Origin of the sequence: Mesorhizobium zhangyense (assembly GCF_011045115.1) — a bacterium.
GTDB classification, from domain to species: domain Bacteria; phylum Pseudomonadota; class Alphaproteobacteria; order Rhizobiales; family Rhizobiaceae; genus Mesorhizobium_M; species Mesorhizobium_M zhangyense.
The window spans coordinates 1-57,671 of record NZ_JAAKZG010000007.1; the positions used below are offsets into that span (position 1 = coordinate 1).

Below are 57,671 nucleotides of genomic sequence, written 5' to 3' on the forward strand. Positions count from 1 at the left end.
ACAAGGGGGAGGGGAACTTTTGCTGCATATCTGTCCAGTCCCAATCTTCAACGTCGTTGGCGGCCAAGGCGATGAAATCGTCTCCCTCCCCCTTGTGGGGAGGGGTTAGGGGTGGGGGTATGGCCTCGATCAGGTCCATCTTGGCGTTTTCGCTGCGAACGGCTAGACGAAGCCGATGACCGATGCACTTGCCGCAAGCACAACGCCTCCTGCAGAAATTCTGGCGCTTCTGTCGCTGCTCTGTCCGGAAGTCGTGCGCGACATCGAGCAGAACTGGGATGCGCCGGTTTCCGAATACGCCCGCCATCTGTGGCGGCCGGTTGCCGGCCCTGCCTCAAGCCCGGCAATCGCCGCACGTTCGATCCTGCGCGAGGTGCTGCACGATCGGCTCGGCGCGCTCATGCAGCCTGAGGAGGTTCGCAAGGCCCTGGACGAGTTTGAGCACAGGCCGGTCATCCAGTCCGGCTTGCACTGCCTGCTTCTGATGGACCGGATCACCTTCGATGCCCTTCTGCTTGCCTGGCTAGGTGCGGTCGAAAACGGGTTGTCGGCTTTCGTTGGTTTCGTCGGAGCGACGATGACGATGGAGACAATCGGCCGGGAAGGGCCTGGCTGGCTCGATGTCGGCGGCGACAAGGTCAATCTGTTCGGCATGGGACGTCACAAGCTGTGCCGCAAAAGCGTTTGCGCGGCCGGTCCTGTATCCCTCAACAGGCCGGCCCTAGAGGCGGCAGGTGACGAGGCCGACGCCAGCCGCTGGCTGGGCACGCTGCTTGCCAGCGCTGACAAAGAATTCCCGACCGCGGCCGATGCGCTGACGAGCCTCAACGAGGATCTGGTGACCGATTGGGATCGTTCGGCCTCGGCCCGGCCGGTTTTCATCGACGACCGGCTCGCAGCCGTTGCCATGGCCCGGCATCTCGAAGACGACGACAGCATTCTCACAAAGCTGCTTACCGATCCGCAACGGCGCCAGCGCTTCGATCATGCGTTGGAGGCTGCTGCATCCGGCCCATTCGGCAGGTTCCTGCCCAACGCCACCGATTATTTCTGGGGCATCCGCGAGGAGCGGGTGCGCAAGCTCGTCATCGAGAACGGACGCCTGATCGAACCGGAGCGGCCGAATGGCGTGTCGATCCCGCTTGAGCGGGAGCCTCTTCGGCGGGCGCTGCTGGACGGCATGCTGCTGCCGAACCTGTTCCTGATGTTCCTCGTCCTTGCCATATTGCCGCGCGTGCGGGTTTTGGGCGGCCTGCGGCAGGTCGGTTATGTCGCGCTGTTCCACTCGATTTTGCTCGCCGCGCTCGACGAAAATGTGCCGGAAGAGCGCGATCTGGCCGCGGAATTGCAGGTCCGGGAAAATGCCTGGGGCATGCGGGTCATCGACGAGCAAATCTCCGTACGGGAGCAGCTTGCAAGCCTTCCGGCGGGCGAACTTTTCCCCCAACTACTTCGGCAATATCGTTCCCGGACGCTAGCCGAGGTCACGGACGACCTGAAACTGGTCCGCGAAAACGCCAGATGGCGCAAACTCGCCCGGAGCAAGGCAGCCGGAGAGTTCTAGGCTGCCAGCCCGGAGTCAGGCGGCTGCCGGACTAGACGTAATAGGCTTCGAAACCGCGTGGATGCCGTTTTCGCGGAAGGCGCGATGCACGGCAACCATCACGGCGCGGCGGATCATGGTCTGCTTGCCGGCCTTGGCCTTGAATTTGGCGGTGATGACGAGCGTGCCGTCTTCGACCTCGGCAATGCCCTGGCTCTTGAAGGGCTCCAGCAGGTCCTCGGCGACTTCCGGATCGGCCGCGACGTCCTGGCCGATCTTCTTGAACAGCTTGCGGACAAGTTCGACATCGGTGTCGAAGGCGACGCGGAACATCAGCTTCTCGATCACCCAGTCGCGGCTGTAGTTCTGGATCTTGCCGATCTGGCCATAGGGTATCGTCGCGAGCGCGCCGCGCTGATGACGCAGCGAGACGGACCTGATCGAAATCTTCTCGACGGTGCCTTTCGCCCCCGAGGTCTCGATATATTCGCCGAAGCGGAAAGCGTCGTCGATCAGGAAGAACAGCCCGGAAACGACATCCTTCACCAGCGTTTGCGAGCCGAAGCCGACCGCGAGGCCAAAGACACTCAGGCCGGTGATCAATGGCCAGACATTCACCCCGATCGTCACCAGAACGGAAAGCATGGCCAGCGCCAGAATGGTGGATTTGCCGACGCCGCTCAGCAGGGGCACCAGCGTGCCGAGCCGCGAGCGCGGCGCGCTCAGCGCTTCCGGATTGGCGCCGAGTGTCGGAACCTCGGCCAGCAGCGCGCGTCCGGTTATCGTGCCGATGACGTTCCACAGGAACGCCGTTCCCAAGGCGATCAGCGCCATGTCGAACACATTGGTTGCGACCGACTGCAGGCCGAAGCCCAGCCCGACAGCCAAAGGCGTTGCCCATAGGGTTTCCAGAAGCGCCAGCATGACGACCAGAATGGCGAAGCGCGCCGTTTGCATGCCCGCCGCAGCCGCAATTGAGGTGCTTGGCGATTCGAGCCCGCGCTGTGCCCAATGGCTGATCATCGTGTCCAGATGCGGCGTGGCGATGAAGATCAGCGCGGTCAGAAGGATGGCGGACCCCGGAATAGGCATCCCCAATGTCTGGGCGGCTTCGGTGGTGCAGAAGGTTACGAGCAGGAACCCGATCACGATCGCCGGCCATGCCTTGGCGAGACGCCCGCGCCAATGGCTTCTCGGCCGCGAACCGGCGACCGCAACCACCATTGTGCGTTTGTTGCGCCAGACTGCGATCACGAACAGTAGAAAAGCAGGGATTCCGACCAGTCCGGTCCCGGCAAGGTCCATGAGACCCGGCCCGGCGCCCCAAAGATGCAGCGTTGCGATCAGCCCAATGCCGACAAGGGCCCAGCCGATGGCAATCGACAGACCACGCACCAGCCCTGCCATGTGGACGGAGGGTTTGGGAAAAGCAGGCGGCATCGAAGCCATCAGAACGTGTCTGAGCGTGAAGAGCGTGATTCCGCCGGCAACAGGAAAAATAGTCCAGACCCGTAGGGTTCGCATTTCCAGGTCGGTGCGGCTGAGCAGGCGTGCAGCGATGAATCCGGCCAGAAGCGCCAGGATTGCTGCCGCAACACCGGCGAAAAATCTGCGCCAGAAACTTCTGTCGGCGGTCGCACGCCGGAAACGGCGGCTGATCCAGATGAAGACGCCGCCAACCAAAGCGACAACGAGAATGATCTGGAAAATCAAGAGGAAAGGGGAGACACCCGCCGCCGAAAATGCATCTCTCAACGATTGGAATTCCGCAGAAATGCCGTTCAGGGCGGTCAGTCTGCTGTGGAGACCGGCAACCAGACGGTCGTCGATCTGCCCGACGCCCGTGATCATCGAGGTGACGTCCTTGGCAATCGCAGGCTCGTTGTCCACGGCCCTCTCCCATCTTCAGCCTTCGACTGGAGAGACCTTATTCCACTTTCCCTAATAGCGGGTTGCAAGATCGCACTTGGCGCAGCCTGCCGCTCGCATCCGAGATTCGGGTTGATCGAAGGCCCGTTGCTCGCCTATGCTCCTTGCACAGTGATCAGGGCATCCGGGGGCGACGAGTGTTTTTCCCAAGAGGCAGCTTCTGGTCTGTCGGCAATATACCGAGCGGGCCATTTTCCGTGGTGACAGAGATGCCGGACAGATTACGCGAAACCCAGCGATTTTCTCGTGTCGATGCGGCGCCCAGCTCCCATGACCGTACGGCAGTGGATTTGGATGACGAACCGGGCTATATCGCCGCCCTTCGCGGCGACTTGCCCGGCGGCGGTGGCTCCCATCGCCTGTGACCATATTGCATCGGTAAGAGCGGTCCCCTTCGGCCGGCTCTTGCTATCGTCAATTGACAAATACAGGTTTAGGAGCCTGCGGGGCCATCCACGGTCCTCAAAGGTGAGAATTTTAAAAGAGGTTCGATAATGACCCAGCGCGTACAAGACGCACGAATTCTCATGTACAGCCACGATACGTTCGGGCTCGGCCATCTGCGGCGTTGCCGCACGATAGCGCATTCGCTCGTCGAGGATTTTCGCGGGCTTCAGGTGCTGATCATTTCGGGCGCGACCATCGCCGGCGCGTTCGACTACCGCGCCCGCGTCGACTTCGTGAAGATCCCCAGCGTCATCAAGCTGCGCAACGGCGAATACACCTCGCTGGAGAAGCATATCGACCTGCACGAGACGCTGAAGATGCGCCAGTCGATCATCCGCCACACTGCAGAGACCTTCCGGCCGGATATCTTCATCGTCGACAAGGAGCCGCTCGGGCTGCGCGGCGAGATCGAGGATACCCTGTCCTACCTGAAGACGCGCGGCACGACGCTCATTCTCGGCCTGCGCGAAGTGATGGATGCGCCGCATCTGCTCGAAGCCGAATGGGCGCGCAAGGACGTTATGCGCAAGATCGGCCTGTTCTACGACAAGATCTGGGCCTATGGCCCGCCGGATTTCTACGATCCGCTGACGGGGCTTGAAGTGCCGCCGACCGTGAGGGCGAAGATGAAGTTCGTCGGCTTCCTGCAACGGGGCTTGCAGCAGGACGAGATGCCGGGGCACCGGCCCGAGGGCGATTATATTCTCGTCACCACCGGGGGCGGCGGCGACGGCGCCGAACTGATCCACGATGTCATCGATGCCTATCAGCAGGACCCGCAATTGCAGCACAAGGCGTTGATCGTGCTTGGGCCCTATATGCCGGCGCGCAAGCGCAGCAAGCTTCTCAAGAAGGGAGCCCAAATTCCCTACATCAAGATCATCGAGTTCGATAACCGCATGGAGGAGCTGATCGCTGGGGCCAAGGCGGTGGTGGCGATGGGCGGTTACAACACCTATTGCGAAATCCTGTCCTTCGACAAACCGGCGCTGATCGTGCCGCGCGTCAAGCCGCGCGAGGAGCAGCTTATCCGGGCACGCCGTGCGGCCGAGCTTGGGCTGATCGACATGCTTTTGCCGGAAGAAGCAGCGGATTCCCAGCGCTTCGCCGATGCGTTGAAGGCGCTGCCCGGCCGGCCGCGCCCATCTCAAAGCAATCCGCATCTCACTCTGGAAGGGTTGCCTCATATCTCCGAAATCGTGGCTGAGCTGCTGGATCGGCGAGCGGGCCACCATCTTTCGGTCGTTGAAGGTGTGAACTGAGTTGCAGCACCGTAAGATCGTCGTGGTTCTGAAGGGGTATCCTCGCCTGTCGGAGACCTTTATCGCCCAGGAACTGCTCGGTCTTGAACGCGCCGGGCTCGAATTGGCGATCGTGGCACTCAGGCGGCCCACTGACGGCAAGCGGCATCCCGTGCATGACGAGATCAGGGCTCCCGTCCACTACCTGCCGGAATATCTGCATCAGGAGCCGTTGCGGGTGGCGCGCTCGCTGCTGGCCTGCCTTCCGAGGGCCGGCTTCTGGCGCGCGCTCAGGTCGCTGGCAGCGGACCTTCCTCGCGATTTCACCCGCAACCGCGTGCGGCGCTTCGGACAGGCGCTCGTTCTGGCCGCCGAATGGCCGGCAGATGCCGGCTGGCTGCATGCCCATTTCGTGCATACGCCGGCCTCGGTCACGCGCTATGCCAGCCTGCTTCGTGGCTTGCCATGGACCTGTTCGGCGCATGCGAAAGACATCTGGACATCGGCAGACTGGGATCTGGCAGACAAGCTTTCCTCCGCCCGCTGGACGGTTACCTGCACGAAAACCGGCTTCGAGCATTTGAAGATGCTCGCCAATGGCAGCTCGCCGGTGCATCTGAGCTATCATGGCCTCGACCTCGATCGCTTCGGCAGTTTCAGTGAGGCGCGCCGCGAGCGCGACGGCTCGCTGGCCGAGGAGCCGGTGATCGTGCTCAGCGTCGGGCGCGCCGTCGAAAAGAAGGGCTATGATATTCTGCTGAATGCCCTTGCTCTGTTGCCCGCTGGTCTGGCGTGGCGTTTCGAGCACATCGGGGGTGGCGAAGAACTCGACCGGCTCAAGGCGCTGGCGAAAAAGCTTGGAATTGCCGACCGCGTTTCATGGAAAGGCGCGCTTGCCCAGGAAGAGGTGCTGGAGCACTACCGCCGCAGCGATATCTTCGCCCTGGCGTGCCGGATTACCGCCAATGGCGACCGCGATGGCCTACCGAACGTCTTGGTGGAGGCAGCGAGCCAGCGGCTTGCCTGTGTCTCGACCGACGTTTCTGGCGTTCCCGAACTGTTGTCGCCCGAAGAGACCGGGCTGCTCGTTCCGCCGGAAGATCCGGTCGCGCTCGCCAAGGCGCTGGAGCGGTTGATACGCGACCCCGCCCTGCGCGGCAGGCTCGGTGAAGCCGCCGAGCACACAGTGCGCCATCACTTCGATCATGTTTCGAGTATCGATCAGCTCAAGGAGTTGTTCGAACGGGAGTGGCAGGCGGCCGAATGAAACCTTTGCGGGTCTTCTTCTATGTCCAGCACCTGCTGGGCATTGGCCATCTTGCACGCGCCAGCCGTATTGCGGTGGCCCTTGCCGATGACGGTTTTGACGTAACCGTCGTGACCGGTGGAGCGCCAGTTGCCGGATTTCCGGGGCCAGGCGTCAAATCCGTGACCCTTCCGCCCGTAACCTCCGGCGACGAGGGGTTTTCCGGGCTGGTCGATCTGCAGGGAAAGCCGGTCGACGATGCCTTCAAGCAACGGCGCTGTGAAATGCTGTTGGAAGCGTTCCGGGAATGCCGGCCGGACATAGTCATCATCGAGGCGTTCCCCTTCGGCCGCCGGCAGATGCGTTTCGAACTTCTGCCGCTGATCGAGGCCATCGATGCGACATCGCCCAGGCCGATGCTCGCGACGTCCGTCCGCGACATCCTTCAGGAGCGCGTCAAGCCGGGCCGAAATGAGGAAACGGTCGATCTCATCGACCGGCATTTCGACCTCGTATTGGTTCATGGCGATCCCACTTTCGCGACGATCGACAAGACATTCCCGCTCGCCGGCACGATTGAGGCCAAGGTTGCCTATACCGGCCTCGTCGCAGCGCCTCCTCCGCCAAAAACCTCCGAGAACTTCGACGTTCTGGTGTCGGTTGGCGGCGGGGCTGCGGGCAAGGGCCTTGTCAGGTCCACGGTCGCGGCGGCGCGGAACGCCGACAACGCCTGGAAATGGTGCCTGATCACCGGCCCGAACCTGCCAAAGGACGAGTTCGAGGCGATCACGTGTGAGGCGACGCCGGGCCTGTCCATCTTCCGGTTCCGCGAGGATTTCGCCAGCCTGCTGACCGGCGCGCGCCTTTCGGTCTCACAGGCGGGCTACAACACCGTTTGCGATGTCCTGCGCGCTGGCTGCCGCTCTCTGCTCGTTCCATTTGCAGCCGGCGGGGAGACCGAGCAGACGGTTCGCGCTCTGATGCTTGAGGAACTCGGGCTTGCAACCGTGTTGACCGAGCAGGATCTGACGCCCGAAGGTCTGGCGCAAGCGATCCAGGCAGCGTTTGCCGGGCCGGCGCCAGCCGCGCATCGCCTCAATCTGGAGGGCGCGCAGCGCACAGCACAAATCCTGCACGAAAGACTTGGGACTAAACCGACCCTATCAGCATGAAACGCGTATAATTCTTCGTCGGCAGTTCGCCGGAGAAACGCACCTCCTTCAAAGCGGCCATTGCCTCGAAGGCGGCAAGCGAGGCAACGCAATTGATGTGGGTCGGCTCGCTGAAATAATCGTTCGACTGCAGTAGAACATTCGTCCCCTCCGGAAGGACGGCCAGCCAGTCGCGCAGATCGGCAATGTGTTCGCAACTCGTGTTGACCACCAGGTCGGGCCGCGTGGCTGCATAGTCGAGCGCGTACATATCGCCGGTCACCGCCCGGAACCGGTCGCCGGCCTCCCGGTTGAGCGTTTTTGCGACGGCAGAAACTTCGGGATCGATATCAATGCTGTCGATCGCCGTGATGTCGAAGCGGGCATCGTTGAAAAGCATCGCCGGCAGCACGCCATACCAGCCGCCGAGAACCCATATGTGCCGATATTTGCCGCCGCAGGTCTCGAAGAGCCTATCGCGCGCCCACATCTTGCAGGCGACCTGCTTGTGGTTGAAGGCGTTGGCGATATCGGCCTCGGGATGCTTGGCGATGATGCGCGCCAACCCCGCGACCAGCGGGCAGGCGGCATAGGCCGCAATCCCGCGCGTGAGATCGTAGGCTTGCTCGCGCCAGTCCGTGCCGGCATTGCCTGCTTGCGTGACATCCATCATATTCGTCTTGTATGTTGGGATTTCGGGCGACACAACGCAATCTTGCCTTCCGCAAGGCTGTTTGATTCGTGGATGTGATTATGCTGCAAGCCGCTTCACCGTTGGCCGGTGCCGGAGAGGGCCTGCTGCATCTATCCGGGCCGTCGGCCTCCATCCGTCAGGTGCTGGCTGCGCATTTCGTCCGCGATTGCCCGCATGTGCTCGAAATCGGCGGCCACGAACGGCCAATCACCGGCTATCTGACGCATAGGCCTCTGTCCGTCCTTTCCGTCGATCCCAAGACGGCGGCCCTCGAGGCGGACGAACTCAACGGCCATCCCTGCCGCGTGAGGCATGTCCCGCGCAAGTTCCAGGAAGTTGAATACGACTACGCCCCGCGCAGCTACGGCCTTGTCCTGCTGGGTTATTCGCTAAAACCCTATGGAAGCCGCGAACCGCTCGGCCAGCTGCTTTTTTCGCTGATCGACAATGCCGGCGTCGTCGTCATCGACTATGCACCGGAACTGGACCGCGCCGCCTCGCAGGTTCCTTCCATCCTCGAACGCAAGACACTCTCGGTGCATTGCAACTTCGAGCTTGTCCTTGGCGATGAAGAAATCGCCGATACGCCATTCGCCAGAAGACGCTTTTACGTCCTGCATCCTTCCAACTGAACGGTCCGCAGTCGCATATGGAACCCAGCCTAGCCCGCTATATCTGGACGCACACCCGGAAGCAGCAGCTCTGGATCGTGATGATCGTCGTGCTCTCGATGATCCCCTATTTCATGTCCTTCGACCTGCCGAAACTGATCGTCAACGGCCCCATCCAGGGTGGCGGTTTTGAACAGCCGGGCGCGACCCAGCCGTTTATGAAGCTGCACTACGACATTCCCTTCATCGGGGATGTCCAGTTTTTCGATGGTTTCCAGCTCGGCCGCGAGGCGACGCTGTTTGCGCTGAGCATGGTCTTCCTGCTGCTGGTCGTCGTCAACGGCCTGTTCAAGCTCTACATCAATACCTACAAGGGCCGCCTCGGCGAGCGCATGCTGCGGCGCATACGCTTCGAGCTGGTCGATCGTGTGCTGCGGTTTCCGCCGTTTTACTTCAAGCGGGTGAAATCCGCCGAGGTGGCGACCATGGTGAAGGACGAGGTGGAGCCGCTGGGCGGCTTCATCGGCGATGCCTTCATCCAGCCGGTGCTGCTCGGTGGCCAGGCGCTGACCGCAATGCTGTTCATCATGGTCCAGAACTTCTGGCTCGGCATGATAGCTGCCGTGATCGTTGGCATTCAGATCATTCTTATCCCGCGCATGCGGCGCCGGCTGATCGTCCTCAGCCGCGAGCGGCAACTGACGGCGCGAGCGCTTTCTGGCCGGGTCGGCGAAATCGTCGATGGCATCGGCGCGGTCCACATTCACGATACGTCCAACTATGAACGCGCCGATATAGCCGCCCGGCTCGGCCGCATCTTCAAGATCCGCTACGACCTTTACCAGTGGAAGTTCATGGTAAAGTTCCTCAACAATTTCCTCGCCCAGATCACGCCTTTCCTGTTCTACATGATCGGCGGCTATCTCGTCATTCAGGGGCGTCTGGATGTCGGTCAGCTCGTGGCGGTGATCAGCGCCTACAAGGACCTGCCCGGACCGATGAAGGAACTGATCGACTGGGATCAGGCGCGGCAGGATGTGCAGGTCAAATACCAGCAGGTCGTCGAGCAGTTTACGGTCGACGGTCTCATCCCGCCGCAAATCGAGGCCCTGACGATCGAAGACCCCGGCCGGATGACCAACTCCCTGTCAGCCGTCAGCCTGTCCATGACCGACGATGGCGGTGCCATGCTGCTTGACCGTGTATCGCTCCAGGTCAAGCCGGGCGAGACGTTGGCGCTGGTCAGCTCCGCGACAGGCGGAGCCGAGGCGCTTGCGGAAGCTTTCGCGCGGCTTAACCGGCCGGAGAACGGCAGGGTCGTTTCGGGCACCGACGACCTGCTTGAACTTCCCGAAGCCGTGACCGGCCGGCGCATGTCCTACTCGTCGTCGGATGTTTTCCTGTTCCATGCAAGCCTTCGAGAGAACCTTCTCTACGGGCTGAAACATGCGCCGCTTACGCCCGTGACCTATGACGGCGCTGCCGCGGTCCAGCGTCGCTGGGACGTCGATGAAGCAAGCCGGTCGGGCAATCCCGATTTCGACATCAGCAGCGACTGGATCGACTACGCTTCCGCCGGCGCTACCGGCCCGCAGGACCTTTTCGAGGCCGTGCGCCGGGTGCTCGATGCGGTGCTGCTGTCGCGCGACATCCTGGATCTCGGCCTGCGCTCTTCGGTCGACGTCACGCGTCACACTGAGCTCGCCGGCCGGATCGTCGAATTGCGTGCAGCACTTCGCAGCCGGCTGGAACAGGAAGGACTGAGCGGGCTGGTGGTTCCGTTCGAACCGGGCGCCTACAACAAGGAAGCAACGATCGGCGAAAACCTGCTCTTCGGCGCCGCCGCGGGCACAGAGCTCGCCGACAGGGCGCTTGCGGCCAATCCTTATTTCGCGTCCGTGCTGCGGCAGGGCGGTCTCGACCGCACGCTCTACGAAATGGGCCTGGAGATTGCCGAACAGGCAATCGAGCTGTTCGCCGATCTGCCGCCCGATCACCCGTTCTTCCAGCAACTCGCCTTCATGACGCCCGAGGAGATTCCGGCCTACGAAACCTTGCTGCAGCGGCTCAAGAACCGCCCTTACGAGGCGGTGTCGGAAAGCGACCGCGCCATGATCGTCACCTTGAGCTTTGCCTATATCGAACCCCGGCACCGCTTCGGCCTGCTGACCGAAGAGCTGATGGGCAAGATCGTTGCGGCGCGCAGCCGGTTCTATGAAAACCTGCCGCCCGAGCTGCAGAATGCGATCGAGCGGTATGACCCGGCCAAATACATTGCTGCGGCCACCGTCATGGACAACGTCCTGTTCGGACGCGTGGGCAACAATCATCCCGACGCGCCGGAACGCATACGCTCCATCGTCTACGACATTCTGGACAAGCTCGGCCTTTACAACGAAGTTCTGGATGTCGGCCTGGACTTCAACGTCGGCTCCGGCGGCCGGCGTCTGACCGGTGGGCAAAGGCAGAAGCTCGACGTTGCCCGGGCACTGCTCAAGCGTCCCGATTTTCTCATCATGAACCGGCCGCTTTCAGCTCTGGACCAGCGCATGCAGGAACAGGTGCTGCGCAATGTGCTTGAAGAGGCTAGACGTGACGGCCATTCTCCGGCGATTGTCTGGGTCGTGACAAACCCGTCAATGGGGATGATGTTCGACCGCGTTGCCGTCTTCGACGCGGGTCAATTGGTGGAAGACGGAACACACGAGACACTTTTGGCAAGAAACGGTATCTTCAAGGAACTGCTGTCATAAAGGTCTGGCAAACGCGAATTTTGGGGAAGGTTTGCGACGATGCTGCTCAAGGATGAAGTTGGAATGCTGCAACGCGTTCCCCTGTTTTCCGGCGTCGAGCCGGCAAAGCTGAAGCTGCTCGCCTTCACGTCGGACCGCGTTACCTACGGCGCCGGACAGATCCTTTTCCGACAGGGCGACGAGGGAGACGCCGCCTATGTCATTCTTTCAGGTACAGCCGATATTCTGGTCGAGTCCGACGCCGGGCCGATCAAGGTCGCCGAGCTGGAACCCAATTCGATTGTTGGCGAGATCGCAATATTGTGCAACGTTTCCCGCACCGCCACCGTCAGGGCGGCGGTTCCGCTGGAAGTCCTTCGAATTCGCAAGGATCATTTCCTGAGACTTATGAAGGAGTTCCCCGAAATGACGATCGAAATACTGCGCGTTCTGGCCGATCGCCTGAGCCATACGACAGCGGAACTGATCGACGCGCGAAGCGCCAAATAGCGAATGGCGGGCGTTCGATCCTCCATGCCCCATAGCCATGGCACATGCCTCTTTTTCAGGGGGCCCTCCGGAGAAAACCTGTCTCGCCTAGCCGCCGCTGTTTGGCTACTATGGCCAGCGGGGACTGCGAAGGGCTAGCATGGACGACGACGTTTTCCTGGTCAGGTTTTGGGGCGCGCGCGGCAGCATTGCGGTATCCGGGCCAGAGTTCTCGCGCTACGGCGGGAATACTATCTGCGTCGAGATGCAGTGCGGCCCCCATACGCTCCTGTTCGACGCCGGATCGGGGTTAAGGCCTGCCGGCGAAGCGCTTCGGGCGGCGGGCGTGACCGATTTCGACCTGCTCTTCACCCATTGCCACTACGACCACATCATAGGGCTGCCGTTTTTCTCGCCGGTCTATGACCGCAGCGTGAACGTTACGCTTTGGTCGGGGCATCTGGCCGGGCGCATGACGACGCGGCAGATGGTCGACGAATTCATGCAGCCGCCGTGGTTTCCAGCAAAGCTCGATATCTGCAAGGCAAGCCTCGACTGCCGGGATTTCGTCTCCGGAGACGTGCTTCGGCCCCGGGAAGGGGTCGTGGTCAAAACCGGCAGCCTCAACCATCCCGGAGGCTGCATAGGCTATCGCGTCGAATGGGGCGGCCGTGTCGTGGCGATGATTACCGACACCGAACATGAGCCCGGCAAGCTCGATCAGTCCATTCTTGGCCTTATCAAGGATGCCGATCTCGTCATCTACGACTGCACCTACACGGAGGAGGAGATGGAGCGCCGCCGCGGTTACGGGCACTCGACCTGGCAACAGGGCGTCAAGCTGTGCGAAGCGGCGGGTGCGCGGGGTCTGGCACTTTTCCATCACGATCCGACGCGTACCGACGAGGAGCTGGACGAGATCGAAAAGCAGGCCAAGGATAGGTTTGCCGGTGCATTCGCCGCCCGCGACGGCCAGACGCTGGAGTTGCCAGCTTCGGGGCCGCACCGGAAATAACTATTCCCCGCCCTTTGTGCGGCGATCGATCAACACGCTGACGGGAAGCCACTCGCACACGCGGCTGCGGCCCGTCACTTCGAAGAGCCGCTCCAGAAAAATCCACGCAGCCTCATCGTGCACGAGATGATGCGTGAGCAGGCCAACCGGCTCGCCGCCATCATAAGCCTGCTGCAACCGCGCGACGATCTCCTGAACAAGCAGACTGTAATCCCGGCAGCCGCGCGTGCCGTGCCAATCCATGATGTCGACATTGCTGTTCACCACGCGGATGGGCGCCGGTTTCGGTGGCCCGTAGACCGACAGTGCGGTGAAACCGATCGATCCGAGATTATCGATCAGGCCTGCGTCTATCCTGTTCCACGGCGGCACCAGCATCGGCACGGCGCGCTCGCCGTGCAGACGGACTATCTGCGATAATCCCCGTGCCAGTTCATCAAGCACCGCCCCGCGCGGCCGATGTGCCCCGAGCTCCTGCTTTTTCTGGTCTCCGGGCGCATGATTCTGGTGCGCCCAGCCGTGAATGGCGACCGCGGCATGGGCAGCTTGGCTGAGCCGGTCGGCAAGCCTCGCATCCGTGACGGCCGGAATGACGGCCAGCGTGACCGGAACGGCGAAGTCGCCGGTAAGGGCCAAAAGGCGATCAAGTGCGGGCGTTGGCTCCACGGCGTCATCATCCCGCAGCCAGAACTCTGCCGTGCGACCGGCGTTTTCCCAGCGCATGAGTTCTTCGCGCAATGGCTGCCAGATCGAATCCACAGTCATGATGAGGCCACCTTCGCAAGCAGATCTGCCAGACGCGTTGCTGCCGTGTCTAGGGAGCGTTCGTCCAGCACAAAGCGCCGGGCAGCCTGGCTGAGGGCGGCTCTCTCGTCCTCTCGCGTCAAAAGCCTTTCGATTGCCGCTGCAAATGCCGATACGTCGCCAGGCGGCGTCAGAAATCCGGTCTCGCCATGGCGCACGACTTCCGGCACACCCGCAATGTCCTGCGCCACGACGGGAAGGCCGGCGGCCTGTGCTTCGAGATAAGCGACGCCATAGGCCTCGCCAAACCCCGGCCAGACGTAAATACCTCCGCCATAGAGGAACTCCGGCACGGCGGCTGGTTCGATAGCGCCGAGCCATTCGATGCGTTCGGCCGGCAAGCCGGCGAATAGAGCCGTCACATCCTCGCGGGCAGGCCCGTCACCAACGACCGACAAGGTCCATGGCAGATGGCCGATCAGGCCGAGCGCTTTTGCCAACATGCCATAGCTTGCAAGCTTGTCGCCCGGGCGCATCATGGCGACGGTGACGAGCCGAGCTGGCGCGCTCCGTGGTGGCGTTTTCAGGAATGCCGACGTGTCGATGAAGGGCGCGAGCATGCCGAGGGCTGCGTTGGGAATTGCCTCGGCCAACCCTTGGCGGTCCCGGTGGGTGAAGCAGATGTTCAACGCTGCCTGCTCGACCGATTGCGCCACCAGCGCCTGCGTTTCGGCCCAAAGGCCGCTATTGCGCCGGTTCGAATACGAAGCTTCCGCCGTCACATAGGGAATAGTGAAGGTCGAGGCCAGTTCGGGGCCGATCAGGTCGGGCGCCTTGTAATAGGGGTGGTAGGAGAACCACAGGTCGGGCTGGCCATCCCGCGCCCAGAGTTCGCTCAGCCGCGCGATTTCCTGTTGAGCTTTGGTTCTCAGCGCATCGAAATTTTCCTGCACCGGTTCGCGCAGAAAGCCGCGCAACTCGGAAACTATTTCGACGTTGTGGCCGTAACTCCGGAGCGCTTTCACAAGCATCCGCGCCATCTGGCGGTCACCGGAGGCAACGGGATGATTGGGCGACTTCAGGGGTGCGTAGAAGGCAATTCGCATCGCCGGACCCTATCATCGGAAAGCCTGTGCAAGTCAATTTCGAAGCGTGATCGACTTCACTCTCACGCAGGGGAAATGTGGTATTTGATAGGCATGGACACATCCGCCAAAACCGATCCCTTTGTCGACACCTTGCCGGTTTTCACCGAGTTCGAAGGTGTTGCCGATGTCGGCAACTATCGGCCGCTTCCCGACGACTGGGCGCTTGCGACGGCGGACATCGTTGCCTCGACCGACGCAGTCTCTGCCGGCGGTTACAAAGCGGTCAACATGGCCGGCGCCAGCGTGATATCGGCCTTGCTGAACGCGCTCGGCCAGCGCGATCTTCCTTTCGTTTTCGGCGGCGATGGCGCGATGGTTGCGTTTCCGGCGTCCCAGCTGGAGATCACCAGAAACGCTTTGGCGGCGGTGCAGGCGTGGGTGGCAGACGAATTGAACCTTACCTTGCGCGCGGCGATCGTGCCGGTCAGCGATATCCGGGCGCACGGGCTGGACGTGCGCGTTGCAAGGTTCCAGCCTTCCGAGGAGGTTTTCTACGCCATGTTCGCCGGTGGCGGCAGCAGTTGGGCGGAAGCTGAAATGAAGGCGGGACGCTACCGCATCGACCCCGCGCCAGCGGGAACCCGACCGGATCTTACGGGCCTTTCATGCCGCTGGGACCCCATCGAGGCGCGGCATGGCGAAATCGTCTCGATCATCGCCATTCCCGGTGCTTCGCGCGACATGCAGGCCTTTCAGACGCTGGTGTCCGACATCATCGCCCTGACTGGCGGAGAAGAGCGTGGCGGGCATCCCGTTCCGGTGGAAGGCCCCGAATTCAGCTTCCCCCCGCCGGGTCTCGATCTGGAAGCGCGTGCGATAGCGCCCGTGGGCAAGCGGTGGCTGGCCAAACTGTGGGTCGTCTTCCTGATGACGCTTACGACCGTCGCCATAAAACTCGGCCGCAAGGTCGGGACGTTCGATCCAGATCTCTACAAGCGCCAGGTGGCGAGCAATTCCGATTTCCGCAAATTCGACGACGGCTTGAAGATGACCATCGATGTGGATCGCGACGTCTTGCAAAGGATCGAGGACCGGCTGAAACAGGCGGAAAAGGCAGGCGTGTGCAGCTACGGCCTGCACCGGCAGAAATCGGCCCTGATGACCTGCATCGTCGCATCACCCCTGCAGCGCGACCATGTCCACTTCGTCGATGGCGCCGCCGGTGGCTACGCGATGGCTGCCGCCGGCCTGAAGGCAAAGCTGGCAGGCTGACTTCGGCTTGCGGAAATCCGATTTCCGCAATATGCCTCGCCGGTAGCTCCTGGGATGAGCGTGGCATCGCCATGGTGGCGGCGGCTTGTCCGGGCAGGAAAGCAGATTTTTGGATACCTCCAGATCGACATATCATCTCCTTCTTGACCGGATTTCGGCACGTACCGCGTCGGTCGCCGTGATCGGGCTGGGCTATGTCGGTCTGCCGCTGGCAATCGCTGTCGCACGCGCCGGCTTCCCGGCTGTCGGCTTCGACATCGAGGCGCAGAAGATCGAAAGCCTGAATGGCGGCCAGTCCTACATCGAAGCGGTGACCTCGCAGGCGCTGGCCGAGCAGGTGGCGGGCGGGCGGTTCCGTGCGACGGCGGACTTCACCGAGCTTGCCGGCTGCGACATCATCATCATCTGCGTGCCCACGCCGCTGACCAGGCACCGCGAGCCGGATCTTTCTTTCGTCCGCAACACCGCCAGCACCATCGCCAGCAATCTGCGGCGTGGCCAGTTGATCGTGCTGGAATCGACCACCTATCCCGGCACCACCGACGACGTGATAAGGCCGATCCTGGAAGAGACCGGCCTGAAGTCGAAGGTCGACTTTTTTCTCGGGTTTTCGCCGGAGCGGGAAGATCCGGGCAACCGCAATTTCGAGGTTGCCACCATTCCCAAGGTCGTTGCCGGCGACGGCCCCGAAGCGGCAGCTGCGGTCCAGGCTTTCTACCAGAGCGTCGTCAGGACGGTCGTGCCCGTCTCGTCCACGGCGACCGCCGAGGCGGTCAAGCTCACGGAAAACATCTTCCGTTCCGTCAACATCGCCCTCGTCAACGAGTTGAAGGTCGTCTACGGCGCGATGGGCATCGACATATGGGAGGTCATCGAGGCGGCCAAGAGCAAGCCATTCGGCTATATGCCCTTCTATCCCGGCCCGGGGCTCGGCGGGCATTGCGTGCCGATCGATCCGTTCTACCTGACGTGGAAGGCGCGCGAATACGAATTGCCGACCCGCTTCATCGAGCTTGCCGCCGAAATCAACACCGCCATGCCGCGCCATGTGGTCGACGTGCTGGCAAAGGCACTGGACCGTCGCTGTGGCAAGGCGTTGAGCCGCTCGCGCATCCTGATCGTCGGGCTCGCCTACAAGAAGAACGTGCCCGATATCCGCGAGAGCCCGTCGCTTCGGCTCATCGAACTGATCGAGGAATGGGGCGGCAAGGCGGAGTTTCACGACCCGTATGTCGCCGAAATCCCCGCCACGCGCGAGCACATGGCCATCAAGGGGCGGCGTTCGGTCGAGCTGGGCGCAGCAGCTTTGAAGGGGTTTGACGCAATTGTGATCGCAACAGATCATGACGAGGTCGATTATCAATTGATCGCCGGCCATGCGCCGCTGATCGTAGACACCCGCAATGTTTTTGGGCGTCTCGGCTTGGCTTCCGACAGCGTCGTGAAGGCCTGATCCTTGCTGCGCCGGCGAATTTTTTTCGCCTTTTTGTCAGCATCGAGATTGTAGTCTGCCAATCGCCTCACCACATGAAGTTCAGACGGATAGATGCGGTTTTGCCTGCGCCTTGCCTACGCAAGGACAGCCATTCGGGAAATTCTTCGCTGGCTTTGCCCCCTAGCCGGCTTCATTAACTTCGATGGTCTTATGCTTGGCTTCCACGGCCGGTCGTCGCGTCTTTTTGGATCAGAAGAAGAGGGCCTGCCTGTGAATAGTTTTGACGTGGGCTTTGGAAACAGCATGAGCACAGCGCAATCCGAAATTTCCACCATTCTCATGGACAAGGTTGCCGACTGGCTGACCCAATCGGCGCTGGCTGGCAACGATCTCGAAACATTGGTGAAGGGCTTTTGTGAGCGGCTGGCGGCTGCCGGCCTGCCGCTGGTTCGGGTGCATCTGAGTTTCTCGATGCTCCACCCGCTTTACGATGCACTCGGCTTCACCTGGCTTCGGGGGCAGGGCATGGAAGTCGAAGGCTTCCGCAAGAAGGGCGGCGGACCGAATGACCGGTTCCTGACCAGCCCGTATTATCACCTGCTCAGCAACAAGCTCGACCACCTGCGGCGTCGGATCGACCCGTCGGTACAGTCGGAGTTTCCGGTATTCGACGAGCTCAAGGTTATGGGCGTCACCGATTACATGGCTTTCGTCCATCCCTTCAGCAGCAACGCCAACCAGGGCATGATCGGGTCGTGGGCTACCGACAGTGCCGCAGGCTTCAGCGACAGCATGATTTCGGCGCTGCTGCGCATCCAGAACCATCTCGCCGTCGCCAGCAAGATGGCGGTGCTCACCAAGCTTGCCGACAACATGATGACCACCTATCTCGGCGGCGATGCCGGCAAGCGCGTGCTGAACGGCCAGATCAAGCGCGGCGAGGGCGACACGATCCGGGCCGCATTGGTCATGGCCGACATGCGCGGCTCGTCCAGGCTTGCCGAGACCTCGGGTCGCGAGATCTACATCGACACGCTGAACCAGTTCTTCGACGCCATCGCAGCACCGTTCAACCGCAGCGGCGGGCAGATCATGAGCTTCATGGGCGATGGCTTCCTCGCCGTTTACCCCTGCGAAAGGCACCGCTCGCAATCCGAGATCGCCTGCCAGGCCGCGCTCGCGGCAGCGCACAAGGCCACCGCGCGCATGGCGGATCTCAATCTGCGCAGAAAGAGCGAAGGCCTGGGCGACATCAACTTCGGCATCGGCCTGCACGTCGGCAATGTGATGTTCGGCAACGTCGGGCTTACCGACCGCCTCACATTCTCCGCCTTCGGCTCGGCAGTGAACGAGGTCCAGCGGCTCCAGACCCTGACCAAGAAGTATCCGCACAGCGTTCTCGCCAGCAAGGATTTTTCCAGCTATTGCGGCGCCAATAGCTGGCTGACGCTCGGCAAGGAGGAACTGGCGGGCATCAAGCAGAAGCTGACGGTCCTTTCCCCCGACTTTTCCGAAGCGCTTTCGCTCGACGAAGATGGCGCGCTGGAGCCGATCTACGACCGTATCTCGGATGCGGAGCAGGTCATGCTGCTTCATCGCGATGCCAACCGTCTGTCGGCTGCCGATCTGAAGAAGCTGCAATAACCGCTGCTATTTGGTCCGAACGCCCTTTGGCAAGCAGTCCAGTTGCCGGTTCCGTAACGGAACCGGTGGCCGTTTCGAATCCATGTTGCTCTAAACCGGCAATGCGCTAGTCTCGCCTTTCTGGGACCTGCCGCCAACAAGGCAGGCCCTCGGAGTGGGGCCGGTGTGCGTATGAATTCGGGCGTTGATCTGCTGCGGATCGAGGATCTTGGCATCTCCTTTGCCATCGTCGGGGGACCGTTGCATGCCGTCAGGCGGGCAAATCTGCGCGTCCTGCCCGGCAAGGTCACCGCGCTTGTCGGCGAGTCCGGTTCCGGAAAATCGGTCATCAGCCAGGCCGTGATGGGCATTCTGCCAAAGACGGCCCATACACGCGGGCGTATCCTGTTTTCCGATCCTGAAAAGCCCGGCACCACGCAGGACATCCTGCAGATGCCGCGCGACGGGCCTGAAATCCGGGCGCTGAGGGGCAGCCGTATCGGCAAGATCTTTCAGGAGCCGATGACGTCACTGTCGCCCCTGCACACGATCGGCAACCAGGTCAGCGAATCCCTGCAGATCCATACCCCGATGCCAGCGGCGGAGCGCAAGATCCGCACCGAGGAGATGCTCGGCCTCGTCGGCTTTCCCAATCCGAAACGCGCCTATGACATGTATCCCTTCGAGCTCTCGGGGGGACTGCGCCAGCGCGCCATGATCGCCATGGCGCTGATCTGCAAGCCGGCGCTACTGATCGCCGACGAGCCGACGACGGCGCTCGACGTGACCATCCAGGCGCAGATCCTGCAATTGCTGCGCGAGCTCCAGACCAAGCTGAACATGGCGATGCTGCTGATCACGCATGATCTCGGCGTGGTCGCCAATGTCGCCGACGAGGTGGTGGTCATCTATCACGGCGAGATCATGGAGGCGGGGCCGGTCGAGGCGATATTCCGCCACCCCGGTCATCCCTATCTGAAAGGCCTGATGGCGGCGGTCCCGCATTTCGACCTGAAGCCGGGCGAAAGGCTCAAGGCGCTGCGCGAGGTGCCGGTCAATGTCGAGAGCCTGCTCGGCAAGCAGACGGCGCCAGTCTCGAAGGGAGCGGACGACGTCCTGCTGACGGTCCAGGACCTGGGCAAATCCTTCACCACGCGCAAGTCCGGATGGTTCGGCGGCGAGCAAAGTTCAGTCCGTGCCGTGGACGGCGTGAGTTTCGATATAAAGCGCGGCGAATGCCTAGGGCTGGTCGGCGAAAGCGGCTCCGGCAAGACTACCGTCAGCAAGATCCTCATGCGGGCCGTCACGCCGGACAGCGGCTCGGTCATCTTCAACGGACGCGACGGGCCGATCGATGTCCTGAAGGCCGAGGGAGACGCCCTGCGCACGCTGCGGGCGAAGATCCAGATGGTCTTCCAGGACCCGGTTTCGTCACTGTCACCGCGCATGACGGTGGAAAACATCCTGAGCGAGCCGCTGGAAATCCACGAGCGCGGCGATGCTGCCTCCCGTCTCGCAACGGTCAAGAGCCTGATGCAGGCGATCGGGCTCGATCCGCGCTTCATCAAACGCTATCCGCACAGCTTCTCCGGCGGCCAGCGCCAGCGCATCGGCATTGCGCGCGCGCTCGCGCTGGGGCCTGAACTGCTGATTTGCGACGAGCCTGTTTCAGCGCTCGACGTTTCCGTCCAGGCGCAGATCCTCAACCTTCTGAAGGATCTTCAGAAGGAACTAGGCCTGACCTACCTGTTCATATCTCACAATCTGGCGGTGGTGGATTACATGGCCGACCGTATCGCAGTGATGTGCGGCGGGCGCATCGTCGAGCTTGCGCCGCGCGAAATCCTGCTCAGGAAGCCGATCCATCCCTATACGCGCTCGCTGGTTGCCGCCGTGCCGTTCCCCGATCTCGACAGGCCGATGGACTTCAAGACGCTGAAGATAACGGGCGCCTCGGATGCGACCGCGTGGGGGCCGCAGTTCCGCGACGAAGGCAACGACGATGTGCTGTCGCCGCTCGACCTTGGTGGCGGCCATCTCGTGCTTGCCCGGCGCACCGCTGACGTCAAGGAGTTACGGCCTTGATCACCCGGCGCGTCGCCCTTGGCCTCATGGCGTCGGCATTTCTGCCGGGCACGCTGCGCGCCGGCGACTTGGAACCGGAATTTCTTCAAGAGCTGCTGAAGGCCAGAGCGTTGCCGGCCCTTACTGAGCGCCTGCCGAAGACCCCGCGCGTGGTGAACATCGCAGCCATGGGCCGGCAGCCCGGCCAGTATGGCGGCACCTTGCGCACGATCATCGGCAGCCAGAAAGATATACGGCTGATGACCATCTACGGCTATGCCCGGCTGGTCGGCTATGACGAAAAGCTCAACCTGCAGCCCGACATCCTCGAAAGCTTCGACGTGGCGGACGACCGCGTCTTCACCTTCAAGATCCGGGATGGGCACAAATGGTCCGACGGCAGCCTGCTGACACCGGAGGACTTTCGCTATTGCTGGGAAGACGTGTGGCTGAACGAGGAGCTTTCGCAGGGCGGTCTCGCAGCGGCCCTGGTGGCGGACGGCAAGCCGCCGCGCTTCGAGATCGTCGATCCCCTGACGGTCCGCTATAGCTGGGATGCGCCCAATCCGGATTTCCTGCCGAAGCTCGCAGCGGCCTCGCCGCTGCCGCTTGTCCTGCCGGCTGCCTATCTCAAGCAGTTCCACAAGAAATATCAGGACCCGCAAAAATTGGCTGGCCTGATGAAGGAAAACCGGGCCAAGAAGTGGACGCTGCTGCATATCCGCATGTCGCGTCAGTATCGCCCGGAGAACCCGGAGCTGCCGACGCTCGATCCCTGGCAGAACCGGACCAAGCCGCCGGCCGAGCAGTTCATCTTCGACCGCAATCCCTTCTTTCACCGGATCGACGAGAATGGCCGGCAACTGCCCTATATCGACCGGTTCGTCATGAATGTGAGTTCGTCGGCGATCATTTCCGCCAAGACCGGTGCCGGCGAGACCGACCTGCAGGCAATGGGAATAGACTTCACCGACTACACTTTCCTGAAGGACGCGGAGAAGCGCTATCCCGTAAAGGTCCATCTGTGGAAGCGTACGCAGGGATCGCGGCTGGCGCTACTGCCCAACCTGAATTGCGCGGACCAGGTGTGGCGTCAGCTGCTGCGTGACGTTCGTGTGCGCCGTGCGCTTTCGCTCGCTATCGACAGGCGCGAGATCAACATGGCGGTGTTCTACGGACTGGCGCAGGAAAGCGCCGATACGGTCCTGCCGGAAAGTCCGCTCTTCCGGCCGGAATTCGCCAAAGCCTGGGTCGCTCACGACCCGGACCAGGCCAACGCCCTGCTCGACGAGGCCGGGCTCAAGACACTCGACGACGATGGCCTGCGGCTGCTTCCCGACGGACGCCCGGCGCAGATCATGGTCGAGACGGCGGGCGAAAGCACGCTGGAAACCGACGCGCTCGAACTCATCACCGATCACTGGCGCAAGATCGGCATCGCCCTGTTCATTCGTACTTCGCAGCGCGACATTTTCCGCAGCCGCGCGCTTGGCGGCCAGATCATGATGTCGATGTGGTCGGGCATCGACAATGGCGTGCCGACCGCCGACATGAACCCGAGCCAGCTCGCCCCCACCATCGACGACCAGCTGCAATGGCCGCTGTGGGGCGCGCATTATCTGTCGCACGGCAAGCTCGGCGAAGCGCCCGATCTTCCGCCCGTGGTCGAGCTTATGGCGCTGCTCAAGCGCTGGAATGCGTCGACCGAAACCTCCGAGCGCGCCGAAATCTGGAACTCGATGCTGTCTATCTACACCGATCAGGTGTTTTCGATCGGCACCGTCAACGCCACGCTGCAACCGGTTCTGACGTCCTCGCGGCTGCGCAACCTGCCTGACAAGGCGCTCTACGGCTTCGACCCGACTTCCTATTTCGGCGTCTACATGCCGGATACATTCTGGCTTGGAGACTCCTGAGCGTGCTGCGATACATAGTCTGGCGCATCGCCGTGATGGTTCCGACGCTGCTGATCATATCGGCGCTGGTGTTCACGATCATCGAATTGCCGCCGGGCGATTATTTCGACAGCTATGTCGCCGAGTTGCGGGCCCAGGGCGAGGGGGTGGATTCCGATCGCATCGAGATGATGCGCAAGGAGTACGGTTTCGACAAGCCGCCCGTCATCCGCTACTTCTACTGGGTCGGCGGAATGCTGCAGGGCGATTTCGGCTATTCCTTCGAATACGAGCTGCCGGTCCGCGACGTCGTCGGCGACCGAATGTGGCTGACCGTGCTGGTTTCCTTCGTCACGATCATCTTCACCTGGCTCATCGCCTTTCCGATCGGCATGTACTCCGCCACGCATCAATACAGCTGGGGCGATTACGGGCTGACCTTTCTCGGCCTTCTCGGGCTCGCCATCCCGAACTTCATGCTGGCGCTCATCCTGATGTATTTCGCCAACATCTGGTTCGGCACGTCCATCGGCCATCTCATGGACCAGCAATATCTCGGCCAGCCGATGAGTTGGGACAAGGCGAAATCGATCCTCGCCCATCTCTGGATCCCGGTCCTCATCATCGGCACCGGCGGCACCGCAAGCATGATCCGGCGGCTGCGCGCCAATCTGCTGGACGAGTTGCACAAGCAATATGTCGTCACCGCGCGCGCCAAGGGCCTCAGTCCCTTCAAGACGCTGGTCAAATATCCGCTGCGCATGGCGCTGAATTTCTTCATATCCGACATCGGCTCCATCCTGCCCGCGATCATTTCCGGTGCCGAAATCACGGCGATCGTGCTGTCGCTGGAAACCACCGGCCCGATGCTGATCAAGGCGCTGCAAAGCCAGGACATGTATCTGGCCGGGTCGTTCCTGATGTTCCTCGCCTTCCTGACGGTCATCGGCGTCCTGATCTCGGATCTGGCGCTGGCGCTGCTTGATCCACGAATTCGTTTGCAGGGCGGCAGCACCAAATGAACACGCATTCGCCGCTTCCCGCTCCGGGCGCTCCGCTGCAGCATTACGTCTCGACCGCACCCTTCGACCCGCAGTCCGTCGAGGCGATGACGCCGGAGCAGGCGAAGGTCTTTCAGGCGTCGCAGTTGCGGCTGATGTGGTGGAAGTTCCGCAAGCACCGGCTCGCCGTCGTTTCGGGCGTGTTCCTTCTGGCGCTCTATCTCGTCATCATGTTCTGCGAGTTCCTTGCGCCCTACAATCTGCATACGCGCAACATGGACTTCATCTATGCGCCGCCGCAGCGCGTGCATCTGTTCCATAACGGGCAGTTCGTCGGCCCCTTCGTCTATGGCCGCCAGATGACGCTGGACATGGACACGCTCAAGCGCAACTACACCGAGAAGCAGGACGAGGTGCAGCCGATCCGCTTCTTCTGCAAGGGCGACAGCTACCGGTTCTGGGGCCTTATCGAAGGCGACAGGCACTTCGTCTGCCCCGCCGAAAACGGCCAGCTGTTTCTGGCCGGCACCGACAGGCTGGGGCGAGACGTGCTGTCGCGCATCATCTATGGCGCGCGCATTTCGCTGACCATCGGCCTCGTCGGCATCAGCTTCAGCTTTGTCCTCGGCATCGTCATCGGGGGGCTTGCCGGTTACCACGGCGGCGTCTTCGACCTGATCGTGCAGCGGATAATTGAAGTCCTGCAATCGATTCCCAGCATTCCCCTATGGCTGTCACTGGCGGCGATCATGCCGATTACGTGGAGCCCGATCCTGATCTATTTCGGCATCACCGTGATCCTCGGGCTGCTCGACTGGACCGGGCTGGCGCGTGCCGTTCGCTCAAAACTTCTTGCCTTGCGCGAAGAGGATTATGTGCTGGCAGCCCAGTTGATGGGCGCGAAAAGCAGCCGCATTATCGGGCGGCACCTCATTCCCGGCTTCATGTCGCACCTGATCGCAACGGCGACGATCTCCATACCCGGCATGATCCTGGGCGAGACGGCGCTGAGCTTTCTCGGGCTGGGGCTCAGGGCGCCGATAACCAGCTGGGGCATCCTGCTGACAGAGGCGCGCAGCGTCAGCGTAATTGCTTTCTATCCTTGGCTGCTCCTGCCGATGGTGCCGGTAGTCCTCGTCATCCTGGCGTTCAACTTCCTCGGCGACGGCTTGCGGGATGCGGCCGACCCCTACAAGTGAGGCCCGCTACTCCGCCGCGCGCCGGGCCGAAGATTCCGCGCCGTTCAGCCTGACGGAGTCGCCACGCCCGATGGCGTAGTAGAGCAGGCCGTGCTTGCGCAACTGCGCCGGGTCGTAGAGATTGCGGCCGTCGACGATCACCGGGTTGAGCAGGTTTGCCTTCAGCCAGCCGAAATCGGCGACACGGAACTGCTTCCATTCCGTGCAGATCACCAGCGCATCCGCGCCCTTTGCCGCGTCCTGCGGGCTTGCCGCAAGAACCAGGTCGGGCCGCTCGCCGTAATGGCGGCGGGCTTCCTTCATGGCTTCCGGATCATAGGCCCGAACCTTCGCGCCAGCGGCCCACAGCGCTTCCATCAGGACCCGGCTCGGTGCCTCGCGCATGTCATCGGTGTTCGGCTTGAAGGCCAGTCCCCACAGCGCGATCGTCCGGCCCTGCAAATCGCCATCGAAGGCCTGCGACAGTTTTTCGAACAGAACATGCTTCTGCGTGTCGTTCACACGCTCGACCGCTTCCAGCAGATTTGCCGCGAAGCCGCTGGAGCGTGCCGTTCTGGCGAGCGCGCGTACGTCCTTGGGAAAACATGAGCCGCCATAGCCGCAGCCGGGGTAGATGAACTGGTAGCCGATGCGCGGATCGGAGCCGATGCCGTGGCGCACTTCCTCGATGTCGGCGCCGAGCCGTTCGGCGATGTTGGCCATCTCGTTCATGAAGCTGATTTTCGTCGCCAGCATCGCATTGGCGGCATATTTCGTCAGTTCCGCCGAGCGCACGTCCATGCTCATCAGCTTGTCGTGGTTGCGGTTGTAGGGGGCGTAGCAGTCGTGCAGCGTCTTCAGGACGGCTTCCGAACTCGTGCCGATGATGATGCGGGCAGGGCGGGTGAAATCCTCGATCGCACTGCCCTCCTTCAGGAATTCCGGGTTGGAGCAGACATCGAAGGGATGATCGACGCCCCGCGCCTTCAAGGTACTGGCAATGACGTCTGAAACCATGTCGGCTGTTCCGACCGGAACCGTCGACTTGCCGACGACGATCTTGTGGCCGTCGATGTGTTCGCCGATTGTCCTGGCCACGGCCAGCACATGGCTGAGATCGGCCGAACCGTCGCCATTCGGCGGGGTGCCGACGGCGATGAAGATCAGTTCGGCAAATTTGATGCCCGCCGGCGCATCGGTCGAGAACCGCAGCCGTCCGTTCTGGGCATTGCGGGCGACCATTTCCTTGAGGCCGGGCTCGAAGATCGGCACCTGACCCTGGTTCAGAAGGGCGATCCGGTTCTCGTCGATATCGATGCAAAGCACGTCGTGGCCGACATCGGCGAAGCAGGCAGCGGTGACCAGACCGACATAGCCGGTCCCGAAAATGCTCAGTTTCATGAGTTCGTCCCTTGAACATGGGGCACATTGGCCCGCCAAAGGCCGCCATGATCATCGGCGGCAGCCTGTTCGGTTATTGCAATGTTCATCGTTCGCTTCTATCCGGTCGATCCAGCAAGACTTGGATCGGGGGTTTAACACATCGCCATGACAAAACATGACGAGATTCGGGCATCGCGATGAAGGTACTGTTGACGGGTGCGGCGGGGTTCGTCGGCTATCATGCCGCCCGGCGTTTTCTCGACCGGGGCGACGAGGTTCTCGGGCTCGATAATCTCAACGACTATTATGCCGTCAAGCTCAAGCAGGACAGGCTTCAACAGATTGAATCCCATAAAGGATTTCGTTTCCGGGAGCTCGATGTCGCCCGGCGCGACCTGGGCGATGCGATCGGACCGGAAGGCGCCGATGTCGACGTTATCGTCCATCTCGCAGCACAGGCCGGCGTCCGCTATTCCGTGACGAATCCTTACGCCTATGTCGACGCCAATGTGACAGGGCAGGTCGCGCTTTTCGAACTGGCGGGACAGCTGCCGAAGCGTCCGCCGCTCGTCTATGCAAGCTCATCCTCCGTCTATGGCGCCAATGACAAGGTGCCGTTTGCGGAAACGGACCGCACCGACAGCCCGGTTTCCATCTATGCCGCGACCAAAAAGGCGGGCGAGCTGCTGGCGCATGTTTATGCCGACATGCACGGCATCCACTCGACGGGGCTGCGCCTGTTCACGGTCTATGGCCGCTATGGCCGCCCGGACATGGCGCCGTGGCTGTTCACCGACGCGATCCTGCAGGGTAAGCCCATTTCCGTCTTCAACAATGGCGAGATGCAGCGCGATTTCACCCATGTCAGCGATATCGTCGCCGGTGTTGTCGCCGCGGCGGATCGCATCGTAGCCAAGCCGGACGAGACCGCCCCGGTCTACAATCTCGGCAACAACGCGCCGGTGAAATTGCTCGACTTCATCGCCGCGATCGAGAAGGCGGCCGGGCGCGAGGCGATCATGGAGATGAAGCCGAAGCCCGCCGGCGACGTGCTGCGGACATTTGCCGACATTACGCTCGCCGAACGCGACCTTGGTTTCCAACCGAAAATCGCGCTGGAAGACGGCATGGCCGATTTCGTCGACTGGTTCAGGACATATAACCGCTCATGAGCCGTCTCGACAGTTTCATCCGCCGAATGACCGCGCAGCGCGACATTCTCAATCATGTCTGCGTCGAGGTGGCAAAGACGGAAGGGCCGGTGATCGAGCTCGGCCTCGGCAATGGCCGGACCTTCAATCATCTACGCGAACGCCTGCCCGGACGTCGGATCGTTGCCTTCGACCGCAAGCTTGCCGCACATGCCAGCTCCATTCCCGACGCCGATAACCTCGTGCTCGGCGAAATCCGCGAGACGGCGAGCACTTTCGTCGGCATCGAAGCCGCACTCGTCCATGCCGATATCGGCACCGGCTATGAAGACCGCGATGCCGTTACGCTTACCTGGCTTCCCGATCTTTCCGCGCGGCTTCTGCGTCCCGGCGGCATCGCGGTAAGCGGCCTGCCGCTCGAACATCCGCAATTGCAGCAGCTTCCGCCGCCGCCTTCGGTGCCGGCCGATCGTTATTTTATCTATCGGCGCGTGTAACGGCCCAAGGCTTCACGGGATCGTATAGACCGCTATCTCCCGCTCGATACCCCGCAGCGAGACGTCATGCGGTACCGGCGTCAGCGCGTTCCTGTGCAGCAGGTCGGCAGTGAGATTGTCGTCGACCACCGCGCCGGTGACGAAGATCGCCTGCGCGTTGGCAAGGTTCTGCACGCGCGAGGCGATGTTGACCGTCTGGCCGAAATAGTCCTGCCGCTCGTTCATCGACACGGCGATGCAGGGTCCGGCATGAACGCCGATCTTGAGCAGCAGGTCCTCGCGTCCACTCTTGTCGTTCAGCGCCCGCATGGCATCGCGCATCCTCAGCGCCGCCGCGATCGCCCGGTCCGGCGTCGGGAAAGTCGCCATCACCGCATCGCCGATAGTCTTCACCACAGCACCTGCTTCCGCCGCCACGATCTCCTGCAAAACCTGAAAATGCGCGCGCACCATATCGAAGGCTGAAAGGTCGCCGACCCGTTCGTAAAGCTCGGTCGAGCCGCGCAGGTCGGTGAACAGGAATGTCAGGCTGGTGATCTTGAGGCGCTGGTCGACGTCGAGCGTATCCGTCCGGTAAAGATCGCGGAAAGTCTGGTTGGAGAGCAGGCGCTTGGCCGTCAGGAACGGCCGGCGCTTTCCCAGCATGCAATGCAGCTCGGCACCGGCAACGCAGACCGTCGGTAGGACGCGCGAGTCCGTGCGGTTTTCGAGCGCGATGCGCAGCGGTCCCGGCTGCATCTCCAGCATCTGGCTCTGGATATGGTCGCGGTCGAAGACCAGGGACAGGTTCCGGCGTTCCTTTGTCGGCTCGCCCTTCACATCGATGAACTGCGCTGAATGCGTGACCGGCTCGAAGACGATGACGAACTCGGCGGGAAGCTGGATGGTCAGCACGCCCTTCTCGCCGGGCTCCAGCTCGACATCCTCCAGCGCGAAGCTGGCCATGGCCTCCTCGAAATTCTCCTCGGGCAGGTCGACGCCGGACGCCCAGTAGATCTGGCGGAAATACTCCGTCACCGACAGTTGCTCGGGATTGTGCGCGGCGATCCGGCGAACCCTCGGGCTGACGGTGAACGTCACTTCCACCATTTCGTCGAGCGTCGGCGCATAGCCCTCCGAACACAGTGCGCAGGTGTATTCCTCCTTGCGCACGGTTTTCAGCGTGGCGTTGCTGTCGAGCACGCCGCCGCAGCCGGGGCACAGCACGTTCCAGGAAATATCGAAGATGCCTACCCGCGCCGCATGGAGAAAGGCGCCGATAACCCGCTCCTCGTCGAGGCCATGCTTGGCCGCGAAGGCCGGCGCATTGATACGGCAAAGCGCCCGATCCTCGCCCTCGGCGACGGTTTTCTTGATCGCGTCGATCGCCTGCGGATCGACATCGCTCGATTGCCGCAGAAGTGAGAACAGGTCTTGAACTTCATTCATCATAGCGGCTCCGGATAATGCGCCCCCGGAACGTTGTCAGACCGATGCTCCGGTCACGGTCCTCTATTTTACTGCGAATCGGTCCATCCGGCCATTCGAATAGATGAGCCTGCTGACAGCCGAATTTGTATTCGGTGCATTTCCAGCAGGCGCAGGTGGTTCTATGCTGGCAGCGGGGCATAAATCATTGGGAATTTTCCCATGCAGACATCCGACAACCCGCCATTTCCCGCGGCCCTGCGCCTTTTCTCGGCAGCCGTCATCATCGTCCTGATCGTCGGCGCCGGCCTGTTTTTCGCGCCTGCGCTGGTCAAGGCGCGCTGGCCATGGGCCGTCACCCCGTTCAACGCCCGCTTCCTCGGCGGTTTCTACACCACCGAAATGGTTGTGATGGCCGCACTTCTGGTGTGGAACCGCTGGTCGCCGGGCAGGCTCGTGCTGGTCATGGCCTTCATCTTCACGGTCATCGTGTCGGTCGCTTCCTTCATCAACTTCGGCTATTTCGATTTCGCGCGCAAAGCACCCTGGCTGTGGTTTGTCGTCTATCTGGCCTCGGTCGCGGTTTCAGGCTGGTTCCTATGGCGGTCCAGAGCGCGTCCTTCGGCCAAGGGGTTGACCTTGAACCCCGCATGGCGCGGCTACATGCAGCTGGAATCGGCGATTCTTGGGTTCTATGGCGCTGGTCTGCTGTTGTTTCCCCTGACATTCAGCAGCTTCTGGCCATGGCCGATCGACGCTTTTCACGCCCAGGTCTACAGCGCAATCTTCCTCGCCGGCGCGGGCGGCATCTATCTCGTCTGGAGAAGCGCGCCGCGCGAGGAACTGCTGGTGCTCGGCCTGGCGCAGCTCCTGATCGGCCTGTTTGCCATCATCGGCCTCACCATCACCGATGCCGCCGTACACAAGATAAACTGGTCCGCGACAGGAACATTGTGCTGGCTCGCCCTTTTCGGCTGGATCGGTGTCAGCGGCCTCTTCAAACTCTACGCAGCTTCCCGGCACCGCCCGCAACCGGCATCATAGATTGCCAAGCCGACTGGATTTTGCGGCGATGTCCTGCGCATTGTGAAAACCTGATTTGCCAGCATCCGGGACGCCATGACCACCGCGACATCTCCATCTTCCGAAAAAGCGCAGCCGCAGCTCCGGGCCGTCCGGCCAAGCGACGCTGAAGCGCTCTGCGCAATCTTCAACATGCCCGGCTTTCGCTGGGGCACACTGCGGATGCCGTTCGAGATGGTCGAGCAGGTGGAGCGGCGCATCGCCAAGTCCGGCCAGGAAACGACGTGGATCGTCGCCGAGGTGGATGGCAAGGTCGTCGGCGATGGCCGTCTCATCGGGCAAAGCTCGCCGCGCCGCGCTCATATCGGCGAGATCAATATCGGCCTTGATGACGCCTTTGTCGGCAAGGGCATAGGCTCGGCGATACTGGAGGCTTTGCTCGATGTTGCAGACAACTGGCGCGCCCTCAAGCGGGTCGAGCTGACCGTCTATGCCGACAACGAACCGGCCATACGGCTTTACACGCGCCACGGCTTCGAGGTCGAAGGCAGGCATGTGAAGGCGGGCTTCACCGATGGAGAATACCACGACCTCCTGGCCATGGCGCGGCTGCGGTTCTGAAACCACCGTCAGCCAGAACTGTTTAGCAAAACTAACGGTTCGTCCTGAGTTTCTAAATTGTGCTAATTTGGCAAGCCTCTTAAGGTCCGTCCATAAGCAGCGCGTGAAAAGCTGCCTGCGCAGGCGATCCGGCCATCGCATGTGCGGAGGAAACAGAGCCGGCAAGCATCAGTCCAGATAGCGGGCAGCGTCTTCAAGACGCCGAGCCTGGCATGAAAGTCGTGACCTGAACGGCAGGCGGCGCGGTGCCCGTTTGCCGGAGCGTTGAAACGCGCCCGCAACCGACCATCAACCCAATCCTCCCAAGGACCAGACCATGAATCTTTCGACCTTGCTCCAAGCCCGCGCCGCCAAAGGCCGGCCCGTCCGCGTCGGCCTGATCGGCGCCGGCAAATTCGGCTCGATGGTGCTCGCACAGGCGCAGCGCATCGAAGGCTTTCACATGGTCGCGGTGGCCGACCTCAATGTCGGCAAGGCGCGCGAATCGTTTGATCGCGTCGGCTGGCCGAAGGAGCGCTACTCCGCCACCAGTGCCGCGGACGCGGTGAAGAACGGCACCACCTTCGTCACCGACGACGTCAATGCACTGCTTGCCTGCGGCGAGATCGAATGTGTCATCGAGGCGACCGGCCATCCTCTCGCCGGCGCCCGCCATGCCCTCAGTGCCATCGAGCACAACAAGCACGTCGTCATGGTCAATGTCGAAGCCGATGTCATGGTCGGGCCGATCCTGGCCGAGAAGGCGCGCGCCAAGGGCCTTGTCTACTCGATGGCCTATGGCGACCAGCCGGCGCTGATCTGCGAACTGGTCGACTGGGCACGCGCCACCGGCTTCGAGATTACGGCTGCCGGCAAGGGCATGAATTTCGAGCCGCGCTACCGCTATTCGACACCGGACACGGTTTGGGGCTTCTTCGGCTGGACTGAAGAAGAGGTCGCCAAGGGCGACTTCAATCCGAAGATGTACAACTCCTTCACCGACGGCACCAAGGCAGCCATCGAAATGGCGGCGGTCGCCAACGGTACCGGTCTCGACTGCCCGGATGACGGCCTCGCCTTCCCGCCTTCGGGCCTGCACGATCTGGCGAAAGTGTTCCGCCCGGCCGCCGATGGCGGGCGCATGGCCCGCTCGGGTCTGGTCGATATCGCCGCCAGCCAGGAGCCGGACGGCCGCGAAGTCGTCAACAACATCCGCTACGGCGTCTTCGTCACCTTCAAGGCGCACAATGAATATGCCCGCGCCTGTTTCAAGCAGTATGGCCTGCTGACCGACCCGTCCGGCTGGTATGCCTCGATGTGGCGTCCGTTTCACATTATCGGGCTGGAAACCTCCGTCAGCGTGCTTTCGGCGGTCCTGCGCGGCGAAGCCACCGGTACCTCCAAGGAATTCCGCGGCGATGCCGTCGCCACCGCCAAGAAGGACATGCAGCCCGGCGAAATGCTCGACGGCGAGGGCGGTTTTGCCGTATGGGCCAATGCCATACCGGCGACCCGCAGCCTCGACCTGCGCGCCCTGCCGATCGGCCTGGCCCACAATGTCAAGCTCAAGCGGCCGATCAAGAAGGATCAGATCGTCAGCTTCGACGATGTCGAACTGGTCAGCGATCTCGACGTGGTCAAGCTTCGCCGGGACATGGAAGACAGCTTCCGGCCCGGCAAGAGCGTCGCGGCCTGAGGCGGCAAGATCGGGGAGGATCGAAAGTGAATACGGCAAAGGCATTCGTCGTCATCGCGGAATTCCGGGTGAAGCCTGGAAAGATGGATGCCTTTCTCGAGGCGGCCCTCGACGATGCGCGCCATTCGGTGGCCGATGAGCCCGGATGCCGTCAGTTCGACGTCATCCGGCCGGAGGGCTCCGACGATACGGTCGTCTTCTACGAGGTCTATGACAGCCGCGCCGATTTCGATGCCCATCTGGAAACGCCGCATCTGGGCCGGTTCCGTGACGCCTTTCCACCACTGATCGTGGTGGAGCTTCCGCCGCGCTTTTCCGAACGGCAGCATCCATGATGCAAACCGGACGCAGGATCGGCTTCGTCGGCACCGGCATCATGGGTGGGCACATGGCGCGCCGGTTGGCCGAGGCCGGTTTCACTGTCACGGCCTGGAACCGCACGGCGCAAAAGGCCGAGGCCCTGAAGGGGCAGGGCGTTTTGATCGGTGCCTCGGCCACCGACACAGCGCGGGATGCCGATGCCGTCATCTGCATGCTGAGTTCCGGCCCGGTCTGCGATGAGGTTCTGCTGGGGCAGGGCGGTGTCATCGCGGCGATGAAGCCGGGCGCGACGCTTGTCGTCATGAGCTCCATTCCCGTCGAAACGGCGCAGGCTCAGGCGGTTGCTGCCGCCGAATACGGCGTCCGCTATATCGACGCGCCGGTTTCCGGCGGTGAGAAGGGAGCGCGCGAAGGCACGCTCGCCATTATGGCCGGCGGAGAAACGGAAGCAGTCGAGGCGATGCGGCCGCTGTTCGCACCGCTTGGCCGCCTCACTCATGTCGGCCCCGCCGGTGCCGGCGAACTCACCAAGCTCGCCAATCAGTTGATCGTCGCGTCTAACATCTGCGCTGTCGCCGAAGCACTCACCCTGGCCAAACGTGGCGGCGCCGACCCGGCCCGCGTGCGCGAGGCGCTGCTCGGCGGCTTTGCCGATTCCACCGTGCTGAAGCAGCACGCGCTGCGCATGGTCGAGAGTGATTTTACGCCCGGTGGCCCCGCAAAATATCAGGTCAAGGACACGTCGACCGCGCTCTCCCTTGCCCGCGCGCATGGGCTGACATTGCCGGTGGCGGAGAATGTGGACCGCCTCTTCCAGGCGATGGTGGAAAATGGCGACGGCGACCTCGACCACAGCGCCGTTATCCTGGAACTGGAACGCATGAATTCTGGCGGAGGCACTCGCCCCGCCGAATAGGGACATCTTTAGGACTACAGTGGAGGAGAATAAAATGAAGCACCTTTCGATACGCGGCCTGCTGACTGCAGCCGCAATGTTCGTCGCAACCGCAGCTCACGCCGGCGCGACGCTGACGTTGTCTACGCCCGATCCCGACGGTTCGGAGATCACGGTTGCCGCCAATAAATTCGCCGAGCTGGTCGCCGCCAAAACCAATGGCGAGGTCACGGTAAAAGTGTTTCCGAACGGAACGCTCTACGGCGGCGATCCATCGGCTGCGGTGAAGCAGCTGGCCGGCGGTTCGCTCGACATGCTGGTTCTGGCGACATCGCTCTATGCCAATTTCAACCCGAAATTCTCGGCCATCTCGATCCCCTATCTGTTCGACGATGAGGCGCAGCTTCGCACCTATCTCGCCGGCGAGCAGGGCCAGGAGCTGATTTCCGATCTTAACAACATCGGCATCAAGGGCATCAATTTGTGGACGCGCCCCTTCCGCCAGATGACCAATTCGCGCCATGCGATCGAGAAGCCGGCCGATCTCGCCGGCATGAAGTTCCGCGTGCCCAACAACCCGCTCTGGGTCGAGTTTTTCAAGAAGCTTGGCGCCGCACCGACGCCGATGGCTTTCGCCGAAGTCTACAATGCCTTGCAGTTAAAGGTCGTCGACGGCCAGGAAAACCCGATCAACGTGCCGGTCAGCGCCAAGTTCTACGAGGTGCAGAAATACGTCTCGATCACCAACCACATGGCTGATGGCTGGGTGCTCGGCATCAACCCGGCCAAGTATGATGCGCTGAGCGACGCAGAAAAGGCCGCCCTCACCGAGGCCGCCAAGGAAGCCGAAGCCTGGAAGGTCGAGAACGATGCGGCAACCGCCGATTCCTCGATTGCCGAACTCGAAAAGCACGGCATGCAGACCAACCGCCTGACGCCCGAGCAGCAGCAGGCCTTCGTCGCGGTCTCGAAGGAGCTGTTCCCGGTCTTCGCCGGCCTCGTCAAGGACCAGGCTTTCTTCGACAAGACGGTCGCGGCTGTCGGCAAGCAGTAGTAAACCCGGTTGACCGGACCTGCCACCAGGCGGGTCCGGAAAGGGAGGAGCCGTCATGGCCCACAACACATCCACTTTCGGCAAGATCGTCACGCTGTTGACCGATGTGGCCGCCGGCATTGCAGTCTTCGGCGTTCTCGTCGTCGTGCTTTTGCAGGTGTCCAGCCGCCTCCTCGGCGTGCCGGTCTCCTGGACCGAGGAGGCCACCCGCTACCTCTTCGTCTGGATGATCTTTCTCGGCCTGTCCGCCGGCTTCCGCACCGTCGAGACCGCGCGCGTCACCGTCTTCATAGGTGCGGTGCCCGGCCTGTTCCGGCGCTTGGCGGTGCCGATCTACGTCGTTTCCTCCGTCCTGTTTTTCATCCTCACGGGCTGGACCGGCATCACGCTGGTCAAGCAGCAGCTGATGATGAACGAGACTGCGGCAACCCTCGCCATTCCCATGTGGATCATCGGCATCATCATGCCGGTTTCGGCAGTGCTCGCCATCCTGGCCATCATCGAATCGCTGCGCACGCGGCGTGACCTGATCGCCTTGCCCGAAGATGGGTTTCCGGCAATCCGAACCGAAGACGCCGACGTCGTCACCAATGCAGGAAAGCCATCATGAGCATCGCACTCCTCGTCATCTTCCTGCTTCTTTCCGCGCTTGGCGTTCCGCTCGCCGTGGCGCTTGGCCTCGCCAGTGTCGCCGCCATGCTGATGTTCACCTCGACGCCGATCGACCTCCTGTCGCAGAGCATGTTCTCGGCGATGAATTCCTTCCTCCTTGTCGCCGTGCCGCTGTTCATCCTCGTCGGCGTGCTCATGGAGCGCGGCCGCGTTGCCGAAAAGCTGTTCGACTTCGCCGGCGCCATGGTCGGGTGGATGCCGGGCGGGCTTGGCCACGTCAACGTGGTCTCTTCGGTCATCTTCGGCGGCGTCTCGGGCTCGTCGGTCGCCGACATCGCCTCCATCGGCGCCATTGAAATCAAGGCCATGGAGCGCCACGGCTTTCCCAAGGGCTATGCCGTCGGCATGACGCTGTGCACCTCGACGCTGTCGTCCATCATCCCGCCATCGATCCTCGTCGTCATCGCCGGTTCTATCGCCAATGTCTCGATCGGCACGTTGCTGGTGGCAGGGCTGATCCCCGGCCTGTTCATCGCCTTCATGTTCATGGTGTTCAACCATTTCTACGCCGTGCGCCATGGCTACAACCCGCCGACGCCGTTCAATCTGCGCCTCGTGATCACCACCGGCCTCGCAGCCATCCTGCCGATGCTCACACCGGTCATCCTGCTCATCGGCATCGTCGACGGCTATTTCACGCCGACCGAGGCCGCCGCGATCGCCGTGCTCTACACGCTGTTCCTGGCCGTGGTGCTCTACCGCACGATACCGCTCAAGGAATTGCCCGGCATCTTCATGGAAACGGCGCGTGTCTCCGGCACCATCCTGTTCATCGCCGCCACCGCCAAGCTCGGCGCATGGGTCTTCACCTATGACGGCCTGCCGGCGCAGGTCGCGACCTTCCTCAGCCATATCAGCAACGGACCGACCACGACGCTGGTGCTGATCTTTCTGTTCCTGATCGTCGTCGGCATGTTCATGGACGCGATCGCCGCCATGTTCATCCTCATTCCGGTGCTGATGCCGCCGGCCGTCTCGATGGGGGTGGATCCCATGCATTTCCTCATCGTCATGGTCATCACGTTGACCCTCGGCCTTGTCACGCCGCCGGTAGGTGTCTGCCTCTTCGCAGTGGCGCAGGTGGCAAAAATGTCGATCGAGGACGTCATCAAGGGCTCGCTTGCTCCGATGTCGGTGCTGGTCGCAGCCATCCTGGCGCTGGTGCTGTTTCCGGTGTTGACGCTCGGGCCGATCCGCTTGCTCGGGCTTTACTAGACCGGCTATGACCATCGGCATGAAGAATGCAGTTGCCGCCAGATCGGATTTCCTCGTCGTCATGGGCATAGCCGGCACCGGCAAGACGGAAATCGCCAGCCGTCTTGCCGAAACCCTCGATTGCCAATGGATCGAGGCCGACAGGCTGCACAGTCCGGAAAATGTCGAACGCATGCGGCAGGGCATCGGCCTCACCGACGAGCAGCGCTGGCCGTGGCTCGCTGCCATCTGCGATGCCGCTCTTGCCGAGCCAGACCGCCCCGTGGTCATCGCCTGCTCGGCGCTGCGGCTTCGTTATCGCGACTTCATGCGCGACAGGCTTGGTGAGGTCCGGTTCCTGTTTCTCGACGGCCCTGCCGACCTGATCGAGCAGAGACTTGGCGCCCGCAAGAGCCACTTCGCAACCACCACGCTGCTGGCGAGCCAGCTTGCGACGCTGGAGCCGCCGTCAGACGACGAGGCGCCGATCCGCCTCGACATTGCTCTGACGCCGGGCGAGATCGTTGCGCAGGCCGTGGCCGTCTTGCGCGCCGGGTAGGTACTCACGCAGCTGGCAGGTTCCGCGCCTGCCACGCACTTCCCTCGCTGCGCAGCCAATCGAGGAAAAGCCGCACCTTTTTCTGCCGCAGATGGTCGCGCGGACAGACGATCCACTGCGTGATCAACCGCACCTGTGGCGGTGTCCTGACAGGACAGACCAGCCGCCCGCTCGCCAGTTCGCTTTCCATCATCAAGGTGCTTTCCAGCGCGATGCCCATGCCATCCACAGCCGCGTCGATCGCCATATGGCTGCGATCGAACAGCACGCGGCGCCAGCGCTCCTTCGGGTCCACGCCGGCGAGCGAAAACCAGCGTCCCCACTGCGCCTGCGACTTCACCGAATGGATCAGGCGGTGACCCGGCAGCGCGGCTGCATCCAGGCTGCCCGCCGCCGCATAATGCGGTGCGCAGGCCGGCAGGAATTCCTCCTCCGCCACGCCTTCGACGAACAGGCCAGGCCAGCGCCCATCGCCGTGACGAATCTCGACGTCGACCAGTTCGCGGTTGAAGTCGGTCGGCTCATTGGTGCCGTCGAGCCTCATCTCGAGATCGGGATGATTGTCGAGGAAAGAACCGAGGCGCGGCAGCAGCCACTTGGCCGAAAATGTCGGCGTGGCGCGCACCGTCAGCGCAGTGATCGAGCGATAGCCGCGAATGGTGTTCGTCGCCTCGGCGATGCCCTCGATCTCGTCGGTGATGGTGGCAAAGTAGCGCTCGCCCGCCTCCGTCAGCACGATACCGCGACCCATCCTGGTCATCAGCGTCACGCCAAGCTGCACCTCCAGCGCCTGTATCTGCTGGCTGACCGCCGACGGCGTGACGCTCAGTTCCTCCGCCGCCTTGGAAATACTGCCGGCGCGTGCTGCGGTGTGGAACACCCAGATCGCTCTGATCGGTATTTGCATGATTGAACCATTTAGCCTGACTAACGTTTTTTCGACGATAGCGGATTTTCGCTAATATGGCAGCTGAAGGTTTCGTGCTGCCGTTCAGGCCGGGACCAGTGGTAACCGTTGTGAGGTTCTCAAGCTCTCGTCCCCATTGACGATTGGCGAAGGCAGAACATGCAGTTCTCGATTAGCGGTGACAACCATGGATGAAGTTGGCCATCCCGGAAACCGGAGCGAAGCGCAGGTTATCCAGGATTCATCGACCGCAACATCGTCTGGCCCGATCCTGATGTTGACGCGCGTTATGCACCGCCGAAGCTCCTCACCGTTCCGGCATGGATTCCCGACACTCTCCGCTTGTTCCTCGCTCACGAGGTCGAGAATGACGAACTGCATTTGGGCTTGCCGCGAGTCCCAAGCGTTGGCGATTTGCAGACGCACAAATTACAAGCTCGTCATCCCCGGGTCGCAGCATGAGCGAAGCGAATGCGAAGAACCCGGGGATCCATGCCGGAACATCTATGACGGCTGCAGCGGTGCAGAACTGTGGACTGTGAAACTCGCGGAAACTGTGGGAAAGATTTTCACGCAATTTCCAGCCAACCCATTGTTTCCATTCACCCCACACATTTTTTCACCCCCAATCTTTCCCCACCCCAAAGCACCTCCGGCATAATCCCCCCATCGCTCCTGCGGGACCGGGTTTGGAACCGGGATCAAGGGGGAGTGGCGGTGACCTCCCGCCCTGGTGTGGTAGCCAGGGACCCGAGGGCCCGACACAGGCCGGCGTGGAACGAGCACGGCGCAAATGCCACTGCCCAAAACCATGCGGAGAACCCGCGGCGTCTTGTCCATGGAATGTACATGGAGCGGGCGTTGTGACCGGCCAACTTCGGGACAGACACCGAGACGGGCGGTCGAGAGATCGCAGAAAAATACAAAAGATGAGCGAGATTTCGGCCGCCCGTCTTTCCCGATCTTTGACAATGGCCAGACGGTGAATACCGGGCGTGGCGATGATGAAGCGTGCCTCTCCTTCTCCCCTTGTGGGAGAAGGTGGCCGACCCGAAGGGGAGGTCGGATGAGGGGTGTCGGACGGAACGCCAGCGCCTCATTTCTTCCAGCACCCCTCATCCGTCTTGGCGCTGCGCGCCAATCCACCTTCTCCCACAAGGGGAGAAGGAGAGAGGGGGTGCGAGGTTCGTTCTGCTCGCACCTGCAACATTTTTAAGACGATATTCTCGCCTTTGCGAAATGCGCAAAAAACAGTCCTTTGCTTAAACGGCGGGCATTCCAGACGATATGGGCAAGGCTTCGCAACCAGCGTGGCCCTCCAATTCCGGCAACAGGTTTCAACAGGAATCCACCATGACCGCATTCGCAAAAACCCGGCTCCGATTGTTCTCGCAAGCTATTTCCCGCCGCGCGGCTCTCGCGGGACTGCTCGCCGCCGGCGTCGCTTTGGTCAGCATCGCCGGGCCGTCGCCGTCCTTCGCCGAGGACAAGAAATCGATCAAGGTCGGCATCATCAGTGGTGAGGATGAGGACGTCTGGCGCGTCGTCACCGAACAGGCCGCCAAGAACGGCCTGACGATCGAGACGGTCGTCTTCAACGATTACACCCAGCCCAACGAAGCGTTGGAGCGCGGCGAGATCGACGCAAACGCCTTCCAGCACCAGCCCTATCTCGACAACCAGATCAAGACCCAAGGCTACCACATCGTTTCGGTCGGCTACACCGGCGTCTGGCCGATCGGCCTTTACTCCAAGAAGTTCACCAAGATCGCCGATCTGCCGGAGGGTGCCGTGATAGGCGTGCCGAACGATCCGTCCAACGAGGGCCGCGCGCTGCGCGTGCTGCAGAATGAGGGCGTCATCAAGCTCAAGGACGGCACCGGCATTCTGGCGACGATCGCCGACATCGCCGAGAACCCGAAGAAGGTGAACATCAAGGAGCTCGATGCCGGCGTCGTCGGACGCGCCATCGAGGATCTAGACGCAGCCGTGGTGAACACCGACTGGGCGTTGAAGAGCGGGCTTTCGCCGGAAAACCGCATTGCCCAGGAGCCGGTGGCCGACAACCCGTATCGCAACTTCATCGCGGTGAAGGCCGGCAGCGAAAACGAACAATGGGTCAAGGCGCTGGTCGCGTCGTATCAGAATGAGGCCGTGAAAGCCGAGTTCGACCGCGTCTACAAGGGCACCGGCATCAGCGCTTATTGACGCTTGCCGAAGCGCCTTTGCTCCAATCATGAGACTGCCCGCGGCTCAGGCTGCGGGCAGTCTCATTCTGCGTTTTACAGCCGGCTTCCCGGCTGTCGGGAAAGGAACCCGAAATGACCCAGCACTTTGCCATCACTGAGGCCGGCGAACCGCCGGCCAAGGCCGATCCGCAGCAGGCCGAGCAGGTCGTTCGCCTGGTCGATGTCAAGCGCCGGTTCGGCACGACGCCGGCCATCGATGGCATTTCGCTCTCGGTCGGCAAGGGCGAGGTTCTGGGCATCATCGGCCGCAGCGGCGCAGGCAAGTCGACGCTGATCCGCTGCCTCAACGGTCTGGAGCGCCCCGATTCCGGCCAGATATTCATCGAGGGCCGGGATATTGCCCAGCTTGGCGAGCGCGATCTCCAGCCGCTGCGCCGGCGCATCGGCATGATCTTCCAGCATTTCAATCTCCTTTCGGCCAAGACAGTCGAGGACAATGTGGCGCTGCCGCTGAAGATCGAAGGGCGCTCCAAGGCCGAGCGCCGCAAGCGTGCCGCCGAGCTCCTCGAACTGGTCGGCCTTTCGGAAAAGGCCAAGGCCTATCCGGCGTCGCTTTCCGGCGGCCAGAAGCAGCGCGTTGGCATTGCCCGCGCGCTCGCGGCTAGACCGGCGCTGTTGTTGTCGGATGAGGCCACCTCGGCGTTGGATCCCGAGACGACGCGGTCTATTCTGGTGCTGCTCAAGGACATCAACCGGCAACTCGGCCTGACCGTCCTGTTGGTCACGCATGAGATGGAAGTGGTCCGCAGCATCGCCGACCGCGTCGCGGTGATCGATACCGGCCGGATCGTCGAGGAAGGCCCTGTCTGGTCGGTCTTTGCCGATCCGAAATCGCAAATCACACAGAGCCTGCTCGGCGGCATCCGCCCGCAACTGCCGGCGGAGATCGCGGTGCTGCTGAAGCCGGCCGGCAAGGAGGCGATCTTGCGGATCGATGTCGCCGGAGAGGCGGCGCGAGGCCCGCTGCTTTCCGATCTGGTTGCTGAGGTCCCGGGCGCGTTCCGGCTGATCCATGGCGGCGTCGATCATGTCCAGAGCCAGCCGGTGGCGAGCCTGTTTCTCGGCGTGCCTGCGATCAAGGCTGATCATGTCGCGAGAATTGTCGAATTCCTGAAGACCCGCAATGCCCGGGTGGAGGTGCTTGGTTATGTCACCGGTAATGATTGATCTTCTGTTTCGCTCGCTGTGGGAAACGGTGCTGATGACCGCCGCATCCGGCATCATCTCGCTCGTCGTCGGCCTGCCGCTCGGCCTTGCGCTGATCGCCACAGACCGCGGCGGCATTGCCGAGAACCTGTGGGTCAACCGCATTCTCGGCGCGGTCATCAACGGCTTCCGGTCGGTGCCGTTCATCATCCTGCTGGTGGCGCTCATCCCGGTCACGAGGCTGATCGTCGGCACCTCGATCGGCACCTGGGCGGCGATCGTTCCCCTCTCCATCGCCGCAACGCCCTACTATGCGCGCATCGCCGAAGTGTCGTTGCGCGAGGTCGATCGCGGGTTGATCGAGGCGGCGCGTGCCATGGGGGGAAACCGCTGGACCATCATACGCGAGGTGCTGGTGCCGGAAGCGCTGCCGGGCATTGTCGCCGGTTTCACGGTAACCTTGGTGACGCTCGTCGGTGCATCCGCCATGGCCGGCGCGATCGGCGCCGGAGGATTGGGCGATCTCGCCATTCGCTACGGCTATCAGCGCTTCGAGACGAATATCATGATCGCGGTCGTGATCGTGCTGATCATCATGGTCTGCGCCATCCAGTGGGTGGGCGACCGCCTGGTCGCCTATCTTGACCACAAGGCGTGAGGCGTCAGGAATCTTCGGGCGTTCGCGGCGGCCAGCGGAACTCGGATGCCTGCCGCAGATGCTGGCGCAGCATCGCTTCCGCCCATTCCATGTCGCCCGCCTCCACCGCGTCGAGTATGGCCAGATGCTCGCGACAGGACTGCTCGATGCGCTCGACCGGAAGCTCGAGGAAGACGCCCGACTCGTGCATGCGTCGGAGATTGTTCTGTTGGCGTACGGCGTCCACCAGGAACCGGTTTCCCGAACAGGCGGCCAGGCTTTCGTGGAACGACGCATTCACGCGAAACCACTCGTCGCCGCCAGTGCTGGCCTGAGGATCCCTGAGGATGCGCTCATGCGCGCGGCGGACCTGTCCCAGATGTTCGGGGTCGGCATTGAAAGCCGGCGCCCGCAATGCTGCGCATTCGACGACGATGCGAAACTCGTAGCTCTCGCGATAGGCTTGGTCGCCAACCAGCGAGTCGACGAAGCGCCAGCCATGCCCGGGTAGCCGCTGCGCCAGTCCCTCGGCGGCAAAACGCATAAGGAGCTTGCGCACGATCCCTCGCGAAACACCGTAGCGCGGCATCAGCTCTGCCTCGGATACGTCCTGCGGCAGTTCGCCTGACGCGCGTTCGCGCATCATCCGCCGATACAAATCTTCGATCGGCGAACTCGGCAGCAGATCGTGGATGTCTATGCCCGAGATGTCCGAGGCGATGCGAAGCCCACGCTTTTCCGTCGGCTGCAGCACGCCCTTTTCCACCAGCATGTCGAGCGCGGCGCTGATCGGAGACCGCGACACGCCGAAGGCACGGGCGAGTTCCGGCGCTGATATTCGGGTGCCGACGCCCAGCTCGAAATCGCGGATGCGCTCGAGGATGCGCCGCGCCAGATCGATCTGAAGCGGGCTCGGTCCTTCCGCAGGCTCGTGCTCATCGATCATCGTCTGGTTCATGAGTTCTCCCCGTGCGAAGCGCATTATAGATGCAACACAACGCAACGCGAACCCCTCAAACTGCGCGAAATTGTGCTTTTCATTTGATCAAAATGCACTATGCTGATTTGGAACGCGACCGCTGAGGCTTAACCTGATGACTGACATTGCCCCTTTCCCTCTCGTTGAAGTCCGGGGAACGCCAAGCGAGCGCGGGTGCATGTATGGCGAACAGGCGCGTGAGCGCGTCAGACTTTCCGCCAGCCTCTACGAGGAGCAACTGCGTCGGCTTGGTTTCAGCTCGGAAGACGTATCCCGGCTCGTCACGATATTCCTGCCGAACATCAAGGCATGGGCGCCCGATCTCGTTGAGGAGATGGAAGGAATTGCAGCCGGCGCGGCTGTCGATCTCACCTCCGTCGTGCTCGTCAATGCGCGAACCGAGGTGCTTCAGCTGGCGCGCCGCGAGAAGGGTGTTGGCGACGACGAGCCGGATGGCTGCACCGGCGCCGTCATCCTGCCCGAAGCGACCCGGGATGGCGCACTCATTCATGGCCAGAACTGGGACTGGAAGGCCGAATGCGCCGACACCTCGGTCGTGCTGAGAATCCTGCGCGACGACGGGCCCGATGTGCTGACCTTCACCGAAGCTGGCGGCCTGGCGCGCAGCGGTTTCAATTCGGCCGGCATAACGGTAACGGCCAACTATCTCGAATCCGATCGTGACTATCGCGACATCGGCATCCCCCTGCCGTTCATTCGCCGGCGTGCGCTGGAGGCGCAGCATTTCGCCCTGGCGCTCCGCGTCGTTGCCATCACGCCCAAATCCGGCTCGAACAACATGATGGTCAGCACGGCCGAAGGCTACGCGGTCGATCTGGAATGTGCGCCGGACGAGGCCTTTCCGATCTATCCCAGAAACGGGATGATCGTGCACGCCAATCACTGGCAAAGCCAGGTGGCGCTTTCGAAGCTCAGGGAGACCGGTCTCGCCAGTGTGCCGGACAGTCTTTATCGCGACCACCGCGTCGAAAAACTTCTGTCTGCGCGCAGCGGCGACATCGTCGCCGATGATCTGAAGAACGCGCTGTTCGACGATTTTGCAGCACCTTTCTGCGTCTGCCGCGCGCCCATGAAGAAGGAGGGCGGCAACCTCTCCGCCACCGTCGCGATGATCGTCTGCGAGCCGGCGAAAGGCATGATGGAAATTGCACCGCTGCCAGCGATCAATCGGGCGTTCACCCGCTATGATCTGAGAATGGACGAAGCGTTGCTTGCCAGGCTTTCCAGCACAGGCGGCCTTGCAAATGGCGCCGCTGTCAAACACGGGGAGAAACGATGGTCCGCTTCATCCTGAGCCGGCTCGCCACGGCGATCCCGACCCTGCTGATCGTTTCGATCACCGTATTTGCCCTGATACGGCTTATTCCGGGTGACCCCGCGACACTGATGCTGGGCGATCTCGCGCAGCCGGGACAGGTCGAGGCGTTGCGCCATCAGATGGGCCTCGACCAGCCCGTCATCGTTCAATATCTGATCTGGCTCGGCAATGTCGTTTCGGGCGACTTCGGTCAATCGATCTCCACCCACCAGGCAGTCCTGCCGCTCATTCTCGAACGTTTTTCAGTGTCGGCAACGATCGTTCTTCTGGCCGTCTTCCTTGCATCACTGATCGCAGTGCCGGCGGGCATGTTCGCCGCCTGGCGGCAGGACCGTTTCGGTGACATCGCGGTCATCGCGACATCGACGCTGCTCTTGTCGATCCCGAGTTTCTGGCTCGGCCTCATGATGCTCATGGTCTTCGGGCTCTGGCTGGGGTGGCTGCCTGTGGTCGGTTATGTTCCCTTCGGGCGCGATTTCACCGGCGCGCTGCTCTACACCATCATGCCCGTCGCGACACTGGTCATGGTTGAATCAGGCTCTATCGCCCGCATGGCCCGAGCCAGCACGATCGAAGTTGCGCGGCTGGACTACATCACCCATGCGCGCGCCAAGGGCCTGTCGGAACCGGCCGTCATGTGGCGGCACGCCTTCAAGAACGCTTTTGCGCCGACCTGGACCCTCATTGGCCTGATCCTGGGCAGCCTGCTTGCCAATATCGCCGTCATCGAAACCGTCTTCACCATCCCCGGTCTCGGCCGGCTTCTGGTCGATGGAATCTATGCCCGCGACTATCCCGTCGTGCAGGGTTGCATGCTGTTCGTCGCCTTCATCTATGTCGTGGTCAATCTGGCCGTCGATCTCGTCTATCCGCTTCTTGATCCGAGGGTTACGACATGATCGCGCGGGCGTTGAAACTGCCGCGTCTGCGCTTCAACGGCCTGGTCGGCGGCATCGTCGTGGCGATGCTGCTGTTCATCGCCATCGCCGGGCCATGGCTTGCGCCCTATGATCCCCTCAAGCTCGACCTGATGTCGCGCCTGAAGGGGCCGTCGCCGGCGCATCTGCTTGGTGCCGACGAGTTCGGGCGCGATGTTCTGAGCCGTCTTATGTATGGCGCGCGCACCAGCGCCTGGATCGCATTCTCCACCGTCGCCTTCGCCATTTTCTTCGGCGTGATCGTCGGGGTCCTCGCCGGATTTTTGCGCGGTTGGACCGACCGCATACTCATGACGTTCAACGATGCGCTGCTGGCCTTCCCCGGCCTGCTTTTGGCACTGGGTTTCATGGCCGTGTTCGGCGCAAGCCGTAACGGCATCATCATAGCGCTCGGCCTTGCCTATCTGCCGGTGGTGGTGCGCGTCGTTCGCGGCGCCGTCCTGTCCATCCGCGAGCGGGAATTCGTCGAAGCGTCGCGCGTCATGGGCAACAGCGAGATCATCACCATGGCGCGGCATGTCCTGCCCAATTGCGTCGCGCCCATCACTGTTCTGGCCACGACGATGTTCGGCTGGATCATCCTTTCGGAAAGTGCGTTGAGCTTTCTCGGCCTCGGCGTGCCGCCGCCGGCGCCGAGCTGGGGCAACATGCTGGCGACGGCGCGGCCCTATATCAGCCAGTCGCCGCATCTCATCATCCTGCCCGGCCTGTGCATCTCGATCACGCTTCTCGGCGTAAACATGCTGGGCGATGCGATCCGCGACCGTCTTGACCCGAAGATGCAGAGCTGACCATGACGCCGCAATCAGATGTGCCTTCTCCGATCCTTGAGGTCGACGATCTCTCGGTACAAATCGGTCCTGCCGGAAACAAGGTGGTCGACGGCCTGAGTTTCTCGATCGCGCCGGGCGATATGCTGGCACTGGTCGGTGAATCCGGTTCCGGCAAGACGATGGCCGCACGCGCCGTTCTTGGATTGCTCCCGCCGCCCCTGATCGTGACGCCGGACAGCAGCATCCGCTTTCGCGACACCGAGCTTACCCGCCTGCCACCGGCGGCCATGCGCAAGATACGCGGCGCGCGCATCGGCATGGTGTTTCAGGAGCCGATGGTCTCCCTCAACCCCTCGATGACCGTCGGCGACCAAATGGCGGAAGGTCTGCTTCTGCACCAGCGGCTTGGGAAGGCCGAAATCCGCGACCGTTGCCTGGCGATGTTGGAGCGCATCCGCATCCATGAGCCGACGAAATGCCTGGCGGCTTTCCCGCATGAGTTCTCCGGCGGCATGCGCCAGCGCATCATGCTGGCTTCGGTGATGCTGCTGAAGCCGGATCTTCTGATCGCCGACGAGCCGACGACGGCGCTCGACACGCTGGTCCAGCGCGACGTGCTCGACCTGATGGTGGAGCTGACGACAGAGAACCAGACCAGCGTCCTGCTGATCAGTCATGATCTTGGTATGGTGTCCCATTACGTGCGCAACGTGGTGGTGATGCACAAGGGCGTTGCCGTTGAGCAGGGCGAAAGCACGCAAGTGCTGCAAGGCCCGAAACACGAATATACGAAGCGCCTTGTCGATGCGCTGCCGCGCCGCTCCGCAGGCGGTGCCCGCGCCGATCGCGCTGGCGAGCCTTTGATCGAACTCAGGGATATCGTCATCGATTATCCCGGCCGTGATGGGCTTTTCAAGAAAACGGCCGGAAAACGTGCGGTGCACGGCGTCGACCTGACGATCGGCAAGGGCGAGACGCTGGCATTGGTCGGCGCATCGGGTTCGGGCAAGACTACGCTTGGCCGCGCGATTGTCGGTCTGGTTCAGCCTACTAGCGGAGCGATTACTTTTCGTGGCCAGTCGCTGCTGGATCAGGGTGCTGCCGCTCAACGCCGCGAGATGCAGATCATCTTCCAGGACCCGTACTCGTCGCTCGATCCGCGCCAGCGCGTCGAGGATATCGTCGCTGAACCGCTCAAGCTCTACCCAACGATGGATCGCCGCCAGCGAGCCGAGCGCGTGAAGGAGGTTTTCTCGGAAGTCGGCCTTGGGCCGGAGTTCGCCCGCCGTCTGCCGCATCAGCTTTCCGGCGGCCAGCGCCAGCGCGTCGCCATTGCGCGGGCGATCGTGAGGCGGCCTGCTTTCGTCGTCGCCGACGAACCGGTGTCCGCGCTCGATATGACCGTGCAAAAACAGATCCTGAAACTGATCCGCAGCCTGCAGGAGCGCCACGGTTTCGCCTGCCTGTTCGTTTCGCACGATCTAGGCGCCGTCGAACAGGTCGCCGACCGCGTCGCCGTCATGGAGAACGGGCGCATCGTCGAAGTCGGCGCGCGCGACGAAGTGTTCGATGCGCCCAAGCATGAATACACCAAGCGGCTTCTCGATGCCGCGATGCTGCTCGACCGGAAATTCGCGGGCGTGCAGGCCGTCAAGGCAAAAGCGGTCGCTGTCTGACAGTTCGGGCTGTCGTTCTGGCTGCGCAGACAAAAAAAGGGCGGGGATTTCCCCGCCCTTTTCATTTGGCATGCCTGCTTCCGGCTGAAGCCTACTTGGTTTTCCACACGCCCCAGGCGCGTGTCTTATCGGCCGGCCAGACATTGTAGCCTTTGACATTCGCATTCACCGCATCGGTAACCGGCTCGTAGTAGAGGCCGAGGATCGGAACCTCCTGCGCCATCAAGGCGTGGATCTGCTTGAACAGCGCCTTGCGTTCTTCGAAGTTCGTCGTCTTGGTCGACTTCAGATAGAGATCGAAGGCCTCCTTGCTGTCCCACTGCGCGGTCGGGTCGGTCGATTTGTCGCCGAGGAGCACGCCGTACATAAGCGATGGATCAAGACGCGCCGAATAGCCGAAGGCCTGGATCTGGAACTTGCCGGCGAGATAGTTGTCGAGCTGCGCTGCCCAGTCGAGCACTTCAAGCTCGGCATTGATGCCGGCTGCGGCAAGCATGGCCTGAGTCAGCACGCCGTTCTCATACATGCCCTGATAGCGCGTGTTGGTCTGGATCTTGATGATCTCGCCCTTGTAGCCGGCCTCGGCCAGCAGTGCCTTGGTGGCTTCCAGATCGTATTTCGGCCACTTCAAGAAATCGTCATCGAAGAAGGCGCTGGCCTGCGCCACGCCGGATGGATTGAAACCAGACATTCCATTGGTGCGCGCATTGGCGATCTGCGCAAAGTCGATCGCGTGGGCGATTGCCTGCCGCATTTTCACATTCGACAACAGAGGGTCTTTCGTCTGGATCAGCAGCGGCGTGAAGGCCAGGCCCGGGGTGGACAACACGGTGACCCCGCGCCCCTTTGTCTCCTCGATGCGGCTTGCTTCGAGATTGGGCAGGATGTCGATCTGCCCGGCGAAGAGGGCGGTTTCCGAAGCTGATGTATCCGGAATGACGAGGAATTTCACGTCGTCGACATAGGGGGTCCGATCGCCGGCAAGACCACTCATCTTTTCCTTCACCGGCTTGTAATCGGCATTCCGCTCGAGTGCGATATACTGGCCCTTCTGCCATTCCTTCAGCTTGAACGGGCCGGTGCCAATCGGAAGATCGGGATTCCATTTGTCGTCTGCACCAACATTCTTGGGGCTCGCGATCCATCCGTTGCACTGGATGTTAGCAAGCTGGGCAAGAAACAGGGCATTGGGTTCGTTGATCCTGAAGACGACGGTGCGGTCGTCCGGTGTTTCGATTGCTTCGACCTTAAGGCCCTGAGAACCGTCGAAAAATGAATTGCAAAACCACTCCTGGCCGGCCGCCACGCGGCGATCCCAGTTCCATTTGACGTCCGCTGCCTTCACCGGGTCGCCATTGTGGTAGGTGGCTCCTTCGCGGATCTTGAAGGTGTAGGTCTTGCCATCCTGTGAGACCTCCCAGCTCTCCGCCAGCAAAGGCCCGATGGTCAGGTCTTCGCGATAGGCGACGAGCGTCTCGAAGATGTGGTGTAGAACGGTGTCGGTGTTCCCGTCACGATTGAGACCGTCAGTGCCGCGAATATCCGAGTTGATGCGGATGTTAAGCGTGCCGCCGGTCTGGGGCTCCTCCGCATAGGCCATGCCGGCCAGCGTCAGGCCAACGCCCAGCGCGGCCGAAAAGATCGATTTCTTCCAGCTCATTTTCGTCTCCAGGTGTTCCGTCCGCTGCTTGTTTTGTCAGGCCGGCGCGCGGACAGCGCTCAGCGATTGCTTGAAGAAGTCCTTGACCTTGGCGATCAGCAGCCGGTCGTCATGGGCTACGCCCGGAACGATATCGTGCCGCACATCGATCCCGTGTTGTTCGAAGCTCTTCTTGAGCGACCGCATCCGGTCGTTGCGGTCAGGACCGGCGAGATCGGCACCCGGCATCCACCAGGCGTCTTCGGGCGTGATGGTGATTTCCCAGGTTTCGTGATCGTCTCCGCCGATCACCATTTGCACCGCGACGTTGCGCATGGCTTCAAGATTGATCTTCTTGCCGAACACAGCCTCGAAATCGCGCACGCCAACCCAGAAGTCATGGTCGAAATCGAGCAGCGTCACCACGCCTGGTGCGCCGATCGATGCAGCCATCAGTCGTTCGGGATGCAGGTAGAAAAAGCGGTGCGTGAAATGCCCGCCGCCGGAGAAGCCGTACATCATGACGCGGTCGCCCATGATGCGGTAGCGCTCGCGCATCTCCTCGATCATATCGATCATGATGGCGTCATAATGCAGATCGCCCGCACGCAGCATTTTGTATGAGGAAAGATCGCCGGGAAAGCAGATCCCTGTCGGGAACAGCGGGCACAGCACGATGACGCCGTTCTCCTCGGCGAAATCGGCGAAACCATCGCGATAGGCCTGCATGCCACGTTCCGTGCCGTGGACGATCACGGCGAGCGGATAGGTCTTGTCGCCATCTTCCTCATAATCTTGAGGTACATAAGCGCAGTAGGGAAAACGCTGGTCCATGCGCGAGGCATAAACGGTGGTGTGCCCGAAATCGTAGTAGGACAGTTTCTTTCCGTGCCCGCCGGTCTTGCGCATTTAGCCGTTCTCCCTTCGACATGAGAAAACTATTTCATAATTTTATGTACATGAAAAGCGTTTTGAATGAACGCGGCTCACTTGCTGCCGACAACTTCGTTTTTGCTGCCGTTCTGCTCGTTGACAGCATCGTTCCGATGCGACTAGTCTAACTTGTCTACTGGACCAACCAGTATATCAGTGAGTGCTTGTGGATATGATCGGCAACGACATTCTGGCGCAGGTACCCGACCTCAGGCCCAGCCTGACGCGTCGTACGGCGCGTGATGTGATTGCCGATAAACTGATGTCTCTGATCGCCACGGGCGTTCTTGCCGCCGGCGACGAATTGCCCGGAGAGCGCGAACTGGCGACGGCGCTGGACGTCAGCCGCGAAACCGTTCGCGGTGCCATACAGGCGCTTTCGGCGCGCGGCATCGTCGAAGTCTCGCAAGGCAGCCGCACGCGGGTCGCCAATATCGATCTTACTCATGTCCCGGTGACGATCGCAGCACCAAGCGCGATCGACAGATACGATTTGAACTCCGTCCACGCAGCCCGCCTGCTCATCGAATTGAAGGTGGTCGGCGATGCCGCCGATCGGATCTGCGAAGCAGATCTGGCGCGGCTGGACAGTTCGCTCGCCGCCCAGCGGGTGGCCAATGCCGACCCTGTCCGCTTCCTGATCTGCGACCGGGAGTTTCATGTCACGGTCTATCGTGCTTGCGGAAACCCGCTTCTGGCCGATTTCGTCACCGACCTCTACACTTACATGATGGAGCATCGCCGCTACGCCATGGCCAGGACGGGCGCGATCGAGGAGAGTTATGCCGATCACGTTGCGATCGTCGAGGCCCTGAGGGCGCATGACCGCGAAGCGGTCGTCTTGGCCTTCAAGGGACATCTGCAGCGCATTCACGACACGACCAAGGAGATGCTGGAAGGCCACGTCGCCCGAGGCGAAGGGCGTTGAGAATTCAAGAATCAGGATGCGTCATCGACGCTGCATCCCCGGGAGGAAACTAGGCATATGCATGTGCTCGTCATCGGTGCGGCCGGAATGGTCGGCCGCAAACTTCTGGATCGAATTGCCGGGGAAGACGGCGTTCTTGGCGGCGAGGTGACACGCCTGTCGCTGGTCGATGTCGTCGAGCCGATCGCACCGCAGCCTCTGGCCGGGCTCTCGCAATCGTTCGCGGTCGATCTTTCCGATGATGGTGCGGCAGCCAGGTTGATTGCGACGCGCCCCGACATGATTTTTCATCTGGCCGCTATCGTTTCCGGCGAGGCGGAAGCCGATTTCGACAAGGGCTACCGCGTCAATCTCGATGGCACCCGTGCACTTTTCGACGCGATCCGCGCCGAAGGTATGAAGTCGCCCTATCGGCCGCGCGTTGTCTTCGCGTCATCGGTTGCGGTTTTCGGTGCGCCATTTCCGGACAAGATCGGCGACGAGTTCTTCACCACGCCGTTGACCAGCTACGGCACCCAGAAGGCGATCACCGAACTGCTGTTGTCGGACTACAGCCGTCGCGGAATCTTCGATGGCATCGGCATTCGCCTGCCGACGATCTGCATCCGTCCGGGAACGCCCAACAAAGCCGCCTCCGGTTTCTTCTCTAATATTTTGCGCGAGCCGCTGGCCGGAAAGGAAGCGGTGCTTCCGGTGGAAGAGAGCGTGCGCCACTGGTTCGCAAGCCCGCGCTCGGCTGCCGGTTTCTTCATCCATGCCGCCAGGCTCGATCTGGAAAAGGTCGGAGCCCGCCGCAACCTGACGATGCCCGGCCTTTCCGCGACCGTCGGCGAGGAGATAGCGGCTTTGACCCGGGTGGCGGGCGACAAGGCAGCGCGCCTCATCAGGCGTGAGCCGGACGAAACCATCCGCAGGATCGTTGCCGGATGGCCCTGTGATTTCGACGCGCAACGTGCAGCGAGCCTTGGTTTCAAGGCTGAAACCCGGTTCGACGATATCATCAAGGCGCATATCGAGGACGAATTGGGAGGCAAGGTCTGATCATGACGGACGAACCGGCAAAGGCCAAAATCGCCCTGGTTACCGGTGGCGGCACGGGTGTCGGCAAAGCGATCGCCGAGGCGCTCCTCGCGGCAGGCTTTACCGTCGTGATAACTGGCCGGAGGCAGGACGTTCTGGACAAGGCTGCCAGCGAACTCGCTAGGGGCGGCAAGGTTCGGGCGATCCCGGCAGATATCGGCGATCCAGGTTCTGTCGCGACGCTTTTCGAGACGGTCAAGGCGGAGTTCGGCAGGCTCGACCTTCTGGTCAACAATGCCGGAATGGGCGCGCCCGCTGTGCCGATGGAGGAAATTACCTTCGAACAGTGGAGTGCCGTCGTGGGTGCCAATCTCACCGGCGCGTTCCTCTGCACGCAGCAGGCGTTCAGGTTGATGAAGGCTCAAGCGCCGCGGGGTGGACGCATCATCAACAACGGCTCGATCTCGGCTCAGACCCCGCGCCCCAATTCCGCGCCCTATACGTCGACCAAGCACGCGATCACCGGGCTTACGAAGTCGACGGCGCTTGACGGTCGGCCTTTCGACATCGCCTGCGGGCAGATCGATATCGGCAATGCTGCAACCGAGATGACCGCGAGAATGGCAGGCGGCGTGCAACAGGCCAATGGCGAGATGGCAAGCGAGCCGACCATCCCGGCAAGCCACATCGGCGATGCCGTGGTCTATATGGCGAGCCTGCCGCTGGAGGCCAATGTCCTGACCATGACCGTCATGGCGACGAAGATGCCATTGGTCGGCCGCGGATGAAGCGAACCACGAGAGCTTGAACAGGAGAGCCGCTTGAAAAGATAACGACAGCCGAAACTGCACAGCAATTCTGGGAGGAAATAGCGTGGCGTCAGTCGACTTCGTGAATGTCAAGAAATCGTTCGGATCGCATCCGGTGATCAAAGGAGTGGATGTCGAAATCGCCGACGGCGAATTCGTCATTCTGGTCGGTCCGTCAGGCTGCGGAAAGTCGACATTGCTGCGCATGCTCGCGGGACTGGAGAATATCTCCGCAGGTGAAATCCGCATCGGCGACAAGGTCGTCAACCGGCTGGCGCCCAAGGAACGGGACATCGCCATGGTGTTCCAGAACTATGCGCTCTATCCGCATATGACGGTGGCCGAGAATATGGCCTTTTCGCTGAAGCTGAAGGGCGCGTCGAAGGCAGAGATCGAGACGCGGGTAAAGCCGGCCGCTGAAATTCTGGGACTTACGCCGCTTCTCGACCGCTATCCGCGCCAGCTCTCCGGCGGCCAGCGCCAGCGCGTTGCCATGGGCCGCGCCATCGTTCGCGATCCGCAGGTTTTTCTGTTCGATGAGCCGCTGTCCAATCTCGATGCCAAGCTGCGCGTTGCCATGCGCGCCGAGATCAAGGAACTGCATCAGAGACTGAAGACGACGACGGTCTATGTCACGCACGACCAGATCGAGGCGATGACCATGGCCGACAAGATCGTCGTCATGCATGACGGTATTGTCGAGCAGATTGGCGCGCCGCTCGAGCTATATGATCAGCCGGCTAATCTCTTTGTCGCCGGTTTCATCGGCTCGCCGGCCATGAACATGATCAAGGGCCGCCTCGATCCGGAAAATGCCAGCCGCTTCATTGCATTGGATGGCACGGTGCTTCCGGTGGGAAAGCCTGTTGAGGCGGCAAAGGGCAAGGACCTTATCTATGGCCTTCGGCCCGAAAGCATGCGGCTTGATGGTTCGGGCATTCCCATCACGGTCGTCGTCATCGAGCCGACCGGTTCCGAAACGCAGATGATGGCTAAGCTGGCAGGCGTCGACGTCGCCTGCGTCTTCCATGAACGTGTCGCGGCCAGGCCCGGGGACATCATCAACGTGGCGATCGACACCCGCTCCACGCATCTCTTCGACGCCGAAAGCGGACGCCGGCTTTAGGCCGTTTCCTGAAAGGTTTCATTACGGCATGCGCCGCTTCGGGACGGTGCGACGCTGGCAGATAACCAGATCCCGTAAACCCAGATGGAGGAAAATCGATGACGATCAACAGACGCGATTTACTCGCCGCTTCCGCCGGCATTGTGGCGGCGAGCGGCCTTGGAAAATTTGGAATGACTCCTGCATTCGCACAAGGCGCGGAGCCGAAATACACGCCGGAAGCAGGCGCCAGCCTGCGCCTCCTGCGCTGGACACCCTTCGTGCAGGGTGACGAGGACGCATGGCTCGCCAACACCAAGAAGTTCACCGAGGCCACTGGCGTCGAAGTCCGTGTCGACAAGGAGAGCTGGGAAGACATTCGTCCGAAAGCGGCGGTGGCGGCGAACGTCGGTTCCGGCCCGGACATGGTCATGTGCTGGTTCGACGATGCCCATCAATATCCCGACAAGCTCGTCGATATGACTGATCTCGCCACCTATCTCGGCGACAAATATGGCGGCTGGTACGAAGGTATGCGCGGCTATGCTGTGCGCGACGACAAGTTCATCGCTCTGCCCCTGGCGGCTATAGGCAACGCCGTTGTCTACCGCGACAGTCATATGAAGGCTGCCGGTTTCAACGAGTTCCCGAAGGACACGGACGGCTTCCTGGAACTCTGCAAGGCGATGAAAGCCAAGGGCACGCCCGCGGGTTTCCCGCACGGCAAGGCGGTTGGTGACGGCAACAACTACGCCCACTGGCTGCTGTGGAGCCATGGCGGCAAAATGGTCGACGAGAGCGGCAAAGTCGCAATCAACAGCCCGGAGACAATCGCGGCCATCAACTACGCCAAGGCGCTCTACGAGACGTTCATCCCAGGCACCGAAAGCTGGCAGGACATCAACAACAACCGCGCCTTCCTCGCTGGTCAGGTATCGCTGATCGCCAATGGCGTCTCCGTCTATTATGCAGCCAAGAAGGATCCGGCGCTTGCGGAGATCGCTGCCGATATCCGTTCGACCAATTTCCCGATCGGTCCCGTCGGACAGAGCGTGGAGCTTCACCAGACGAGTTCATTGCTGCTGTTCAGTCACACGAAGTATCCGGAAGCCGCCAAGGCCTACATCAAGTTCATGATGGAAGCCGACCAGATGAATTCCTGGATCGCCGGTGCCAGCGCCTATTGCTGTCAGCCGCTCAAGGCGTTTGCCAGCAATCCCGTCTGGACGGCCGATCCGATCCACGCGCCCTATGCCCGTGCCTCGGAGACACTGCGCCCGAACGGCTATGCCGGCCCGCTCGGTTACGCCTCAGCCGGCGTGATGGCGGACTATGTGCTTGTCGACATGTTTGCGGTCGCCGTCACCGGGCAGATGACGCCCGAGGAAGCGGTCGAGCAGGCCGAAAAACGCGCCAACCGCTATTATCGCGTCTAAGCAATCGAATAGCCTCCCGCCGGCTTGCGGTGGGAGGCGGCCTTCTAACTGGAGACGTTCGATGAGCACCACATCGTCAGAAACGCGGCCGTCCTTCCTTACGTCGCTGTTTCGGAACAACAATGCGCTCGGCGTCATGTTCATGCTGCCTGCTGCGGTCTTTCTGGTCTGCTTCCTGACCTATCCGCTTGGGCTGGGTGTCTGGCTCGGCTTCACCGACACGAAAATCGGCCGCGACGGCATCTTCATCGGCCTGGAGAACTATGAGTTCCTTTGGGGCGATTCAGTCTTCTGGCTCTCGGTGTTCAACACTGTTCTCTACACATTCGTCGCTTCCGTCCTCAAATTCGGGCTGGGGCTCTGGCTGGCACTGATCCTCAACGAGAACCTGCCGTTCAAATCCTTTTTCCGGGCGATCGTGCTTTTGCCCTGGGTGGTGCCGACGGTGCTGTCGGCGCTCGCCTTCTGGTGGATATACGATGCCCAGTTCTCGATCGTGTCGTGGTCGCTGATGCAACTCGGGCTGATCGACCACCCGATCAATTTCCTGGGCGACCCGGTCAATGCGCGTGCCTCGGTCATCGCTGCCAATGTCTGGCGCGGCATTCCCTTCGTCGCCATCTCGCTGCTCGCCGGCCTCCAGACCATATCGCCGTCGTTGCAGGAGGCTGCTTCCCTCGACGGCGCGACGAGCTGGCAGCGTTTCCGCTATGTGACATTGCCGATGCTCACACCGATCATTGCCGTGGTGATGACCTTTTCGGTGCTGTTCACGTTTACAGACTTCCAGTTGATCTATGTGCTGACCAAGGGCGGGCCGGTGAACGCCACGCATTTGATGGCGACGCTCTCCTTCCAGCGCGGCATTCCCGGCGGACAGCTGGGCGAGGGCGCGGCCATCGCCGTCGCCATGATCCCCTTCCTGCTGGCATCGATCCTGTTCAGCTTCTTCGGGCTGCAGCGGCGCAAGTGGCAACAGGGCGGGCAGGATTAGGAGATGACGATGAACACCTCGAATCCGGCAATTTCCCCGCTGACCGACAATGTCGAAGGCATGGGCTATCTGAACAATCTGCCGCGGCGGGTCGTAACGATCTACCTGCCGCTGGCAGTCTTCGTCTTCGTGCTGTTGTTTCCGTTCTACTGGATGGCGATCACGGCGGTGAAGCCAAACTCGCAGCTGACCGATTATAACAACTACAGTCCGTTCTGGGTGGTGGGCCCGACGCTCGACCATATCAAATATCTGCTGTTCGAAACCTCCTATCCGGGCTGGCTGCTCAACACCATGTATGTCGCGGTCGGCG

50 protein-coding genes (1 of these 50 running past the window's edge) are annotated in these 57,671 nt (G+C 61.8%); 40 read left to right on the plus strand and 10 right to left on the minus strand.

All coding sequences use genetic code 11. The features are described 5' to 3' along the window. The first annotated feature begins 175 nt into the window (after positions 1 to 175). Entirely contained in the window at positions 176 to 1,564 is a 1,389-nt protein-coding gene (locus tag G6N74_RS17500) for a hypothetical protein (protein WP_165119241.1), read from the plus strand. Positions 1,565 to 1,579: 15 nt separating this feature from the next. Here the strand turns inward: G6N74_RS17500 and G6N74_RS17505 are convergent, their stop codons facing one another. Continuing rightward, positions 1,580 to 3,433, minus strand: a complete 1,854-nt coding sequence (locus tag G6N74_RS17505; RefSeq protein ID WP_312857891.1) for a mechanosensitive ion channel family protein — start codon at positions 3,431 to 3,433, stop codon at positions 1,580 to 1,582. 533 nt (positions 3,434 to 3,966) lie between these two features. Here G6N74_RS17505 and G6N74_RS17510 point away from each other — a divergent pair. From G6N74_RS17510 to G6N74_RS17520, 3 genes are read left to right on the plus strand one after another with little or no spacing between them, the layout of a single operon-like run. Next, positions 3,967 to 5,181: a glycosyltransferase family protein gene (locus G6N74_RS17510; RefSeq protein WP_165119242.1), complete on the plus strand. Its 1,215-nt coding sequence runs from the start codon at positions 3,967 to 3,969 to the stop codon at positions 5,179 to 5,181. 1 nt (position 5,182) lies between these two features. Then, on the plus strand, positions 5,183 to 6,427 hold the full coding sequence (locus G6N74_RS17515; protein ID WP_165119243.1) for a glycosyltransferase: 1,245 nt from the start codon (positions 5,183 to 5,185) through the stop codon (positions 6,425 to 6,427). Further along, positions 6,424 to 7,578, plus strand: coding sequence for a glycosyltransferase family protein (locus tag G6N74_RS17520; RefSeq protein ID WP_165119244.1), 1,155 nt, complete (start codon positions 6,424 to 6,426; stop codon positions 7,576 to 7,578). Before G6N74_RS17515 ends, G6N74_RS17520 begins: the two co-directional genes overlap by 4 nt. Here the strand turns inward: G6N74_RS17520 and G6N74_RS17525 are convergent. Then, a complete protein-coding gene (locus tag G6N74_RS17525; protein WP_165119245.1) occupies positions 7,556 to 8,230 on the minus strand; it encodes a class I SAM-dependent methyltransferase in 675 nt (224 codons plus the stop codon). The genes G6N74_RS17520 and G6N74_RS17525 overlap by 23 nt on opposite strands. Positions 8,231 to 8,310: 80 nt before the next feature. On the opposite strand from G6N74_RS17525, the gene G6N74_RS17530 reads away from it, so the two are divergent. The 4 genes from G6N74_RS17530 (at position 8,311) to G6N74_RS17545 (ending at position 13,098) form a co-directional block, all read left to right on the plus strand. Continuing rightward, the gene (locus G6N74_RS17530) at positions 8,311 to 8,883 is read left to right on the plus strand and encodes a hypothetical protein (RefSeq protein WP_165119246.1); all 573 of its coding nucleotides are present in this window, start codon (positions 8,311 to 8,313) and stop codon (positions 8,881 to 8,883) included. Positions 8,884 to 8,900: 17 nt separating this feature from the next. Next, positions 8,901 to 11,615, plus strand: a complete 2,715-nt coding sequence (locus G6N74_RS17535; protein ID WP_165119247.1) for an ABC transporter transmembrane domain-containing protein — start codon at positions 8,901 to 8,903, stop codon at positions 11,613 to 11,615. 39 nt (positions 11,616 to 11,654) lie between these two features. Next, a complete protein-coding gene (locus G6N74_RS17540; protein ID WP_091918351.1) occupies positions 11,655 to 12,104 on the plus strand; it encodes a cyclic nucleotide-binding domain-containing protein in 450 nt (149 codons plus the stop codon). Positions 12,105 to 12,243: 139 nt separating this feature from the next. Continuing rightward, positions 12,244 to 13,098: an MBL fold metallo-hydrolase gene (locus tag G6N74_RS17545; RefSeq protein WP_165119248.1), complete on the plus strand. Its 855-nt coding sequence runs from the start codon at positions 12,244 to 12,246 to the stop codon at positions 13,096 to 13,098. Here the strand turns inward: G6N74_RS17545 and G6N74_RS17550 are convergent, their stop codons facing one another. Continuing rightward, positions 13,099 to 13,863: a polysaccharide deacetylase family protein gene (locus tag G6N74_RS17550; RefSeq protein WP_165119249.1), complete on the minus strand. Its 765-nt coding sequence runs from the start codon at positions 13,861 to 13,863 to the stop codon at positions 13,099 to 13,101. It abuts the gene before it with no gap. Next, a complete protein-coding gene (locus G6N74_RS17555) occupies positions 13,860 to 14,948 on the minus strand; it encodes a glycosyltransferase family 4 protein (protein WP_165119250.1) in 1,089 nt (362 codons plus the stop codon). Before G6N74_RS17555 ends, G6N74_RS17550 begins: the two co-directional genes overlap by 4 nt. Positions 14,949 to 15,023: 75 nt before the next feature. Here G6N74_RS17555 and G6N74_RS17560 point away from each other — a divergent pair, with 75 nt between their 5' ends. The 7 genes from G6N74_RS17560 (at position 15,024) to G6N74_RS17590 (ending at position 25,419) form a co-directional block, all read left to right on the plus strand. After that, positions 15,024 to 16,202, plus strand: a complete 1,179-nt coding sequence (locus G6N74_RS17560) for a DUF3095 domain-containing protein (RefSeq protein ID WP_165119251.1) — start codon at positions 15,024 to 15,026, stop codon at positions 16,200 to 16,202. 109 nt (positions 16,203 to 16,311) lie between these two features. Next, entirely contained in the window at positions 16,312 to 17,655 is a 1,344-nt protein-coding gene (locus tag G6N74_RS17565; RefSeq protein WP_165119252.1) for a nucleotide sugar dehydrogenase, read from the plus strand. Between the two features lie 285 nt (positions 17,656 to 17,940). Continuing rightward, on the plus strand, positions 17,941 to 19,281 hold the full coding sequence (locus G6N74_RS17570; protein WP_165119253.1) for an adenylate/guanylate cyclase domain-containing protein: 1,341 nt from the start codon (positions 17,941 to 17,943) through the stop codon (positions 19,279 to 19,281). 171 nt (positions 19,282 to 19,452) lie between these two features. After that, entirely contained in the window at positions 19,453 to 21,345 is a 1,893-nt protein-coding gene (locus tag G6N74_RS17575; protein WP_165119254.1) for an ABC transporter ATP-binding protein, read from the plus strand. After that, the gene (locus tag G6N74_RS17580) at positions 21,342 to 23,240 is read left to right on the plus strand and encodes an ABC transporter substrate-binding protein (RefSeq protein WP_165119255.1); all 1,899 of its coding nucleotides are present in this window, start codon (positions 21,342 to 21,344) and stop codon (positions 23,238 to 23,240) included. The genes G6N74_RS17575 and G6N74_RS17580 overlap by 4 nt, the downstream gene beginning before the upstream one ends. A gap of 2 nt (positions 23,241 to 23,242) precedes the next feature. Continuing rightward, positions 23,243 to 24,241, plus strand: coding sequence for an ABC transporter permease (locus G6N74_RS17585; protein ID WP_165119256.1), 999 nt, complete (start codon positions 23,243 to 23,245; stop codon positions 24,239 to 24,241). Continuing rightward, positions 24,238 to 25,419: an ABC transporter permease gene (locus tag G6N74_RS17590; RefSeq protein ID WP_165119257.1), complete on the plus strand. Its 1,182-nt coding sequence runs from the start codon at positions 24,238 to 24,240 to the stop codon at positions 25,417 to 25,419. Before G6N74_RS17585 ends, G6N74_RS17590 begins: the two co-directional genes overlap by 4 nt. A gap of 6 nt (positions 25,420 to 25,425) precedes the next feature. Here G6N74_RS17590 and G6N74_RS17595 read toward each other — a convergent pair whose 3' ends face one another. Next, positions 25,426 to 26,799, minus strand: a complete 1,374-nt coding sequence (locus G6N74_RS17595; protein WP_165119258.1) for a UDP-glucose dehydrogenase family protein — start codon at positions 26,797 to 26,799, stop codon at positions 25,426 to 25,428. Between the two features lie 179 nt (positions 26,800 to 26,978). Here G6N74_RS17595 and G6N74_RS17600 point away from each other — a divergent pair, with 179 nt between their 5' ends. Both G6N74_RS17600 and G6N74_RS17605 read left to right on the plus strand, forming a co-directional pair. Further along, complete coding sequence (locus tag G6N74_RS17600) at positions 26,979 to 27,953, plus strand: NAD-dependent epimerase/dehydratase family protein (RefSeq protein WP_165119259.1); 975 nt, start codon at positions 26,979 to 26,981, stop codon at positions 27,951 to 27,953. After that, positions 27,950 to 28,429, plus strand: a complete 480-nt coding sequence (locus G6N74_RS17605) for a class I SAM-dependent methyltransferase (protein ID WP_165119260.1) — start codon at positions 27,950 to 27,952, stop codon at positions 28,427 to 28,429. Before G6N74_RS17600 ends, G6N74_RS17605 begins: the two co-directional genes overlap by 4 nt. 12 nt (positions 28,430 to 28,441) lie before the next feature. On the opposite strand, the gene G6N74_RS17610 is transcribed toward G6N74_RS17605, so the two are convergent. Further along, positions 28,442 to 29,857: an adenylate/guanylate cyclase domain-containing protein gene (locus G6N74_RS17610; protein ID WP_165119261.1), complete on the minus strand. Its 1,416-nt coding sequence runs from the start codon at positions 29,855 to 29,857 to the stop codon at positions 28,442 to 28,444. A gap of 201 nt (positions 29,858 to 30,058) precedes the next feature. Here G6N74_RS17610 and G6N74_RS17615 point away from each other — a divergent pair, with 201 nt between their 5' ends. The 9 genes from G6N74_RS17615 (at position 30,059) to G6N74_RS17655 (ending at position 37,850) form a co-directional block, all read left to right on the plus strand. After that, a complete protein-coding gene (locus G6N74_RS17615) occupies positions 30,059 to 30,880 on the plus strand; it encodes a hypothetical protein (protein ID WP_165119262.1) in 822 nt (273 codons plus the stop codon). Between the two features lie 75 nt (positions 30,881 to 30,955). Further along, on the plus strand, positions 30,956 to 31,480 hold the full coding sequence (locus G6N74_RS17620; RefSeq protein WP_165119263.1) for a GNAT family N-acetyltransferase: 525 nt from the start codon (positions 30,956 to 30,958) through the stop codon (positions 31,478 to 31,480). Positions 31,481 to 31,796: 316 nt separating this feature from the next. Beyond that, positions 31,797 to 33,155, plus strand: a complete 1,359-nt coding sequence (locus tag G6N74_RS17625; protein WP_165119264.1) for an NAD(P)H-dependent oxidoreductase — start codon at positions 31,797 to 31,799, stop codon at positions 33,153 to 33,155. Between the two features lie 26 nt (positions 33,156 to 33,181). After that, positions 33,182 to 33,490 carry a putative quinol monooxygenase gene (locus tag G6N74_RS17630; RefSeq protein ID WP_312857892.1) on the plus strand — a complete coding sequence of 103 codons (309 nt, stop codon included), beginning with the start codon at positions 33,182 to 33,184 and terminating at the stop codon, positions 33,488 to 33,490. Beyond that, a complete protein-coding gene (locus G6N74_RS17635) occupies positions 33,490 to 34,392 on the plus strand; it encodes an NAD(P)-dependent oxidoreductase (RefSeq protein WP_165119449.1) in 903 nt (300 codons plus the stop codon). The genes G6N74_RS17630 and G6N74_RS17635 overlap by 1 nt, the downstream gene beginning before the upstream one ends. A 34-nt stretch (positions 34,393 to 34,426) precedes the next feature. After that, entirely contained in the window at positions 34,427 to 35,425 is a 999-nt protein-coding gene (locus tag G6N74_RS17640; protein WP_165119265.1) for a DctP family TRAP transporter solute-binding subunit, read from the plus strand. Between the two features lie 55 nt (positions 35,426 to 35,480). After that, positions 35,481 to 36,035 carry a TRAP transporter small permease gene (locus tag G6N74_RS17645; protein WP_165119266.1) on the plus strand — a complete coding sequence of 185 codons (555 nt, stop codon included), beginning with the start codon at positions 35,481 to 35,483 and terminating at the stop codon, positions 36,033 to 36,035. Then, complete coding sequence (locus G6N74_RS17650) at positions 36,032 to 37,312, plus strand: TRAP transporter large permease (RefSeq protein ID WP_165119267.1); 1,281 nt, start codon at positions 36,032 to 36,034, stop codon at positions 37,310 to 37,312. Before G6N74_RS17645 ends, G6N74_RS17650 begins: the two co-directional genes overlap by 4 nt. Positions 37,313 to 37,331: 19 nt before the next feature. Next, complete coding sequence (locus G6N74_RS17655; RefSeq protein WP_165119268.1) at positions 37,332 to 37,850, plus strand: gluconokinase; 519 nt, start codon at positions 37,332 to 37,334, stop codon at positions 37,848 to 37,850. 4 nt (positions 37,851 to 37,854) lie between these two features. Here G6N74_RS17655 and G6N74_RS17660 read toward each other — a convergent pair whose 3' ends face one another. Then, entirely contained in the window at positions 37,855 to 38,757 is a 903-nt protein-coding gene (locus tag G6N74_RS17660; protein WP_165119269.1) for a LysR substrate-binding domain-containing protein, read from the minus strand. Between the two features lie 1,353 nt (positions 38,758 to 40,110). Between G6N74_RS17660 and G6N74_RS17665 the strand changes: the two genes are divergently transcribed. The 3 genes from G6N74_RS17665 to G6N74_RS17675 all read left to right on the plus strand — a co-directional run bounded on the left by G6N74_RS17665 (position 40,111) and on the right by G6N74_RS17675 (position 42,810). Beyond that, positions 40,111 to 40,965: a MetQ/NlpA family lipoprotein gene (locus tag G6N74_RS17665; RefSeq protein WP_165119270.1), complete on the plus strand. Its 855-nt coding sequence runs from the start codon at positions 40,111 to 40,113 to the stop codon at positions 40,963 to 40,965. Between the two features lie 113 nt (positions 40,966 to 41,078). Beyond that, a complete protein-coding gene (locus tag G6N74_RS17670) occupies positions 41,079 to 42,173 on the plus strand; it encodes a methionine ABC transporter ATP-binding protein (RefSeq protein WP_165119271.1) in 1,095 nt (364 codons plus the stop codon). Continuing rightward, positions 42,154 to 42,810: a methionine ABC transporter permease gene (locus tag G6N74_RS17675; protein ID WP_165119272.1), complete on the plus strand. Its 657-nt coding sequence runs from the start codon at positions 42,154 to 42,156 to the stop codon at positions 42,808 to 42,810. Before G6N74_RS17670 ends, G6N74_RS17675 begins: the two co-directional genes overlap by 20 nt. A gap of 4 nt (positions 42,811 to 42,814) precedes the next feature. On the opposite strand, the gene G6N74_RS17680 is transcribed toward G6N74_RS17675, so the two are convergent. Next, positions 42,815 to 43,747 (minus strand): GntR family transcriptional regulator, encoded by a 933-nt coding sequence (locus G6N74_RS17680; protein ID WP_165119273.1) that lies wholly within the window; start codon positions 43,745 to 43,747, stop codon positions 42,815 to 42,817. A gap of 136 nt (positions 43,748 to 43,883) precedes the next feature. Between G6N74_RS17680 and G6N74_RS17685 the strand changes: the two genes are divergently transcribed. Genes G6N74_RS17685 through G6N74_RS17700 form a run of 4 tightly spaced genes read left to right on the plus strand, consistent with a single transcriptional unit; the run spans position 43,884 to position 48,494 of the window. Continuing rightward, entirely contained in the window at positions 43,884 to 45,083 is a 1,200-nt protein-coding gene (locus G6N74_RS17685; RefSeq protein WP_165119274.1) for a C45 family autoproteolytic acyltransferase/hydrolase, read from the plus strand. Then, positions 45,065 to 46,006 (plus strand): ABC transporter permease, encoded by a 942-nt coding sequence (locus G6N74_RS17690; protein ID WP_165119275.1) that lies wholly within the window; start codon positions 45,065 to 45,067, stop codon positions 46,004 to 46,006. Before G6N74_RS17685 ends, G6N74_RS17690 begins: the two co-directional genes overlap by 19 nt. Positions 46,007 to 46,023: 17 nt before the next feature. Beyond that, a complete protein-coding gene (locus G6N74_RS17695) occupies positions 46,024 to 46,836 on the plus strand; it encodes an ABC transporter permease (RefSeq protein WP_165119451.1) in 813 nt (270 codons plus the stop codon). Between the two features lie 2 nt (positions 46,837 to 46,838). Beyond that, entirely contained in the window at positions 46,839 to 48,494 is a 1,656-nt protein-coding gene (locus G6N74_RS17700; protein ID WP_205826738.1) for an ABC transporter ATP-binding protein, read from the plus strand. A 91-nt stretch (positions 48,495 to 48,585) separates the two neighbouring features. On the opposite strand, the gene G6N74_RS17705 is transcribed toward G6N74_RS17700, so the two are convergent. Then, positions 48,586 to 50,154: an ABC transporter substrate-binding protein gene (locus G6N74_RS17705; protein ID WP_165119276.1), complete on the minus strand. Its 1,569-nt coding sequence runs from the start codon at positions 50,152 to 50,154 to the stop codon at positions 48,586 to 48,588. Positions 50,155 to 50,190: 36 nt separating this feature from the next. Further along, complete coding sequence (locus G6N74_RS17710) at positions 50,191 to 51,042, minus strand: alpha/beta hydrolase family protein (protein WP_165119277.1); 852 nt, start codon at positions 51,040 to 51,042, stop codon at positions 50,191 to 50,193. Between the two features lie 196 nt (positions 51,043 to 51,238). On the opposite strand from G6N74_RS17710, the gene G6N74_RS17715 reads away from it, so the two are divergent. The 7 genes from G6N74_RS17715 to G6N74_RS17745 form a co-directional block, all read left to right on the plus strand. Next, entirely contained in the window at positions 51,239 to 51,994 is a 756-nt protein-coding gene (locus tag G6N74_RS17715; protein ID WP_165119453.1) for a FadR/GntR family transcriptional regulator, read from the plus strand. Between the two features lie 57 nt (positions 51,995 to 52,051). Further along, positions 52,052 to 53,035, plus strand: a complete 984-nt coding sequence (gene denD, locus G6N74_RS17720; protein WP_165119278.1) for a D-erythronate dehydrogenase — start codon at positions 52,052 to 52,054, stop codon at positions 53,033 to 53,035. Between the two features lie 2 nt (positions 53,036 to 53,037). Then, complete coding sequence (locus tag G6N74_RS17725) at positions 53,038 to 53,802, plus strand: SDR family oxidoreductase (RefSeq protein ID WP_165119279.1); 765 nt, start codon at positions 53,038 to 53,040, stop codon at positions 53,800 to 53,802. A gap of 85 nt (positions 53,803 to 53,887) precedes the next feature. Beyond that, complete coding sequence (locus tag G6N74_RS17730; RefSeq protein ID WP_165119280.1) at positions 53,888 to 54,949, plus strand: ABC transporter ATP-binding protein; 1,062 nt, start codon at positions 53,888 to 53,890, stop codon at positions 54,947 to 54,949. A gap of 98 nt (positions 54,950 to 55,047) precedes the next feature. After that, complete coding sequence (locus G6N74_RS17735; RefSeq protein WP_165119281.1) at positions 55,048 to 56,364, plus strand: ABC transporter substrate-binding protein; 1,317 nt, start codon at positions 55,048 to 55,050, stop codon at positions 56,362 to 56,364. A 61-nt stretch (positions 56,365 to 56,425) separates the two neighbouring features. Beyond that, positions 56,426 to 57,358, plus strand: a complete 933-nt coding sequence (locus tag G6N74_RS17740) for a carbohydrate ABC transporter permease (protein WP_165119282.1) — start codon at positions 56,426 to 56,428, stop codon at positions 57,356 to 57,358. A gap of 3 nt (positions 57,359 to 57,361) precedes the next feature. Continuing rightward, positions 57,362 to 57,671, plus strand: the 5' end (the start) of a protein-coding gene (locus tag G6N74_RS17745; protein ID WP_165119283.1) for a carbohydrate ABC transporter permease. 593 nt of this gene lie beyond the right edge of the window; 310 of the gene's 903 nt are visible here — the first part of the coding sequence; the start codon lies at positions 57,362 to 57,364; its stop codon lies off the right edge, out of view.

Excerpts from the sequence above, each read along its gene's own strand:
- G6N74_RS17500 (WP_165119241.1), top strand. The coding sequence starts at position 176 with ATGACCGATGCACTTGCCGCAAGCACAACGCCTCCTGCAGAAATTCTG.
- G6N74_RS17670 (WP_165119271.1), top strand. The coding sequence starts at position 41,079 with ATGACCCAGCACTTTGCCATCACTGAGGCCGGCGAACCGCCGGCCAAG.
- G6N74_RS17610 (WP_165119261.1), bottom strand. The coding sequence starts at position 29,857 with ATGAATGAAGTTCAAGACCTGTTCTCACTTCTGCGGCAATCGAGCGAT.
- G6N74_RS17675 (WP_165119272.1), top strand. The coding sequence starts at position 42,154 with ATGTCACCGGTAATGATTGATCTTCTGTTTCGCTCGCTGTGGGAAACG.
- G6N74_RS17685 (WP_165119274.1), top strand. The coding sequence starts at position 43,884 with ATGACTGACATTGCCCCTTTCCCTCTCGTTGAAGTCCGGGGAACGCCA.
- denD (WP_165119278.1), top strand. The coding sequence starts at position 52,052 with ATGCATGTGCTCGTCATCGGTGCGGCCGGAATGGTCGGCCGCAAACTT.
- G6N74_RS17525 (WP_165119245.1), bottom strand. The coding sequence starts at position 8,230 with ATGATGGATGTCACGCAAGCAGGCAATGCCGGCACGGACTGGCGCGAG.
- G6N74_RS17705 (WP_165119276.1), bottom strand. The coding sequence starts at position 50,154 with ATGAGCTGGAAGAAATCGATCTTTTCGGCCGCGCTGGGCGTTGGCCTG.
- G6N74_RS17640 (WP_165119265.1), top strand. The coding sequence starts at position 34,427 with ATGAAGCACCTTTCGATACGCGGCCTGCTGACTGCAGCCGCAATGTTC.
- G6N74_RS17550 (WP_165119249.1), bottom strand. The coding sequence starts at position 13,863 with ATGACTGTGGATTCGATCTGGCAGCCATTGCGCGAAGAACTCATGCGC.
- G6N74_RS17740 (WP_165119282.1), top strand. The coding sequence starts at position 56,426 with ATGAGCACCACATCGTCAGAAACGCGGCCGTCCTTCCTTACGTCGCTG.
- G6N74_RS17680 (WP_165119273.1), bottom strand. The coding sequence starts at position 43,747 with ATGAACCAGACGATGATCGATGAGCACGAGCCTGCGGAAGGACCGAGC.
- G6N74_RS17660 (WP_165119269.1), bottom strand. The coding sequence starts at position 38,757 with ATGCAAATACCGATCAGAGCGATCTGGGTGTTCCACACCGCAGCACGC.
- G6N74_RS17510 (WP_165119242.1), top strand. The coding sequence starts at position 3,967 with ATGACCCAGCGCGTACAAGACGCACGAATTCTCATGTACAGCCACGAT.
- G6N74_RS17715 (WP_165119453.1), top strand. The coding sequence starts at position 51,239 with ATGATCGGCAACGACATTCTGGCGCAGGTACCCGACCTCAGGCCCAGC.
- G6N74_RS17555 (WP_165119250.1), bottom strand. The coding sequence starts at position 14,948 with ATGCGAATTGCCTTCTACGCACCCCTGAAGTCGCCCAATCATCCCGTT.
- G6N74_RS17625 (WP_165119264.1), top strand. The coding sequence starts at position 31,797 with ATGAATCTTTCGACCTTGCTCCAAGCCCGCGCCGCCAAAGGCCGGCCC.
- G6N74_RS17545 (WP_165119248.1), top strand. The coding sequence starts at position 12,244 with ATGGACGACGACGTTTTCCTGGTCAGGTTTTGGGGCGCGCGCGGCAGC.
- G6N74_RS17725 (WP_165119279.1), top strand. The coding sequence starts at position 53,038 with ATGACGGACGAACCGGCAAAGGCCAAAATCGCCCTGGTTACCGGTGGC.
- G6N74_RS17540 (WP_091918351.1), top strand. The coding sequence starts at position 11,655 with ATGCTGCTCAAGGATGAAGTTGGAATGCTGCAACGCGTTCCCCTGTTT.
- G6N74_RS17735 (WP_165119281.1), top strand. The coding sequence starts at position 55,048 with ATGACGATCAACAGACGCGATTTACTCGCCGCTTCCGCCGGCATTGTG.
- G6N74_RS17690 (WP_165119275.1), top strand. The coding sequence starts at position 45,065 with ATGGTCCGCTTCATCCTGAGCCGGCTCGCCACGGCGATCCCGACCCTG.
- G6N74_RS17575 (WP_165119254.1), top strand. The coding sequence starts at position 19,453 with ATGAATTCGGGCGTTGATCTGCTGCGGATCGAGGATCTTGGCATCTCC.
- G6N74_RS17645 (WP_165119266.1), top strand. The coding sequence starts at position 35,481 with ATGGCCCACAACACATCCACTTTCGGCAAGATCGTCACGCTGTTGACC.
- G6N74_RS17650 (WP_165119267.1), top strand. The coding sequence starts at position 36,032 with ATGAGCATCGCACTCCTCGTCATCTTCCTGCTTCTTTCCGCGCTTGGC.
- G6N74_RS17615 (WP_165119262.1), top strand. The coding sequence starts at position 30,059 with ATGCAGACATCCGACAACCCGCCATTTCCCGCGGCCCTGCGCCTTTTC.
- G6N74_RS17710 (WP_165119277.1), bottom strand. The coding sequence starts at position 51,042 with ATGCGCAAGACCGGCGGGCACGGAAAGAAACTGTCCTACTACGATTTC.
- G6N74_RS17620 (WP_165119263.1), top strand. The coding sequence starts at position 30,956 with ATGACCACCGCGACATCTCCATCTTCCGAAAAAGCGCAGCCGCAGCTC.
- G6N74_RS17635 (WP_165119449.1), top strand. The coding sequence starts at position 33,490 with ATGCAAACCGGACGCAGGATCGGCTTCGTCGGCACCGGCATCATGGGT.
- G6N74_RS17665 (WP_165119270.1), top strand. The coding sequence starts at position 40,111 with ATGACCGCATTCGCAAAAACCCGGCTCCGATTGTTCTCGCAAGCTATT.
- G6N74_RS17655 (WP_165119268.1), top strand. The coding sequence starts at position 37,332 with ATGAAGAATGCAGTTGCCGCCAGATCGGATTTCCTCGTCGTCATGGGC.
- G6N74_RS17530 (WP_165119246.1), top strand. The coding sequence starts at position 8,311 with ATGCTGCAAGCCGCTTCACCGTTGGCCGGTGCCGGAGAGGGCCTGCTG.
- G6N74_RS17605 (WP_165119260.1), top strand. The coding sequence starts at position 27,950 with ATGAGCCGTCTCGACAGTTTCATCCGCCGAATGACCGCGCAGCGCGAC.
- G6N74_RS17600 (WP_165119259.1), top strand. The coding sequence starts at position 26,979 with ATGAAGGTACTGTTGACGGGTGCGGCGGGGTTCGTCGGCTATCATGCC.
- G6N74_RS17560 (WP_165119251.1), top strand. The coding sequence starts at position 15,024 with ATGTGGTATTTGATAGGCATGGACACATCCGCCAAAACCGATCCCTTT.
- G6N74_RS17700 (WP_205826738.1), top strand. The coding sequence starts at position 46,839 with ATGACGCCGCAATCAGATGTGCCTTCTCCGATCCTTGAGGTCGACGAT.
- G6N74_RS17570 (WP_165119253.1), top strand. The coding sequence starts at position 17,941 with ATGAGCACAGCGCAATCCGAAATTTCCACCATTCTCATGGACAAGGTT.
- G6N74_RS17590 (WP_165119257.1), top strand. The coding sequence starts at position 24,238 with ATGAACACGCATTCGCCGCTTCCCGCTCCGGGCGCTCCGCTGCAGCAT.
- G6N74_RS17520 (WP_165119244.1), top strand. The coding sequence starts at position 6,424 with ATGAAACCTTTGCGGGTCTTCTTCTATGTCCAGCACCTGCTGGGCATT.
- G6N74_RS17535 (WP_165119247.1), top strand. The coding sequence starts at position 8,901 with ATGGAACCCAGCCTAGCCCGCTATATCTGGACGCACACCCGGAAGCAG.
- G6N74_RS17595 (WP_165119258.1), bottom strand. The coding sequence starts at position 26,799 with ATGAAACTGAGCATTTTCGGGACCGGCTATGTCGGTCTGGTCACCGCT.